The sequence below is a fragment of the Chryseobacterium sp. CBTAP 102 genome (genome assembly GCF_003201365.1).
In the GTDB taxonomy this organism is placed as follows: Bacteria; Bacteroidota; Bacteroidia; order Flavobacteriales; family Weeksellaceae; genus Chryseobacterium; species Chryseobacterium candidae.
In genome coordinates this window covers 275,007-331,172 of the sequence record NZ_QICX01000004.1, presented here as the reverse complement: position 1 = coordinate 331,172, position 56,166 = coordinate 275,007, and the positions used below count along the sequence as shown (strand labels likewise).

General features: G+C 35.7%; 50 protein-coding genes (1 of these 50 cut by a window edge). 29 read left to right on the top strand and 21 right to left on the bottom strand.

Going from position 1 to position 56,166, the window contains the following annotated elements:
- Positions 1-218: 218 nt before the first annotated feature.
- From C8D70_RS08315 to C8D70_RS08280, 8 genes are all read right to left on the bottom strand, one after another.
- Positions 219-1,664: an ATP-binding protein gene (locus C8D70_RS08315; protein ID WP_110367009.1), complete on the bottom strand. Its 1,446-nt coding sequence runs from the start codon at positions 1,662-1,664 to the stop codon at positions 219-221.
- Positions 1,665-1,692: 28 nt separating this feature from the next.
- Complete coding sequence (locus C8D70_RS08310; protein ID WP_110367008.1) at positions 1,693-3,345, bottom strand: class I SAM-dependent methyltransferase; 1,653 nt, start codon at positions 3,343-3,345, stop codon at positions 1,693-1,695.
- A 1-nt stretch (position 3,346) separates the two neighbouring features.
- Complete coding sequence (locus C8D70_RS08305) at positions 3,347-6,424, bottom strand: Eco57I restriction-modification methylase domain-containing protein (RefSeq protein ID WP_110367007.1); 3,078 nt, start codon at positions 6,422-6,424, stop codon at positions 3,347-3,349.
- A 5-nt stretch (positions 6,425-6,429) separates the two neighbouring features.
- Entirely contained in the window at positions 6,430-6,744 is a 315-nt protein-coding gene (locus C8D70_RS08300; protein WP_110367006.1) for a helix-turn-helix domain-containing protein, read from the bottom strand.
- A gap of 123 nt (positions 6,745-6,867) precedes the next feature.
- Positions 6,868-7,977 (bottom strand): site-specific integrase, encoded by a 1,110-nt coding sequence (locus tag C8D70_RS08295; protein ID WP_110367005.1) that lies wholly within the window; start codon positions 7,975-7,977, stop codon positions 6,868-6,870.
- Between the two features lie 117 nt (positions 7,978-8,094).
- Positions 8,095-8,445, bottom strand: coding sequence for a helix-turn-helix domain-containing protein (locus C8D70_RS08290; protein WP_110367004.1), 351 nt, complete (start codon positions 8,443-8,445; stop codon positions 8,095-8,097).
- 514 nt (positions 8,446-8,959) lie between these two features.
- Positions 8,960-10,345, bottom strand: coding sequence for a tRNA uridine-5-carboxymethylaminomethyl(34) synthesis GTPase MnmE (gene mnmE / locus C8D70_RS08285; protein WP_110367003.1), 1,386 nt, complete (start codon positions 10,343-10,345; stop codon positions 8,960-8,962).
- Positions 10,346-10,747: 402 nt separating this feature from the next.
- On the bottom strand, positions 10,748-11,218 hold the full coding sequence (locus tag C8D70_RS08280) for an Lrp/AsnC family transcriptional regulator (protein WP_076595553.1): 471 nt from the start codon (positions 11,216-11,218) through the stop codon (positions 10,748-10,750).
- Positions 11,219-11,360: 142 nt separating this feature from the next.
- On the opposite strand from C8D70_RS08280, the gene C8D70_RS08275 reads away from it, so the two are divergent.
- From C8D70_RS08275 to C8D70_RS08210, 14 genes are all read left to right on the top strand, one after another.
- Entirely contained in the window at positions 11,361-12,749 is a 1,389-nt protein-coding gene (locus C8D70_RS08275; protein ID WP_110367002.1) for an MFS transporter, read from the top strand.
- Positions 12,750-12,870: 121 nt separating this feature from the next.
- Positions 12,871-13,620, top strand: a complete 750-nt coding sequence (locus tag C8D70_RS08270; RefSeq protein WP_110367001.1) for a metallophosphoesterase — start codon at positions 12,871-12,873, stop codon at positions 13,618-13,620.
- Positions 13,621-13,939: 319 nt separating this feature from the next.
- Positions 13,940-16,126: an outer membrane beta-barrel protein gene (locus C8D70_RS08265; RefSeq protein ID WP_110367000.1), complete on the top strand. Its 2,187-nt coding sequence runs from the start codon at positions 13,940-13,942 to the stop codon at positions 16,124-16,126.
- 260 nt (positions 16,127-16,386) lie between these two features.
- The gene (locus tag C8D70_RS08260; protein ID WP_110366999.1) at positions 16,387-17,862 is read left to right on the top strand and encodes a hypothetical protein; all 1,476 of its coding nucleotides are present in this window, start codon (positions 16,387-16,389) and stop codon (positions 17,860-17,862) included.
- A 106-nt stretch (positions 17,863-17,968) separates the two neighbouring features.
- Entirely contained in the window at positions 17,969-18,277 is a 309-nt protein-coding gene (locus tag C8D70_RS08255) for a hypothetical protein (RefSeq protein ID WP_110366998.1), read from the top strand.
- A 73-nt stretch (positions 18,278-18,350) separates the two neighbouring features.
- Positions 18,351-18,644 (top strand): hypothetical protein, encoded by a 294-nt coding sequence (locus C8D70_RS08250; protein WP_076595558.1) that lies wholly within the window; start codon positions 18,351-18,353, stop codon positions 18,642-18,644.
- 19 nt (positions 18,645-18,663) lie between these two features.
- The gene (locus C8D70_RS08245; RefSeq protein WP_076595559.1) at positions 18,664-18,957 is read left to right on the top strand and encodes a hypothetical protein; all 294 of its coding nucleotides are present in this window, start codon (positions 18,664-18,666) and stop codon (positions 18,955-18,957) included.
- Positions 18,958-18,982: 25 nt separating this feature from the next.
- Positions 18,983-19,276 (top strand): hypothetical protein, encoded by a 294-nt coding sequence (locus C8D70_RS08240; RefSeq protein WP_076595560.1) that lies wholly within the window; start codon positions 18,983-18,985, stop codon positions 19,274-19,276.
- Between the two features lie 68 nt (positions 19,277-19,344).
- Entirely contained in the window at positions 19,345-19,650 is a 306-nt protein-coding gene (locus C8D70_RS08235; RefSeq protein WP_076595561.1) for a hypothetical protein, read from the top strand.
- 8 nt (positions 19,651-19,658) lie between these two features.
- Complete coding sequence (locus C8D70_RS08230) at positions 19,659-20,042, top strand: hypothetical protein (protein ID WP_076595562.1); 384 nt, start codon at positions 19,659-19,661, stop codon at positions 20,040-20,042.
- Positions 20,043-20,045: 3 nt separating this feature from the next.
- A complete protein-coding gene (locus C8D70_RS08225) occupies positions 20,046-20,408 on the top strand; it encodes a DCC1-like thiol-disulfide oxidoreductase family protein (RefSeq protein WP_110366997.1) in 363 nt (120 codons plus the stop codon).
- 24 nt (positions 20,409-20,432) lie between these two features.
- On the top strand, positions 20,433-21,089 hold the full coding sequence (locus tag C8D70_RS08220; protein ID WP_076595564.1) for a hypothetical protein: 657 nt from the start codon (positions 20,433-20,435) through the stop codon (positions 21,087-21,089).
- Entirely contained in the window at positions 21,049-21,984 is a 936-nt protein-coding gene (locus C8D70_RS08215; protein ID WP_110366996.1) for an HTTM domain-containing protein, read from the top strand. The genes C8D70_RS08220 and C8D70_RS08215 overlap by 41 nt, the downstream gene beginning before the upstream one ends.
- Entirely contained in the window at positions 21,981-24,119 is a 2,139-nt protein-coding gene (locus C8D70_RS08210; protein WP_110366995.1) for an outer membrane beta-barrel protein, read from the top strand. The genes C8D70_RS08215 and C8D70_RS08210 overlap by 4 nt, the downstream gene beginning before the upstream one ends.
- A gap of 179 nt (positions 24,120-24,298) precedes the next feature.
- Here C8D70_RS08210 and C8D70_RS08205 read toward each other — a convergent pair whose 3' ends face one another.
- The 5 genes from C8D70_RS08205 to C8D70_RS08185 all read right to left on the bottom strand — a co-directional run bounded on the left by C8D70_RS08205 (position 24,299) and on the right by C8D70_RS08185 (position 30,398).
- A complete protein-coding gene (locus C8D70_RS08205; RefSeq protein WP_410493708.1) occupies positions 24,299-26,509 on the bottom strand; it encodes a glycoside hydrolase family 3 C-terminal domain-containing protein in 2,211 nt (736 codons plus the stop codon).
- A gap of 287 nt (positions 26,510-26,796) precedes the next feature.
- On the bottom strand, positions 26,797-27,606 hold the full coding sequence (gene metQ / locus C8D70_RS08200) for a methionine ABC transporter substrate-binding lipoprotein MetQ (protein WP_076595568.1): 810 nt from the start codon (positions 27,604-27,606) through the stop codon (positions 26,797-26,799).
- Between the two features lie 100 nt (positions 27,607-27,706).
- Positions 27,707-28,363 carry a methionine ABC transporter permease MetI gene (gene metI / locus C8D70_RS08195; protein WP_076595569.1) on the bottom strand — a complete coding sequence of 219 codons (657 nt, stop codon included), beginning with the start codon at positions 28,361-28,363 and terminating at the stop codon, positions 27,707-27,709.
- Positions 28,356-29,384 carry a methionine ABC transporter ATP-binding protein gene (locus C8D70_RS08190; protein WP_110366993.1) on the bottom strand — a complete coding sequence of 343 codons (1,029 nt, stop codon included), beginning with the start codon at positions 29,382-29,384 and terminating at the stop codon, positions 28,356-28,358. Before C8D70_RS08190 ends, metI begins: the two co-directional genes overlap by 8 nt.
- Before the next feature lie 18 nt (positions 29,385-29,402).
- Positions 29,403-30,398: an EamA family transporter gene (locus C8D70_RS08185; protein WP_110366992.1), complete on the bottom strand. Its 996-nt coding sequence runs from the start codon at positions 30,396-30,398 to the stop codon at positions 29,403-29,405.
- Positions 30,399-31,489: 1,091 nt separating this feature from the next.
- On the opposite strand from C8D70_RS08185, the gene C8D70_RS08175 reads away from it, so the two are divergent.
- From C8D70_RS08175 to C8D70_RS08170, 3 genes are all read left to right on the top strand, one after another.
- A complete protein-coding gene (locus C8D70_RS08175; RefSeq protein WP_076595572.1) occupies positions 31,490-32,203 on the top strand; it encodes a DUF3575 domain-containing protein in 714 nt (237 codons plus the stop codon).
- A 335-nt stretch (positions 32,204-32,538) separates the two neighbouring features.
- Positions 32,539-32,691: a hypothetical protein gene (locus C8D70_RS20785; protein WP_168801976.1), complete on the top strand. Its 153-nt coding sequence runs from the start codon at positions 32,539-32,541 to the stop codon at positions 32,689-32,691.
- A gap of 96 nt (positions 32,692-32,787) precedes the next feature.
- Positions 32,788-34,914: a type IA DNA topoisomerase gene (locus C8D70_RS08170; protein ID WP_110366991.1), complete on the top strand. Its 2,127-nt coding sequence runs from the start codon at positions 32,788-32,790 to the stop codon at positions 34,912-34,914.
- A 218-nt stretch (positions 34,915-35,132) separates the two neighbouring features.
- Here the strand turns inward: C8D70_RS08170 and C8D70_RS08165 are convergent, their stop codons facing one another.
- Entirely contained in the window at positions 35,133-35,555 is a 423-nt protein-coding gene (locus C8D70_RS08165; protein WP_083688804.1) for a hypothetical protein, read from the bottom strand.
- Between the two features lie 165 nt (positions 35,556-35,720).
- Between C8D70_RS08165 and C8D70_RS08160 the strand changes: the two genes are divergently transcribed.
- Entirely contained in the window at positions 35,721-36,143 is a 423-nt protein-coding gene (locus tag C8D70_RS08160; protein WP_110366990.1) for a PaaI family thioesterase, read from the top strand.
- A gap of 116 nt (positions 36,144-36,259) precedes the next feature.
- On the top strand, positions 36,260-36,604 hold the full coding sequence (locus tag C8D70_RS08155) for a phage holin family protein (RefSeq protein ID WP_076595577.1): 345 nt from the start codon (positions 36,260-36,262) through the stop codon (positions 36,602-36,604).
- 89 nt (positions 36,605-36,693) lie between these two features.
- Here the strand turns inward: C8D70_RS08155 and C8D70_RS08150 are convergent, their stop codons facing one another.
- The gene (locus C8D70_RS08150; RefSeq protein ID WP_110366989.1) at positions 36,694-37,533 is read right to left on the bottom strand and encodes an alpha/beta fold hydrolase; all 840 of its coding nucleotides are present in this window, start codon (positions 37,531-37,533) and stop codon (positions 36,694-36,696) included.
- Positions 37,534-37,841: 308 nt separating this feature from the next.
- Between C8D70_RS08150 and C8D70_RS08145 the strand changes: the two genes are divergently transcribed.
- The gene (locus tag C8D70_RS08145; RefSeq protein WP_110366988.1) at positions 37,842-39,836 is read left to right on the top strand and encodes a S9 family peptidase; all 1,995 of its coding nucleotides are present in this window, start codon (positions 37,842-37,844) and stop codon (positions 39,834-39,836) included.
- 131 nt (positions 39,837-39,967) lie between these two features.
- Positions 39,968-40,459: a DNA-deoxyinosine glycosylase gene (locus C8D70_RS08140; RefSeq protein ID WP_110366987.1), complete on the top strand. Its 492-nt coding sequence runs from the start codon at positions 39,968-39,970 to the stop codon at positions 40,457-40,459.
- Between the two features lie 130 nt (positions 40,460-40,589).
- On the opposite strand, the gene C8D70_RS08135 is transcribed toward C8D70_RS08140, so the two are convergent.
- From C8D70_RS08135 to C8D70_RS08115, 5 genes are all read right to left on the bottom strand, one after another.
- Complete coding sequence (locus C8D70_RS08135; RefSeq protein ID WP_110366986.1) at positions 40,590-41,624, bottom strand: phosphotransferase enzyme family protein; 1,035 nt, start codon at positions 41,622-41,624, stop codon at positions 40,590-40,592.
- Entirely contained in the window at positions 41,615-42,529 is a 915-nt protein-coding gene (locus C8D70_RS08130; RefSeq protein ID WP_110366985.1) for a sugar phosphate nucleotidyltransferase, read from the bottom strand. The genes C8D70_RS08135 and C8D70_RS08130 overlap by 10 nt, the downstream gene beginning before the upstream one ends.
- Positions 42,519-43,916 carry a Gfo/Idh/MocA family protein gene (locus C8D70_RS08125; protein WP_076595582.1) on the bottom strand — a complete coding sequence of 466 codons (1,398 nt, stop codon included), beginning with the start codon at positions 43,914-43,916 and terminating at the stop codon, positions 42,519-42,521. The genes C8D70_RS08130 and C8D70_RS08125 overlap by 11 nt, the downstream gene beginning before the upstream one ends.
- A 200-nt stretch (positions 43,917-44,116) precedes the next feature.
- On the bottom strand, positions 44,117-45,652 hold the full coding sequence (locus C8D70_RS08120; protein WP_110366984.1) for a peptidase M61: 1,536 nt from the start codon (positions 45,650-45,652) through the stop codon (positions 44,117-44,119).
- 57 nt (positions 45,653-45,709) lie between these two features.
- Positions 45,710-46,402, bottom strand: a complete 693-nt coding sequence (locus C8D70_RS08115) for an AIM24 family protein (protein ID WP_062672057.1) — start codon at positions 46,400-46,402, stop codon at positions 45,710-45,712.
- A gap of 458 nt (positions 46,403-46,860) precedes the next feature.
- On the opposite strand from C8D70_RS08115, the gene queA reads away from it, so the two are divergent.
- The 6 genes from queA to C8D70_RS08085 all read left to right on the top strand — a co-directional run bounded on the left by queA (position 46,861) and on the right by C8D70_RS08085 (position 52,668).
- Positions 46,861-47,910, top strand: a complete 1,050-nt coding sequence (gene queA / locus C8D70_RS08110; protein ID WP_076595584.1) for a tRNA preQ1(34) S-adenosylmethionine ribosyltransferase-isomerase QueA — start codon at positions 46,861-46,863, stop codon at positions 47,908-47,910.
- Between the two features lie 40 nt (positions 47,911-47,950).
- A complete protein-coding gene (locus tag C8D70_RS08105) occupies positions 47,951-48,298 on the top strand; it encodes a four helix bundle protein (RefSeq protein WP_110366983.1) in 348 nt (115 codons plus the stop codon).
- Positions 48,299-48,330: 32 nt separating this feature from the next.
- Entirely contained in the window at positions 48,331-49,365 is a 1,035-nt protein-coding gene (gene rlmN / locus C8D70_RS08100; RefSeq protein WP_076595586.1) for a 23S rRNA (adenine(2503)-C(2))-methyltransferase RlmN, read from the top strand.
- Between the two features lie 74 nt (positions 49,366-49,439).
- A complete protein-coding gene (locus C8D70_RS08095) occupies positions 49,440-50,390 on the top strand; it encodes a sterol desaturase family protein (RefSeq protein ID WP_076595587.1) in 951 nt (316 codons plus the stop codon).
- 328 nt (positions 50,391-50,718) lie between these two features.
- Positions 50,719-51,618, top strand: a complete 900-nt coding sequence (locus C8D70_RS08090) for a hypothetical protein (RefSeq protein ID WP_076595588.1) — start codon at positions 50,719-50,721, stop codon at positions 51,616-51,618.
- 72 nt (positions 51,619-51,690) lie between these two features.
- The gene (locus C8D70_RS08085; protein ID WP_076595589.1) at positions 51,691-52,668 is read left to right on the top strand and encodes a polyprenyl synthetase family protein; all 978 of its coding nucleotides are present in this window, start codon (positions 51,691-51,693) and stop codon (positions 52,666-52,668) included.
- Between the two features lie 491 nt (positions 52,669-53,159).
- Here the strand turns inward: C8D70_RS08085 and C8D70_RS08080 are convergent, their stop codons facing one another.
- Entirely contained in the window at positions 53,160-53,903 is a 744-nt protein-coding gene (locus C8D70_RS08080) for a hypothetical protein (protein WP_076595590.1), read from the bottom strand.
- A gap of 369 nt (positions 53,904-54,272) precedes the next feature.
- On the opposite strand from C8D70_RS08080, the gene C8D70_RS20780 reads away from it, so the two are divergent.
- Together C8D70_RS20780 and C8D70_RS08070 are read left to right on the top strand one after the other, a co-directional pair.
- On the top strand, positions 54,273-54,431 hold the full coding sequence (locus tag C8D70_RS20780) for a hypothetical protein (RefSeq protein ID WP_168802040.1): 159 nt from the start codon (positions 54,273-54,275) through the stop codon (positions 54,429-54,431).
- Between the two features lie 154 nt (positions 54,432-54,585).
- On the top strand, positions 54,586-56,166 hold the 5' portion of the coding sequence (locus C8D70_RS08070; protein WP_076595592.1) for a thiamine pyrophosphate-dependent enzyme. Its footprint extends 852 nt past the window's final position; 1,581 of the gene's 2,433 nt are visible here — the first part of the coding sequence; it begins with the start codon at positions 54,586-54,588; its stop codon lies off the right edge, out of view.

Sequence of the window (56,166 nt, the reverse complement as noted above, 5' to 3'; positions counted from 1 at the left end):
CGTTGATTGTATTGCTGGTAAGTTGCTCCTCAGCATTGCTTACTTCCTCTTCCAATCAACTGTAAAATATTACGAATTATTTTTGACAAAAACACCAACTATTTTTGACCACATTACCAAAAATAATAAAAAGTTATTTCCGTAAAATTTTTTGAGCTATGAGGGCTCAAAATTTTCCAGAATAACTTTTTAACTTACACAGTTAGTGAGACACTACCTTAAAAGGGAATGAGAATTCTTTCGGTATCTCCTTCAATTAGAATTGCTTTATCTGCAAAGAATACTTCAGCTCTGCTAATAGTCAGGTATTGTTTTAAAAAATCATACTGATCTGTATTAATATTGTAATCTTCTTTTAAATCCTTGAGGTTTTTTGCCTCAACCTTATTCTTTCCCCGAGTCTTTAGATATTTAATATCATCGAAATCGCTATCAGCAACTATGTGTGAGGAATGTGTCGTGATAATATATTGTAATGTTCGATTTTCTCCATCTTCTCTCTTTATACCTTCACCAAGCAACTTTTTTATATTTTTTATGAAAACATATTGCATCTGTGGATGTGTATGAGCTTCGGGCTCTTCGATAAAAAGCAGATTGATATCTGCAGGCTTTTTGTCCTTTTCCCGCTTAAATTCCTGAACCAGAATTTCTATTTCAAAAATCATACTTATCAGGTTCATATAACCTAATCCGTTATAATGTTCAGGCAATTTATGTTCATCGTGTGTATAAACAACGGTTGTATTACCCTCCAATAACTCCCGATGCTGTAAAGTTGAAATGATTGAGATTTCAGATTCATTTATTCTGATGCCTCCAAAATTTTTCACCTTTTCGATAACGCCATTAAACAAACTTCCATAAATCTCTGTAAGTACTTTATCTGTTCCTGCGAGCTGATCTTTAAAATCTTCAGTAGCTTGATTTTTCTCACTACTATCTTCTTTTTTCTTATAGAGGTTTGATGTTTGTCGGGACAAGGTTTTATCGACTTCTTTATTCGTTACATCACGCCTTGCACTTATATATTTAAAGCTTACGATATCTTTGATACCTATTAGTTCTTTATCCAGATTAATAAAGACCTTCTCATTGACCTTCTTGGTGGTGATATTGTATTCAAATGATTTTTTTTGAATTTTAAAATAATTCCCAATATCCTTTTGTAAGAACTCTTTTAAGCCTCTTGCTTCATAATCTAAACCGTTATTTTTAGCGTTTACTTTTTTAACGGACTCATTTGCAACGAATGCTTCGACATCTGATTTTAAATTTATAAAATCAGTATAACTTAGTGTATATTCAAATCCTAATACTATTACGTTATTATCTGGATCTAAATCCATTAATATCCTACTCACATTTGAAAGATTATCGGTTTCCTCATATTGGATAAACAATTTCATTTTTATGCCAATAGGTTCAAATTCTTCAGGAAAAGGATCAACTTCAAACGATGCTTTTAGCTCTTTTTTAAATTCTATATTTAAATCTTCAAAAGAGAATTTGCTTTTTTCGTTAATAAACTTATCTAGTACTGATAGTATAGAAGTTTTTCCTGAATTATTCTTCCCAATAACCAACGAAAGATCTTTCTCTATATCTATTGAGAAATCCCTTAATAATCTAAAGTTCTGAACTTCAATCTTGAATATTTTCACGGTGAATTAGTATAATGGATTTGTTATATCATTTTCGGTTATTTCTTCTGTTGGATAATTTTTTCCAGATACCTCTTAAAGCATCAACATCTGATTTACTAAATTTCAATTGCTTAATGAGCAATTCTCTGTCAATAATATCCAATACTTCTTCAATCTTTCGGTTACGCATTAAATTGTCAATTTCTTCAAAATTCACTATATGATTTTCTTTTAAAATTGGCAAAGGAAGTTCTTCTATCTCAGATGGCTCAAATGTTAAAACCCCTCCACCATAACTTCTTCCCATAATTTCAGAAAATGCAAAAGTCAGTGAATTTAAATAAGATAGGACAACAGTATCTGCCTTTGCTCCATTTTTAAATCGTACTCTATGAATTGTGTCCGTAGATGAAGCCCCCGTTTTATTAACAATCAATTTAGGATATTCACCAACCTGACGTAATGCAAACGCATCAGGAGACCATAATGATGGTGTAATGTACCAGAGCTTCCTGATCCTACATTTATATCCTGTATGATATTCTTTTGCTTCTCCATAAGAGATATATTCTTTAGCTTCTTTTGGTAACTTGGAATATTCTTTAGCCTCTGGCAAAAATAAATGTACAGGATAGCCTGCTGCAACATTCGCTTCAAAATCAGGTTCATCATAAGCAATACCTTTCAAATGAGCTGACTTACCTACAACTTTCGTGGTATATGGCTGTAAATTCCATTGCGCAACGGTTTCTTCATTCATCATAAAGAATTCATTTCTTCCTGTCACTATACCCACATCAACATCCATCACATTAGATGATGGTTTTATCTTGTCATTAGCTTTGATACGGCGTAACAGTTGTATTTCAGATTCATTCAAGAAATACTTTGTCCATTTTTCTGTAGAATGGTCCAGCGATTTAACTTCTATATTGTGTATTTTATCAACATTAAGATTTTCAAGTTCCTTTAAATCATTTACTTCAACCACTCTTATACCTTCATTTTCTTCTACATTCTTCTCACAAAGCAATAATACAACCTCTTGTTGAATATCACTAAATACAAGTTTTTTAAAAGTTACTATCGTAATTCGTGAGAAGTAATTAGAGAGGAAAACCCTGGTTTCAGCAGCATATTTTACTTGAAATAATTCTGCGGGAATAACCATTCCTAATTTACCATTAGTTCGTAATTTGCTTGCGGCAATAACAAGAAAAGGTACCCATATATTAGTCAATTTATTAGGGCGTAGTCCCATTTCTTGCATCATCTTAATAGCAATATCACGATGCTCTTCAGGGAAATTTTGATAACGAATAAACGGTGGATTGCCTACCACTATATCATAGTTGGCCTTTTCGTTATTTTTTAAAATAAAATTGAAAAAGTCGTCATTCGTAATGGTGTCTGAATTCAGACCGTATTTTGCTGCTCTCAATTTAGATTTTTCGGCTTCAACCTCTAATAGCTCTACTCCCTGAACCAAACCATATAGCTGATTATCTTCAGTTCCCAACTCTTTAAATCTTTTTATTGCTGATTCTATAAAATTACCATCACCGCAGCTAGGCTCTAAAACTCTTTGTGTTGTATTTGTAATTGCCCATTTACAAATAAAATCTGCAATAGGCTGTGGAGTATAATATCCACCTCTTAATTTTTTGGAATCAATATTTTCAATAACTTCTGTACTCATTTTAGTCTTCGCTTGTCGTGTTGTTTAACATTTCATCATTCATTACCACCTTCACATCTTTATCAGAAATGTTATATAATGTATTTATCTGTTGAATCAAGCTACTATACAAAGTATCCATCTTACGCTTTAGGATATGCCGCTTAGTATAAATAGTTTCTTGATCCATATTGGATTTTGTCTTTATTGTCTCTTGTACTATTTTTACAATATCATCATGTTGTAGCCTTTCCTTTGGATTATTAAAATCAATTTTTCTTATTGGAAGGTTTTCAATAAACTGTTTTCCATGGGAATAATATGCTCCTCTAAATTCGCTCGCTCCTGATTTTACCATAGCCTCAATAACAGGGTGTGATAACACCGCTAAAATGTAAAACAATGAATAATCTGAGATAGAAAATAGAGAATAATATGGTCCATTACCACCACCTGTAAATTGGATATTAATTTGATCATATACATATCCAGGCTTAGTGGAAAGGACAGGCCAAATTAATTTAGGTGTATTGTGAAATCGTGTCAAACTTTGTGATCTTCCAAATTGATACCATTTAGGATCTTTGCTTCCGTTGATGCTTCTTCTAGAAAGTGGTGCTTTAAAAATATTTAAGTAAGCCCAAGCAAGAGGATAGGTCTGTTCAAAATATTCTTCTGTAAAAACTTCTGCCTTTCCACCTACAATGGTATAAGGAAATATCATTTTTGCATTGTGTTCCACTGTATCAAATAAACCAAACGACAAATCATAAAGACAGGGTTTACAAATATCTTTTTCTACTTCATACTGTATTCCCTTAGATTCAAAAATATATGTATTCTCTGTTTCAGCTTTTGGTTGAAATATATAAATTTTATCAGCACTAGTTTGTAGCCCTACAGCAATTTCGGCAATAGAATGAAGGGCGATTGTATTACCATTTTCAATTCTTTCAAATATAGCCTCTGTTGACTTTGAAACAAATACCCAAGGTAAAGACTGAAATTTATTACTCAGATAATTGTCGTAGTTTATATCATTGACAGATAAATCTTGTGTTACTCTTCTTATACGTTTAAAATAAAATTCTTCTCTTTTCTTTTTATCTATTATTAGAATGGCTGTATAAGTACTTCTATTCGGAAATACTTGAGTCACTCCAAAATGGAGAATTTTAAATAATGAAGCATTTGTAGTAATAAAACTTCTGAGAGATTTTCCGCCTTTTACAATAAAGAATTTGTGGGGAACAATATAACCTAGTATTCCATTATCATTTATCAAATTAATTGCTCGCTGAATAAATAAGTAATATTTATCAAAAGCTTCAGAAGTAGCTACAGTGTATCCAGAGATATCGCTCTTAAAATAATCAATTTCTTCCATTGAATATTTGACTATATTTTGAATTCTGACGTAGGGAGGGTTTCCGACTAGAGCATCAAACCCTCCGGTTTCTGCTAAAAAAGGAAACTCCTCTAACCAATTGAAAGGTTTTAATTTAAATAGAAGTTCATTATTCTCTACTGCATCAGGATTATATCTAAAATACGTGTCATCAATTAATGAATTTCCACATTTGATGTTTTCTTCCAGATTCGGTAAAACCTTTTGTTTGTATCTGACTAAGAAATTATCGATAGAGCCCGCATTTTCATTCTCTAATAATTTAAGTAGTAAACTAAATTTAGCTACTTCAACAGCATATGGATTTATATCAATACCAAAAATATTAGTTGTTATAATTTGGTGTTTTGCCTGTAGAGTAAGGTGATATACGCCATCAAAAGATTGATAAATGATTTCATCATTGTTAATGCCTTGAGAGATCAAAGCAGCAATATTTTTTTCAATTAGGTAGTCATAAACCGAAATCAAAAATGTCCCGGAACCACAACAGGCATCAGCTATTTTCAGTAATTGAATCTTCTCTAAAGGTTTATCATTAACTAATGCAGATAATGTCTCCTCAATAATATTTTTTACAATTAACTTAGGTGTAGGTACTACTCCGTTAGAGGCAGCAACTTCTGGCTCTTCAACGATAAATATTTGGTTTTCTTCACCTATATAAATTTTACTCCCTAAATACCTTTCATAAATCTGACTAAGAATTGCCGGATCTACGATAGAAAAATCATAAGGACTTTGAGGGTAATAAAGTTCGCTGAAAATCTGAATGAGAATTTCTGAGTTGAGATTTATTTTTAAAGAAAAAATATCTTCAATGAAATCAAATAGGCCTGAATTGTATTTTTTATCTGAAATGATAAATAAATTCTTTAACTCATCGTAATTTCTGATTTTTCTTAAAGTCTCAAACTTCTCTATTTCCCTATCCTCACAAATTCTAAGAAAAACAATTCTATTAAGTAATCGTTGTATTAAAAAGTTGATTTCCTCATCATTTATTTCGGGATTATTAGCAACAACATCTTTCGCTAGATTTTCCCTCCAATGCTCAATTTGTCTTAAAAATTCATCATCAAATGTTGTTGTTTCTTTTTCAGTAAGAGAGAAATATTCATCAATATATCCGCTTGCAATGGATTCAAAAGATAAAAGTTCATAAAGTTCATCAAAGAATTTTTCAAATTCCAAAAAGTGAAATACCTTATATCTTGCAATACTTACGGCATCTTTCACACTTGGTTTATAACGACAATCATATATTACAAGTGTTTCAAAATTTGTTAGAATAGAAATGCCTAAGTTAGCATTCCATCCATATCTTCGTGTCTGAAAAGCTGCTTTAATATCTTTACTTAAATCTATTGAAGCTTTCTTGGCTTCGATAAATACCTTTCTTATACCCTGAACCCTAAGTGTATAATCGGGATTTTTCTTTGTGACTACATCTTCATCGTCAACATCAATACTCTCTTCTTGAAGAATATTACGTAAAAATTGGGATTTTCCTTCTTCATTATCAACATCCCATCCAAAAGTTTTTAAGAGCGGATTAAGAAAATCTATACGGAGTTGAGCTTCTTTATATCTATCTGTTTTGTAAACAGCATATTCTTTATTGAAAGCCATAATTAATACTTTCAATTGCTCTAAACTATCCTGCTTATTTCGAGTAACTACATATGCCATTCTTTCTAACTTTTATTTTTTGTTGCTTTTAAGTATTTAACTTTTTGTTCTGCCACTCTTAAAGCTTTCTCTCCTAGATCTTCATCTTGGATTTCATATATTATCTTATCACTAAGAAAAAGTATCAGTAATTCGTCTGTGTCATAATCATAAATATTCGCAAGCTTTAAAACTACCTCTTTAGATAATTTACGTTCACCTCTTTCCATTTTGCTTAAGATAGCAACATCAATATCAAGCATTGCAGCTACTTTTCTCAATGGCAAACCATTATCTTCTCGAAGATGTCTAAGCTTTTTACCAATTGTTTCTGTTAGCATAATTGTGTGTTGACAATTTGTGTCAAAAATAGTTAAATAATATTGTGGAAACAATATTATTTCTTACTTCAAATTCTAAATAAATAGAATTTGAAGTATAAACAATTGATAAAAAAAGGCTTATTAGTTTGGGTCTAATTTAATTTTTTCTGAAGCCTCTTTTGTTAATTCATCTACAATCCTAACATACACTTCTGTAGTTTTAACATCTTTATGACCTAATAATTTTGAGACTGTATAGATATCCGTGCCTGATGACAGCTGTAGAGTGGCGAATGTATGACGAAAACCATGGAATGTAAAATGCTTTTTTATTCCTGCATTGTTAAGCCATCCGGGAAGAAACTTAACTACGGTATTGTATCTTAAGCCCTCAAAAACTTTTGCAGCATCTTCACCACGATGTCCTAATAATTCTAGTGTATCATTGGATACAGGGTAATATTCGGCCTTTCCTGTTTTATTTTGTTTAAACAAAATATAGTAATTTCCGGATGTCCCTTGTATATCGCCCCACGTTAGATTTTCAATATCACAATAGCGAAGTCCTGTTAATGCAGAAAACAAGCCTGCTTTCTTGACAATGGGCGAATTACACTCAGCATTAGCCATTCTTTGTAATTCATCTTTAAAAAGATAGGGCCTGTGCGTATCAACTACTTTGATATTATGAATAAAATTTCCTAGGTCTGTTGAAATATATTTATTTCTGTAAGCTTTTTTTAAAACACATTTAAATCTAGAAAAATATGTGGCAGCCGTACTTTTTTGAATCTTTATTTTTGAACGTCCAATTGCAGGAGAGGATAATAGGTATTTTTTATAGCTCTCACAGAAGGCTTCATTAAGGTGTTTAAACAAAAAGACTTCACCTGCAAACTTTTTAAAATAGGCGATAGCCATACTCCAATGCATTGCCCCTGATTTGCTATCGACTTCTGCCTGGAAAAAATCAATAAAGTTGGAGTTGAATTTTGTCTCATTCAAAAAACCATAGTCAGTGCTGTGAACATCAATTTGTCGTTGGAGACGTACACGCTCAGCAAAAGCAATAATTTCTTTATTATGGAGTTTTTCAGTTTCAGATTTTGGGCTGTTGTAGATGAACATTTTAAGATAAAGTTTTCTAAGCAGCTTACCAGTGGTTTCACTCTGTATAGGAGGATAAATTTCTAAATACAGACTTTGTCTTCCTTTGCTTATCGGTTTATAACGTAATGTTACTCTGGTCATGTTATCGGTATTAAGGCATGAAATTCAACTGGATATTGTCAAATTGACTCATAGCCACAGCTATTGAAGTCCTCTAAAATATTATGAAGTCAATATTCTGGTGTTTGATGATTGATTCTAATAAATTAGTGCTAAATCAAGTAATTTGATTCTTGTTTTTCTTACAGATAGGTTGATGGCTTTTAAGCGGCCGGTATTGATTAAGAAATACACCATTTTCGCACTGCATTTCAATATTGCAGAAGCCTCTTTTACAGTTAGATATACGGGATTATTTATAGGCTGATACTGCCCCTCTCCAAAACTTTGTATTGCTTGCTTGGCATAACTAATTTTTAGATTTCTTTGTTCAAGTTTATAGGCTCTTTTATTACAGGTATGACTGCAGTATCGGGTAACTGTAGTTTTGGCAATAAAATTTGTACCACAATATTGGCAGACTTTTTCAATTCTGATGTTTGAGCTCATGATCAGATTTTACGTCTTGAAGAATAGTTATTTAGACCAAAGGCTACAATAATGGCACTGAGTTGTCATTATACCCCCTTTAAGGGTCATTACATATAAACGAATACAAAATTCATCCCAAAGGACAACCTAATCTAATATAAAATATTTGAACATTTTTTCTTCTCTTCGTTCAGATTGTTTTTAAAATTTGACTTTAATTTTTATAAATCATCAAGCGTTGGATGTCAGAAATTAATAATTTCTCCAAATTAAGGGTATATATAATCCAATAGTCTTTTTTATGAGTAAAATAATGACTATAAGAGGATATAAGACCTGAAGTTCTATAGCAATTTTATTTTTCTTTTGCTTAAATTTTATGTTTTAATGCCCAAGGGGCAAGAAAAGGGGCAAAAATTGTAGCATCAGAACGTGTGAAATCACATAAATTGCATTAAATCAATAGGTTATTAAAATAGTCTCAAAAACTACAAAAAACATAAATTGCTATATATTAGTGCTTTATATGTTTTTATTTTCCGATACAAAACTTGGAAAAAATATTCCCCAGCACTTCATCATTGGTCACCTCTCCGGAGATTTCGCCAAGATGTTCCAGGGCATTTCGAAGCTCATAAGCCAGTAATTCTGTAGAGATCTGGAAAGAGATTGCTTCTTTTACTTTGTGAACGGCATCCATAGACTTTTTTAAGGCTTCAAAGTGACGTTGGTTGGTGATCACAACATTATTTTCTTCAGTTTTTAAATGCTCTACATAGGAGGAAAGTTCATTTTTAAGATCCTGAATATTTTGATTTTCAACTGCTGAGATTTTGATGAAATCAAATTCGTGAGAAATAGCTTCTCTGAAAATATCTTCTACCATTTCGTATTGGGTAGGAATCACTTCATCAATTTTTGTAGCACAGATAATCAGCTTAAGATCTTCTCGTAACAAGGATTGAATCATCTCAATATCCTCAGAAAAATCCTCAGTAGCAGCATCCGCCAGATACACAAGAATATTGGCATTTTCTACCTTTTCTTTAGCTTTTTTTACCCCGATCGCTTCAATTTCATCCATGGTTTCACGAAGTCCGGCAGTGTCAATTAATCGGAAGGCATTACCTTTAATATGAAGAACTTCCTCAATCGTATCTCTCGTTGTTCCCGCAATATTACTCACAATCGCCCTTTCTTCCTTCAAAAGCGAATTCAGCAGCGTAGATTTTCCGGCATTCGGTTTTCCGATGATAGCAACGGCTGTTCCGTTTTTAATGGCATTTCCGTATTGGAAACTTTCAATCAGAGAGTTTAATTTGACTTCAATTTTATCCAATAATCCGCTTAGGGCACTTCTGTCTGCAAATTCCACGTCTTCTTCAGCGAAATCAAGTTCCAGTTCAATTAAAGAAACGAAATTTAAAAGATCAGTTCTTAATACTGATATTTCATTGGTAATTCCTCCCTTCAGTTGATTGATCGCTACCTTTCTCGAAGCTTCATTTTCAGATGCAATGACATCGGCAATTGCTTCTGCCTGAGAAAGATCAATTCTGCCGTTGATAAAGGCACGAAGGGTAAATTCTCCCGCTTTGGCCATTCTCGCTCCGTTTTTGATCAGGGTTTCAAGAATACGTTTTCCGATATGCGGGGATCCGTGAAAAGCAATCTCCACAGAGTTCTCAGTGGTGAAACTTTTCGGTGCCAGGAAGATGGAAAGCATTACTTCATCAATAGCTTCTTCCTCATCCATAAAATAACCGTAATGAATGGTATGGGATTTTTGTTTTTCCAGATTTTTTGCCGGAAAACTTTTCTGAACTACAGATAAAGCTTCATTTCCTGAAACCCGGATGATGCCTAAAGCACCTATTCCATTGGCAGTAGCCAGTGCACATATCGTATCGTTATTCATGCTGCAAATTTACGGTTTTTAATGTAAATTTTCATTCAGGTCTTTTATTCAGATTATCTATTGCCTTATTCAGTTTAAAACAAGGAAGATTTGAAATCTGCCATGTTTTAAATGTTGGTACATAGTAAGTGTGCTTGCTGTGTTAGCAAATAAAGAATAAACAGCTACTGAAAACGCCATGTTAAATTTAAAATATATAAAATAATTCTGTTGAATGTAAATCGCATTTCAATGTAAAAATCTTTATCCGGGGATGATGTGCTGTGATACAGTGATTAAAACACTGACGGTATTTGAGGGATCAGTCTGGAATTACTGGCAATAGATGATAAGAGATTAATACAAAAGATTGGGTTTACAATAAAAAGCAGCTGTATGAATTGGCGCAGCTGCTTTTGCTGCTTAAATAATCTGCGCGCTTTCTTTGATACTGTTCATCACAAAAATACTTTTAGTTTGCCCTATTCCCTCGATTTCTGATAATTTGTTGACGAAAAACTCATGAAATTCATCCATATTGGGAGCCAGGATCTTCAGCATAAAATCAAAATCTCCACTGATATTGTAAAATTCTACAACTTCCTTCAGTTTACCAACTTCCTCAATAAATTTTCCCGCTGTTTTTTTATTATGAACATTTAAAGCAATCATACAGATCACCATCATCCCTTTATTGACCTTTTTGCGGTCAACCACAGCCGTGTATTCTTTAATGATTCCTTGCTTTTCCATACGTTTGATACGTTCGTGAGTAGGCGTAGGACTCAAATTGATTCTTGCTGAAATATCGCGGACACTCATCTTCGCATCTTTCTGAAGCAGGCGGAGAATGGAGAGGTCTTTTTCATCAGGAATATAATTTTCTGCTGCCATTTTGTTCTGTTTTTATAGGTTTTATCTGGTGTTTTAGGTTTTTTGTTCTTTTAATTATTTAATATATTAAATATTGTTCCAAATTTATGATAAAATTTCAAAATACGTTCTGTTAATTTTAATTTTGCAGGAAATTTAAAACATGGATACAAGGAAGAATTTAGTATTAATTTTAGCATCGGTAGGAACATTTGTAGAGGCTTTGGATATTGCCATTATTAATTTAACAATTCCTTCTATCCAGCAGCACTTTCAGATTGGAGCTGAGACTGTTCAGTGGCTGCAGACACTCTATGTATTGTTCTTTGGAGGATTTCTGATCATCGGTGGAAAACTTTCAGACCAGATGGGAAGAAAAAAAATGTTTTTATGGGGAGCTCTGATTTTTATGCTCACTTCATTGGGGGCAGGATTGTCCCCGAATTTTGAAGTACTGGCGATATTACGTGCTTTACAGGGATTGGGAGCTGCATTGGTAATGCCTTCAGCATTGTCTATCGTTACCAATACCTTCAGAGGAGAACAGGAGAGAAACCGGGCCATCGGAATTTTCAGTTCATTTGCTGCTATTGGTTCGGGAAGTGGTCTTTCGGTAGGAGGTATTATCAGTACATACCTGAGCTGGCATTGGGTCTTTCTGATTAATGTTCCCATTCTTTTAATCACATTGGTGTTATCGTATTATTATCTGCCGGCAGATGATAAAAATGAAGCTGCTCAGAAAACAGATATCATATCCGGGATATTGATGGTATTTGGACTTTTAAGTCTGACTTACGGTACGCATGAATTGGTTCATATTAAAGAACAGCCTTTCCTGATAGCGGGTTCTTTGGTTTTAGCATTGGTACTGCTTGTTATGGTATACTACCGTTTACAATCTGTAGCAGAGCCTTTGGTAGATTTAAAATTGTTTAAACATCAATCCTTAGTAGTTTCCAATGCTGTATTCTTTACCTTGGGAGCATTTTTTATCGGATTTTTATTCCTTATTTCACTGATGCTTCAGAAAGATATGGGATTTAGTGCTGCTTCTGCAGGATTAATGCTTGTTCCGTTCAGTATCGTATCGGCTTTAACGGCTAAATTTATTCTGCCACATGTATCAAAACGTCTGAACTCTTCTCAAATGGGTGTTTTAGGATGGTCGTTTATGCTGGCGGGAGGATTGCTGCTTTTGATTTCTGTTTACGCGGGACATCCGCTAACGATAGTTTTATTGGGAGCTGCATGTATTTCCGGAGTTGGAATGACATTTTGTTTTACCGCACTTTCAGTAATGGGGATCCAGGATGTTGAACCTGCGCATTACGGACTGGCATCAAGTTTGAGTTCTACAAGTTACTTTTTGGGAGCAGGAATTGGATTGTCATTCATGACGTTAATGAGCCAGATCTTTCCTTCGGAACTATCAGTGGGAAGCCTGAATCTGATTATTTTGATCAGTTACGCTCTGCTGGCTCTCGGAATGTTATTCTTTTTTATAATAAAAAGCCTGAAAGTGAAGCCGGCAGAAGTTGCTGTTTTATAATAAACGGTCTTAAAAATATACAAACTATATGACGAAAGAACCGGTGCTTAGGGATCGGTTCTTTTTTTGGCTTTTTGCGATTCTGTTTCCCTTTACTATCTTTGTTTTTTTACTTTTCATCATGAAAATACAGGTTATCAGCGATCTTCACAGGGAATTTGGAAGTACGGAATTATGTTTTGATCATTCGGATATGATTGTGCTGGCGGGTGATGTCAATTTGGGAACCAAAGGGATTGAATGGATTAAAAAGGCAATTCCTGATAAACCTGTAATTTACGTTCTTGGTAATCATGAATATTATAAAGGTTCATATCCTAAAACACTCCATAAGATCAGAGAAGCTGCGCTTGATTCCAATGTTCATGTGCTGGAAAATTCATCTATAGACATTGACGGTATTCGTTTTCATGGAGCAACCCTGTGGACGGATTTTTCGATCTTCGGAAATCCTGTTCAGTACGGCATGCTTTGTCAGCCGAAGATGAATGATTATAAAATGATCAGGAGGGATCCTTCCTATTCAAAAATGAGAACACTGGATACCTTCAAAATCCACCAGTTTTCAAAACAATGGTTACAGGAAAATCTTAAAGATTCAAAAGGATTTAAAAATATAGTTATTACTCATCATGCACCCAGCATACAATCTGTTCCGGAGCATTACAGAGAAGATCCGTTAACAGCAGCGTACGCTTCTGATCTGGAAGATTTAATTACAGAATACCAGCCATTATACTGGATTCATGGGCATATTCATACCCCGTGCAGATATAAGATCGGAGAAACAGAAGTCATTTGTAATCCTCATGGCTATATTGATGAAAAATATAACGGATATGATAAGGAACTGATTATTGTTGTTGAGTAAATCAGCAAAAAGAAAAAATCCAATTATTTTCTTTTTCTTATTTTTTGAATATCAAGAGATGATTCACGCTTTTTCATGAACTGCTTATTAATTAGGACAAATTTTAAAGTTTTTTTTAATTGAAGATAAAAACTGTTTTTAAGAATAATTGGTATGAATATGATTTGGATTAAGTTTATTTTTTGTGGAATTTGTATCTTTTCTTAATTTATGTTTAAAATATATTTAGTTATATTGCTGGAAATTAAGTATTTATTTTATTTTTTGATGTAACGAAATTATGGAGATAGTGGTCTTATAGATAAAACTATTATCTCACATGAAAATAATATTATTTCCTATAGCAATATTAACAGGCTCATTAGCAATGGCTCAGCAGACTCCGGCTCCCGCAGCCAAAGATACTGTAAAGGGAAATGCAAAAGAAATAGAAGCTGTTACTCTGGTTGCCAGAAAGCCAACAGTAGAATCTAAAGTAGACAGAACTGTATTCAATGTAGCGAATAGTGCAATTCTGGCAGGAAATACAACATGGGATGTTCTTAGAATGACCCCTTTGGTAAGCATCGATAACAATGATGAGGTAAAAGCCGAGGGACAATTGGTTACCGTATACATTAACGACAGGAAATCTGTTTTTACAGGGAAAGAATTGAAGGAATACCTTAAAACAATTCCAGCTGATAACCTTATGAAAATTGAAGTGATTACCAGCCCGTCTTCCCGATATGAAACTTCAGGGTCCGTTATCAATATTGTTCTTAAAAAAAGGGATGACGAGGGCCTGAAAGGCAGTATTTCTCTTAACAACAGGCAGAGTACCAAGAATTCACAATACACGAATTTCAACCTGAACTACCATAAGAAAAAGTTTACCCAAACCCTTACAGGAGGATACAATAACGGAAATTATGTACAGAAAACCCAAACCTGGGATAACCGTTATGAAAAAAATAAGCTTACCCGGTTCAACCTGGAAAACTTAATGAGGAATGAAAGTCCTTCTATTTCTTCTACCTCGGAGTTTGAAATTAATGATAAAAATAATTTCGGACTTGTATTGGAGTATTCACAAAACAGAAATCTACTTTCAGCGGAATCTGATGGGATGACTTCAAAAGATGGAGATCCGGGAGAATCTTTCCTCCAAAGCCAGAACAATTGGGGATTCAGCCGTAATCTGGGAACAAATGCTTTCTATAAATACTATGATAAAGAAAAGAACAGAATTTTAGATATTAATTTGGGAACCAATTACTCCGGTGATAACAATGATAACCTCATAGATAAACTAATTGATAAGCAGGGAGTGAAAACAGCCCAGCAGCTAGGAGTTATCAGTTCAAATCAGATGCGTAATTATTACCTGAAAGTGGATTATACACAACCTTTTGGTAAATCTGGCGGTACAATGGAAGTGGGTGGTAAAACGGAAATAAATAATCATGCAATTTCCAATAGCCTTTATGGATTCAGCATGAATAATCCTACCCCGGAATTTGCTAATCTATCCCAAAATGACAGATTCCATTATGAGGATCATCTGAGTTCTTTATATGCCAATTACAGTAAGACATTTTTCGAAAAACTGGAAACGAGAATCGGAATCCGATACGAATATATTGACTATAAAGTAAGACAGGAGGTAGCAGGTACAGAGAGGAGAGATTCTTACGGCACTTTTCTTCCCAATCTATTACTGAAATATAATTTTTCGGAGAAATTTGACTTGAGTCTTACCTATAACCGAAGCATCTGGAGACCCTGGTATTCTGAGTTTAATCCTTTCCTGATGCCTGAAATTAACGGAACGTATTCCAGAGGAAATCTTTATCTGAATCCCAACCCGAATGACCGGCTTTACCTTAAATTAGGTATTCTGAAGAAGTATTTTATTTCTGCAAGATATATGCATACCAATCAGGATTACTGGACAACTTATGTAACGGAAAACGGAAGAACGGTTTCATTACCCGGAAACTTCGATGGAAAGGTTGAAAAATATTACCTTTTTGCCAATACCAATCAGAATTTCCTGAAAAATAAACTGAATGTGAATGCCGGATTTGGATGGTATTACATTAATAATAAAGATTTTAATGAGAAAAATAAACTGGGAGCCAAAGACTATATCAGTTATTGGGGAGCTTCCGCCAATATATCTTATACGAATCTTTTTAACAAAAACATTAATGTAAGTGCATGGATGGAACTTGCCAATCAGAACAACGGAAATTCATACGCGAACAATACCAATGTCTTCCATAATATTTCAGTGACTAAAATATTCCCGAAAACTCAAATGGAGCTAAGTATGCAGCTGATGAATATTTTTAAAAGACCTTATGGTGATAACACAACGTATAGTGCGGATGGAACTTTCAGAGAGTACTCAAAATGGGACTGGTACGGTGTTTCCCTTACTTTTGTAAAACGTTTCGGAAACCAGAAAGTAAAAGAAAATACAAAAACCGACGTAGAGAAAAACGGCGGCGGCGGAAAATAACCCAAGATTTTTCAGATACAAAAGAAGCAGGTTTCCAATTGGGAATCTGCTTTTGTATTGATAGAGAATTTGGCTGGGAAAGATGTTATTTCCATAGATGTGAGTTTGTGTGCTGTCAGAATGCTGAAGATACCCCCTTATTATAAGACTGTATAAAAACTACACCATCGTGTAGTAGCGAACTACACGATGGTGTAGTCTGTTTGTTTTTCAGAATAAATAATATTGTAAAAGAAAAACAAAACAATAAATAGCTAATCATGAAAATTCAAAAAACATCTATATTCAATAAAAGAAAATTACTGCTTGCCCTGAGTGTATGCTCTTTGGTATCATGTTCTGATAAGACCAATAATTATGGGATTATAAACAGCGATAAAAGCATTAATTATAAGAATGCTTTTGAATTCCTAAAGAAAAATGCTATTTTAAATTTCCATATCAATGCAGAAGGTGTTCAGGAACAAGACTCAAAATGGATTAAAGATGCTGATATCAAAGAAAATATAGAGCTTTCTTATGATAAGTCTAAGGAGTTGATTCACTCTGATGCAATTTCAGATTACAGCTTTGTCAATTTTGTACTTCCTTATAAAGTAAACTTTTCTGATGATTTTAACTGGAGACAAATGGTGCTGAAAAACTATAAACTTCCTTCAAATTATACATTAAATTCTGAAAAATCTGTAATTGAATCCGTTAATTATTTAAATAATAAACTGAAGGATGTAAAAATGCCTTATTCTGATCCTTTCCCACAGGAAGATTACTGGTCTTTTGCCCAGTTGCTGAAAGAAAATAAAGGTTCTGATATTGCAATGGTAAATCTTGCTAATTACATTAATAAAGCAAACGGGCTGCCGGTAACCATTGACTATGCTCCGGTTTGGGGCAATGTAAATGGAGGGAAGGCCTGGAATGCTTTGGTTCTTAATGAGAAAAAATCTTTTCCTTTTTCAGGAGGAACGGAAAATATAGGAAGCTTTAACCCCAGCAGAATTATTAATAGTATAAAAGACAGTCTTCATAATTCTTATACCATTACTAAAGTATACAGAAGAGGATTTGTACCGGATACCGCTTCAGTGTATTTGAAATATTACAAAACCCTTAGTAAAATGGGATTTACTTCCACCTATTCCGATATTGATGTTACGGATCAGTATACAAAGACCATCAAATATAATGTGAATGGCTTTTATAATGATAAAACGGAGCTTGGTCTGCTTTCTGTGTTCTGTTTCAACAAATGGCTTCCTGTGGCAGCCATAAGTCCGAAACATAAGCAGAAGATATTTGATAAAGTAGGAGTAGGGGCGCTTTATCTGGTTCATACTCCGGAAAGTTCGGGAAAGAAATCTCTTTTCTATGTAGACAAAACGGGGAAACTGTTATCCTTTGATAAATCTAAAAAATCGCTCATCAGTATTTCCCAGGTAGAATCTGTGGCAGAAAGAATGAAAAACCTGGCTTCTCAGCATAAAAATCCAGCGGATATCCGTTTACTGGCAGAGAATATAATCCATTCGAAGCTCCAGGATGGAGCATCATATACCCTTTACAGATTTACAGACGGCAGCTGGGAAAAGCAGGAGACGAAGTCTGTTGTAAGCAATAAACTATCATTCAAAACCTTATATCAGGATGGGATTTATCTTGCAGCATTGGAAAATGATACTCAGATAAACTCAAAAAGGCCATTTATTCTTATCGGCGGAAAAGTAGTCTTTATCTAACTCAGAAAATTCAAAAAATAATATACCGATTTCTTTTTTCAATAAAAGGAACAGGGAAGGGTATATCTGAAAATAACCAACTAAAAACATTTTAAACATTTATTATATGAAACAATACAAAAAACTGCTCCTTGCAGGACTGGCAATTGTTCCTCTTGCTCTTTCTTCCTGGAATTCCAAGCCCTCCGAACCTGATTTTCGGAATGCTGAAAACCAACAGACATTTTCTCAACATGAAACTATAGGGGAGACCAGTGGGGTTGTCGTTCAGTCCTATGTAAACAAAAAAACAATTTTCTCCGTTACGGATAAGTTTGATCTCGGACCTTCTCAGGAAAAGGTGGTAATCACTACTAAAACCCTTGAGCCTTCAAATACTCTTTCTATAGAGGATATTGTAAAAACATATCAGTAACATTTAGGGGCCATCACTGAAAACAAAAAAACTTTTTAAAAATAATTAATAACAATTTAAATTTTTTTTTATTATGAACAACTACAAAAAACTATTATTTGCGGGACTTGCAATTGTTCCTTTAGCTCTTTCTTCGTGGACGTCGGAAGATCAGACAGTAAACTATGGCAGCAGAGATGCTGGTTCTATTTCTACCATAGAAGTTATCGGTGAGTCTGCAGTAAGCAGCTCTGTAACCGTGAAAACTAAAAGAAAAGTACTTTCTGTATCAACTGTTGAAGAAGTAAGCGTTGCAGAAAAGAAAGCTTTGAGTACTTCTATTGAAACTGCCCGCTCTTTCAACGAAATTTTAAACGATTACAAATAACAATTTAAACTTTTTTATTATGAACAACTACAAAAAACTATTATTTGCAGGACTTGCAATTGTTCCTTTAGCTCTTTCTTCATGGACGTCAGAAGATCAGACAGTAAACTATGGCAGCAGAGATGCAGCTTCTGTTTCTACCATAGAAATTATCGGTGAATCTGCAGTAAGCAGCTCTGTAACCGTAAAAACTAAAAGGAAGGTTCTTTCTAAAGAAACAGTGGAGACTGTAAGTGTAGCAAGCGAAAAAGCAATCAGTACTTCTCTTGAAACTGCACGCTCATTTAATGAAATTCTTAACGATTATAAATAACAACTAAAAACTAAAACATTTTATCATGAACAACTACAAAAAACTATTATTAGCAGGATTGGCAATCGTTCCGTTAGCTCTTTCTTCATGGACATCAGAAGATAACTCTTTAACGTACGGAAAAGCAAACACAAATGATTTTTCTTCTATAGAAGTTATTGGTGGAACTGCTGTAAGCAGCTCTGTAACCGTAAATACTAAAAGAAAAGTACTTTCTAAAGAAACAGTGGAAACTGTAAGTGTAGCCAGTGAAAAAGCGATCAGCACTTCTATTGATCCTGTTCTTACTCTTAACAAAGTTGTAGAAAACTACAAATAATATTCTTCAACCTGCACATTCAGTTGAAGCTTTCAACTGAATGTGTTTCTTAAAAAACTTTAAACCTTATGAAAAAATATATTTTAATACTACCAGCTTTATTACTGACAACGGTTTCTTTATTATCGTTTGACAAAGTATCAGACGATACAGATAAGATCAAATATGATACTCTTAGCAGAAATATGTCTTTAGAAAATGAAGTAGGAGCGTTCATCAAAAGTACGGTTATCACTAACAAAACTTTCAAAAAAGAATGTTCTGTAGACAACTGTATCAAAAGAGATGCGGTAAGCATTTTCGAAACTAAAATTGTATCTGCCATAGACGCCCCGGAAATGGATTTAGGCAGAATTGTTTCAACCTATAAATAATCATTATTATGAAAAGCCTTTATTTGTATTTATTATTAATTGTGGGTACTGTAATTTTTCTTTGTTCTTTTACCATGGAAAGAGGCAGACACATTTACCGGAATCATTGGACAATTCCTGCACAGCAGAATCTTAAGATCAAAAATTCATCAAAAGAAGATCTGGAAGTTGTTTTGTACAATCCTTCCCAGACAAGCGATCTGAAATATATGAACAGCAGTAATGAACTGAAAGTTCTTCCCAAAAACGACTCTGTAAAAACGAGAATCAATTTTGCCAATGAATTTTACGTGGTCAACACCGCTTCCAGTGAAAGTGTTTTCAGACTGAAGATCCTGAATAATAGCGGCAGAATAAAGGCTTTCATAAAAAAACAGCTTCCTAAAAATTAAATCATGAAAAAGCTCATTGTGTATTATGACAGCTGGTGCCCGCGATGCACCCGATTCACGAAGACTGTAAAAAAAATAGACTGGCTGAATCTGGTAGATTTTCGCTCTCTCAGAGAAAGAGGGCAGGCTATAAAAGGGATTGACCTGATTCTTGCTGAAAAACAAATGGCTTCTTACACCAATACCTGGGCTTATGGTTATGAATCTATTTTCAGAATATTGGCAAGGCTGCCATTGCTGTGGCCTTTACTTCCGGTTCTGTGGTTTCTGCACATTACAAAAACGGGCCAGGAAATTTACATACATCTTGCTGTAAACCGGAAGATCATCCCCATTCATTGTGACAATGACAGCTGCAATATTTAGATACTAATTTTTATACTACTTACTATGAAATACCCAAAACTCTTCTTCATATTCAGTATGGTTCATATTGCGCTAATACTGATTGTATGTACTTCAAGTACAATAGACTCCTATGAAAAATCAACCTCATATGTAGAGAATGATTTAACTGCCGCTCTGAAAGATACAAAAGAAGGCATCAGAGAATTTAATTCCGTTCCTCTTATTCAGCAGTATCAGGCTATTGCAGGGATTAATGCAGGATATGGATTCTTTGCACCCAATGTCGCCAGTTCCTATATCTTAAAGGTGTCCGTCTATGACAAAAACAGGAATCTTGTGAAAGAATCTTACTTTCCTCCATTCAAATCTAAGGAAGGACTCAACAGATACCATACTTTGCTAGGATACTTTCAGGACAGACTGACGATTCTTGAAAATAAGATGCAGAAAAAGAAATCTACAGAATTTAATGAATCTGACAAATACGGTGAATTCCTGGATATATTCATCAAAAGTATCGGAAGATATTATTATAAGGAATATAATCCTGATACCTATACCGTTTCTTGTACACTTTATCTGCACCATCACCCAATGCTGCAGGAAATAAAAACAAAAAATAAAACTAAACCAGTATTAATTAAACTCCTTGACATCGATGCTAAGCCTATTAAGAAAAACCACATTGCTTCCAACTGAATTTTATAAATTCTTCAACGAATATAAACCGGAAGATAAACTGTTCTTTGCATTTTTTAGAATTTCCATGGGATTATTCTTCTTAGTGCACTTTGTTTCCACGCTTACTGATTTTAATCTTCTTTTTACAGATCAGGGGCTGATACCACTGGAAGTTGTAGGATTTCTAGGGTCAGAAAAAATGCCGTCTTTTTTCTTTGTAATCAAATTATTAGGGACCATGAATATTTCAGAAAGTGCCGTAATAATGGGATATATCGTAATATACATTCTGACATGTGTTTCTTTAACCGTAGGGTTTATGAGCAGGCTTTCTGCCGGGATTATCCTGATCCTGCACCTGCTGATCTTCCAGTCTTCCAGTACTTTTATGTATGGGATAGATTTTTTCAAGACCATTGCTATGTTCTACTGTTTCTTGTTCCCCCTGGGAAGCTTCTATTCTCTGGATTCTAAAATATTCAAATACAATGATATTAATCCTACACCTTTCAGGAATCTTCTGAGAATACATATGAGTATTGTGTACTTTACTTCAGGATTGGATAAGGCGTTCGGAATCAACTGGTGGAACGGAGAGTCTATCTGGAAGGCATTACATTTACCAGGCTTCCAGTCTTATATATTAGATAACAGCAGTTATGATATTTTCGTAAGTTTTCCGGTTATTCCGATATTTATAGGGATTTCAACCATTATTATTGAGCTGTTCTATCCTTATTTTATGTGGAAGAAAAGCACAAGAAAGGTATTTATCTGGATGGTGGTAGCCTTACATACAGGAATTATCATCGCTATGAATCTATATTTCTTCGGAGCATTAATGATCCTTTTAAACTTAAGTGCCTTCTTAAACCTTGAGGATTCCAAAAAACCAATCGCAGCAACATCATGATTTATCTTCATCATATAACCAGCAGAGCCTTAATATTACTATCTTCACTGATAGTAATATTAACCTCCGCACAACAAAAAGACACCTTAAAAAATGAAAAGAAAATTGATGAAATTAAAATTACACGCTCTGCAGTAAAATTTAAAAACGGAAAAATCATTGTTACTCCTGCCGGTACTGCTACAGCAGAAGCAAGTAACACCTGGGAGTTCATCAAAAATTCAGGCTATGCAGATGCCTCTGAGGAAGGAACAATAAAAATTAAACAAAAATATACCACTGTATATATCAATGACAGAAAACTCCGCTTGTCAGGTATAGAACTTAAGAACTATCTTGAGTCTATCCCTGCCAAGCTGATAAAAAACATTGAAGTAATCGGAACTCCGGATTCTTCTTACCCAGCCGATGAACAGTCGGTCATTAAGATTAATCTCGTGAACAGTAATATGGAAGGTTTGAAATTAGGAATTGGTTCCAGCCTTGGTTTTACCAAAAAAATGAACATGTCTCAGAATCTCAATCTGAATTATAAATCTGCAAAATTTGAAATCAATACCCTTTTAAGCAGTACACATTCCAATGTTCTTACTGAGGTGAATGCTCAGAGAGAATATAAAAATAATATCTGGGATATTGCTCAGAATCAGGATATTCAGAAATCTACTAATATTTATTCTTTACTGGTGAATTATTTTGCAGACAAAAGGAATAAGTTCAGCATTTATGGAGAGTATAATCCTGTCAATACACAGAGCGAGCTTAATGCAGATAATGGCTTGCCTACAGCAGAAAGGGTTTCGAGAAAGGATTCTATTTTTAAATACAATTCAATGTTTAAAGATTTGGGAAGAAGTACAAATGTTCAGGCTAATTATAAATTTGAAAATGATTCTGCCACTCAGAAGCTTACTGTTCAGTTTGAATATTCAAATGCCAACAGAAAAACGAACAACAGCTTCAGAAATTACTTTTATCAGCAGCCTTCTTATCTTGATGGTAACAGGATAGATGATTCCTCTTCAAGAAATATCAATATGTACATCGGAAATGCCAATTATACTATGCAGACAAAGAAATGGGGAACATGGTCTGCAGGAGGAAGGTTTTCGTACAGTGACATCAATAACCCAATTAATATAACAGTAAATGATGTTGACTCTCAGGAAAGTGTACAGAATTACAGCGAAAAGCAGTACGCACTATTTTTAGAGGGACAGAAAGAATTTAATAAAACATATGTAAGGCTGGGAATGCGTTATGAAAGTAATATCACCAATTTTTTTGATCAGGATCTTACTTCAAATTCATTCAAAATAGATGGGTTTTACCCTAATATTTTGGTTCAGCATAGCTTTTCAGATAATTTTCAGGCGGAAACCAGTTATAAAAAAACACTCATCAGACCTGATTATTTTTTGCTGAATCAGCTGAGAAGAAAGAACAGTGATGACAGTATGCTGTACACCTCCGGAAATATCAATCTGAGACCTCAGGTGGAGCATGAAGTAGATCTTTCCCTGTATTACAAAAACCAGATGTTATCTGTAGGAATGAATTATTCTCCCAATTACATCAGTACCCTGATTGTAAAGCGTGGTGATTATCTGGTGCAGGAGTATAACAATTTTAAAATGATGACACTGTATGCAAGCCTTGCCCTGAACAAAGTATTCAATAATAAATATATTGTTAAAAACTATTCCACGGTAAACTACCTTCCGATCATGGAGTTTGAAGGTTTTGAAAAAGGAAAAACCAATTTTGCTTTTGATAACAGAACTGTTTTGGGGATTATTCTTAAAAAAGGGTATGCTGCTGAGGTTTCTTATTCCTTTTCAACGGATTTTTATGACGGATTTTTCAAACATGGAAAAACAAATAATCTAAGCATTACCTTACAGAAGAAAATTCCTCATCTTAATCTTACCACTTATCTTGTAGTTACAGATTTGCTGAGAGGGCAGAAAAATTATGATGAAGCAATATATCCTATCGTGTATAAAAACTCATCTTACAATGACAGCAGAAGTATACGGCTGGGATTATACTGGACGTTCGGTAATCAGAAATTAAAGGAAATTAAAAAAGAAGATTCTCTTATGGATGATCTGAAGAACAGAAACAGAAAATAAAAACAGGATTTCCATATGATCAGGATATGAGATAGAAATCATTAAAGACTTTCATAGCAGAAGCAGCCATGGCTGAATTTAATAGGCTTTTCAGCCTGGCACCGGGTATGTTTCTGCGGGTATTTCAAGGGAAGAGGCTGTTCTTATAAGACAGCCTCTTTTGATATTTTGTGAATAGTTTATTTTAAAGTAAACTTCACTTTCGTTTTAATGGCATCGGAAGAATTTCCGATCAGCGCTTCAAAGTCTCCCGGTTCAGCTACCCAATCGTGTTTTTGAGCATCAAAATAGCTTAAAGCCGTTTTATCAATGGTAAAAGTCACTTCTTTCTGTTCTCCCGGATTCAGGTACACTTTTTCAAAACCTTTCAGCTCTTTTGCAGGGCGGGGAACAGAGGATTTTAAATCGCTGATATAAAGCTGCGCCACTTCAGCACCTGCTTTTTTACCTGTATTTTTAACGGTTACTGTAAATGTGATTTTACCATCCTGTGAAATAGTAGTCTGGTCGGCTTTCGCTTTTCCGAATTCAAAAGTGGTATAGCTCAGGCCATGTCCGAAACTGAACAGAGGTTTTATCTTTTTAGTATCATGCCAGCGGTATCCTACAAAAATGCTTTCATTGTAGGTAATATTGATAGGATTTTTCTGATCTTTTCCTTTTCCTGCCGCCAGTTCATCTTTCTGTCCCGGATATTCTCCAAGCTGATGTGCTGAATTGTCTTCAAGTTTTACAGGGAATGTAAACGGAAGTTTTCCTGATGGGTTGGCATCTCCTGCTAAAATTGCAGCAATTGAATTTCCGGCTTCAGAACCCAGATACCAGGCCTGTACAACCGTTGGAACCTCTTTAATCCATGGCATGGCTACAGCATTTCCGGAAACTAAAACTACAGCAAGATTTTTATTTGCCTTTGCAAGAGCAGTAATCACCTGATCCTGACTGTATGGAAGCCCATAGCTTTTTCTGTCGTTTCCTTCACTGTCCTGGAAGTCTGCTTTATTCAGGCCGCCTACAAAAATGACATAATCTGATTTTTGGGCCAGTTCTACGGCTTCATTCAGTAATTCAGTTTCAGATCGTGTATCTTTTAAGTCCTGGCCGGATTTTACACCGTTATATTCTCCTCCGATATCCCCTACATAGCCTCTTGCATACTCTACATCTGCCTGTTTTCCAAATCTGGATTTGATTCCGTCAAGAGGAAGGGTTTCATATTTCACTTTTAAAGATGAAGAACCTCCGCCTACAGTCATTATTTTGATAGCATTTTCTCCGATAACGGCTATTTTTTTAGCCTTATTAATATCAATTGGAAGAATATTTCCCTGATTTTTTAATAAAACGATTCCTTCTTCTCCAATTTCTTTGGCTACAGCTTTATGCTCTTCAGAAGCGATATTCCCGAAAGGTTTGTTGCGGTTCATCGTCGTTTTATAGGCAAGACGAAGCAGTCTTGTTACCTTGTCATCCAATTCTTTGGTGCCTACTTTCCCTGCTTTAATCAGATCAAGATAAGGTTTTGCCAGATAATAGTTGTCATAGGCATTTTTAGTTCCTGCAGAAAGTCCGTTGGTCCATGATCCGAATTCCAGATCAAGCCCGTTATGAATGGCCTGTTCAGTATTGTTGACAGCTCCCCAGTCTGAGACTACAACCCCTTTATAATTCCATTCCTTCTTTAAAATATCATTTAAAAGATACTGATTCTGGCTGGCATACTGGCCTTTGTACATATCATAAGCACCCATAATGGTCCAGGAATCACCCTCTGTTACTGCGGCTTTGAAGGGAGGAAGGTAGATTTCATAAAGCGCTCTGTCATCCACATTCACATTGCTTGTATGACGGAACATTTCCTGATTGTTCAGGGCAAAATGTTTTACAGAAGTTGCCACTCCGTTGGATTGTACCCCTTTGATATAAGGAACCACCATTTTTGAAGTCAGATAAGGATCTTCACCCATGTATTCGAAATTTCTTCCGTTTAACGGAGTTCTGTAAATATTGACTCCAGGTCCAAGAAGAATATCTTTTTTTCTGTAACGGGCTTCTTCACCCAAAGCTTTCCCATAGTTCCATGACATTTTTTTGTTCCAGGTGGCAGATAAAGCAGTCAGGGCAGGGTAGGCGATAATAGAGTCGTTGGTCCATCCCGCCTGATCCCATTCGTCCCACATTACTTCGGGGCGAACTCCGTGAGGTCCATCTGTTGTCCAGAATTCCGGAATTCCCAATCTTGGTACACCCGGCGAACTGAATTTCGATTGTGCATGAAGCATGGCTACTTTTTCTTCCAGGGTCATTCTTGATAATGCATCCTGAATACGCTGTTCTACAGGTTTGGATTCATCCAGATATACAGGGATGGTAGTATTAGTCTGAGCCATATAAGAAGCAGAAATAAAAGTGAATAAACTTATAATGACGGTTTTCTTTAACATAATGCCTTTCTGTTTGATTAAAAGCAAAAATAAAGAAAATTTCTTTATTATCTCAAATTGAGAAAATAAAATTTTAGCGAATAAAAAACTGCCTGCTTATTTACAGACAGCTCATTATTAAATATTTTATTTGTAATGACGAAAAAAATAAAGAGAAGCATACGAGTGAAAAGCAATACTATGAATCCCGGATCCACTCTCACAACTCTAATACTCTCAAACCCTCTCACTCATCAATCCCAGCCCCTCACAGCCCCTCCTTTGAAGATTTCTTTAGCTTTCTTTTCTACTTCGGGAGACTGATAGGCTTTTACAAAGTTTTTTACTTTCTGGCTGTTTTTATTATCCTGTCTGGCCACTACTAGATTGACATATGGAGAGTCTTTATCTTCAACAAGGATACCTTGTTTCTCCTGATCAAGGCCGGCCTGAGCGGCAAAATTATTATTAATCACTCCCACAACAACATCTCTGTCATCCAGCACTCGTGGAATCTGAGCACCTTCAATCTCCATGATTTTCAGTTGTTTCGGGTTTTCTGTAATATCGGTTACTTTGGGCAGAAGTCCGACACCATCTTTTAATTTTAAAAGACCGCTTTTCTGCAAAAGAAGTAAGGAACGTCCTCCGTTGGTAGGATCATTCGGTATAACGATAGTGTTGCCTTCCTGTAACTGGCTGATATTAGTAATTTTTTTTGAATAAGCTACAATAGGATAAACAAATGTATTCCCCACTGGCACAAGGTTGTAACCTCTCTGCTTTGACTGTTCTGTTAAATATGGAATATGCTGAAAGGCATTGGCATCAATATCTCCGTTAGTCAGTGCTTCATTGGGAACTACATAATCATTGAAAGGGATAAGTTCCACTTCCAGATTGTATTTTTCTTTAGCTACTTTTTTGGCCACTTCGGCAATCTCCTGTTCCGGACCATACGTAATGCCTACGCGGATAAAGTTCGGGTCATCTTTTCTTCCCGAGCACGCACTGAACAGCAATATTCCTGCAGCCAGTAAACCAAAAAACTTTATTTTTTTCATTCTATTTTTTTATTTTAAATGCTATTGAGGTAAAAGATGGATGAACTCTCATACACTCAAACCCTCAAACCCTCAAACTCTCCAACCCTCCAACTCAAAACTACCTGTGATCAAATCTTTTTGATAATCTGTCACCCATAAACTGGATCATGAAAACCAAAAGAACCAGAAGAATCAGAACGGTATTCATAATGACAATGTCATACCCGATATATCCGTATTGGTAACCTACCTGTCCAAGTCCTCCTGCGCCTACAGCACCACCCATTGCAGAGTACCCTACAAGAGTAATCAAAGTGATAGTAGCATTGTTGATTAATGAAGGAAGTGCCTCAGGCAGCAATACTTTTCTGATGATCTGTAACGGAGAAGCTCCCAAAGCTCTTGCTGTTTCTATAAGACCGTGAGGAACTTCAATAAGGCTGTTCTCCACCAGTCTTGCAATAAAAGGTGCTGCTCCCACACTTAGCGGAACTAATGCGGCATTCACACCTATAGAAGTTCCTGCCAAAATTCTGGTGAAAGGAATCATCCATACAATGAGAATAATGAAGGGAATGGCACGGAAAATATTAACCAGAATAGATAGTCCCCTATGGTAGACTGCATTTTCCAGCAGCTGTCCTTTTCTGGTTAAAAACAGCATAATCCCAACCGGAAGTCCCAATACAAATCCAAAAAATCCGGATAAAAATGTCATATAAACCGTTTCCCAGGTTCCTTTTGCCAAAAGGGCAATTACCGTATCACTAAGCATATCCTTTTACTGTATTTTGAATTTTATTTTGGTTGAAATAATAGATCGCCTGCTGGTTTTCTTCCGCTTCACCCTGAAGCTGCAAAAGCAGTTTACCGAAATTGGAATTTCCAAAATATTCTACATCTGCTTTTAACAATTTATAAGGGATTTTATATTGGTTGTATAGCGTTGAAAGAATTTCTTCAACACTGATGTTTTCGTTAAGTTCTATTTCGATCAGCGGAAATAAATCTTCTTTAGGCTCTTTCTGAAGTCTGTTGATGAGTTCCTGCGGCAGGGTCATGATGTCTGAATTGATGAACTGGCGGATGATCGGGTTTTCTTTATCCGAAATAATCTCGCTTAAAGTTCCTTTTGTTAATAATTTTCCTTTGTCGATAACGGCCACATGGTTGCAGACCGCTTTGATGACTTCCATTTCGTGGGTAATTAAAAGAATGGTAATTCCCAGTCTCTGATTGATATCCCTTAAAAGCTGCAGGATAGACTGCGTTGTAGCAGGATCCAGTGCGCTGGTAGCTTCATCACAAAGTAAAAGGTGAGGATCGTTGGCTAAAGCCCTGGCAATAGCTACTCTTTGTTTCTGCCCTCCTGAAAGGCTTTTGGGATAATCATTGGCTTTGTCTTCAAGTCCTACAATCTTCAGGAGTTCATTTACTTTTCTGTTGATATCGTCCTTGCTGGTATGATCCAGTTCCAATGGAAGCGCTACATTATCAAAAACAGTTCTTGAAGAAAGAAGATTGAAATGCTGGAAGATCATTCCTATTTTTTTACGCTCCTCAGCCAGTTGTTTGGAGCTAAGTTTGGTGAAATCTTTTCCATTAATAATGATCTGTCCTTCATCCGGTCTCTCCAATAAATTGACCGTACGGATCAGCGTACTTTTTCCTGCACCTGAAAAACCGATAATTCCTACAATATCTCCTTTATCGATAGTAAGACTCACCTTATCCAGTGCCTTAAAAGACTGTTTTTTCTGGTGAAATGTTTTGGATATGTTTCTGATTTCTATCATTCTGATTTTATATACTTTTTAAATAGGCTGATAGGGTCTGCCTGCTTTGTTTAAAAATCTCTTTACTCTTCTGATTTTGACCTTGGACCGTTTTGAAAGTCTGAAATACTTGGTGACATTGGTTAGAAGTACTCCCAGCAATATAATAAATAAACCATACAGCTGACCTCCATTGATGCTTTGATTCGCAACAATCCAGCCTGCAATCACTGTTACAATAGGATTGATGTAGGTATGGGTGCTTACCAAGGCAGCGGGTTTTACGGACAGAAGCCAAATGTACGACAAATAAGCGATTATCGATCCAAAGAAGATCAAAAATAGAACCCCAAACCATGCCGATAACGGAACCGCAGAAACTGAAAAATCAGTCCATTCCTTTCGGAAAAAAGCAATCAGAAAAGAAGCTAATCCTGCTACTATAAGCTGTTGGGCAATATTCATAAACGTAGATTGGGAAGCAGGATTTTTCTTTGAATAGAGAGCTCCAAGTACCCAGGCAATGGAGCTTAATCCCAAAACTATAAACGCAGTAATACGCAGACTTCCGTCAGCAACTACATGAATATCAGAATTTATGCTGCCTTTTAAAAAGAGTACTAATCCTACAAATCCTATGACCAGTCCTATCGGAATAAATTTATCCGAAAAATAATACTTCCAGTTCTTTTTGTCGATCGCAATAAACCAGAATGGGCCGGTTGCAATAGAGATAGCCGCTTCTGAAGCCGTTACATATTGTTCTCCCCACGCAACAAGTCCGGTTCCTCCTGTAAGAATAAGAACTCCGATAACTGCATTTTTCTTCCAGTTGACCAGAGAATTTGCTTTTTCTCCTTTAGACAGAAGATATCCGATCATTAGAATTCCTGCAACCAGAAACCTTAATCCCGAAAGAATGAATGGCGGAAAACCTTTTAAGCCAAATGAAATAGCTAAAAAAGTAACTCCCCATATCACATAGATGTTTGTAAAAGCTAATGGAATCAACCATTTGTTTTTGGAATTATTCATTTTTATGTTTTTAATGTTGTTGTATTTAATAAGAAAAAGGCTCTACCACGTGGTAAAGCCTTTGAAAATATATCTAAATAAAAGTAAGGTCAACCACAGTGTTCTTCATGTACAGGCATACAGATATCCTTCATCATATTTTTGATGGTATATTTCTTTTTTGGATTATTCTTTAATTCTGCCTTCATTTTTTTTATTTCCTGAATACGTTTGCAAATATAGAATATAATTTTTATTAGTCTACTAAAAAAGTAGGTATTTTGAATATTAAATTATTGTTAATGATTTAAATTGTTGTTTTTCAGGTTATTGTATGTTTTTTTATTTTTAATTTTTTTTGGTGAAATATATTGTTTTTATGTCTTTTTGTTCCAGTTATATCAAAATTTCATTAAAACAGATGTTGTGAAAAAGTCAAAATATATTGAAATTTATGAGAATTATGTAATTGTGAAATGCCGGTAAAGGTGATTACAGAAACACAGGTGTTGCATTTATTAAACCAGTTAAATGCACAGGATTTCTGTTCAAAGTAATTCAGCATCAAAATTAAAAGAAATGAACGGTAGAATATTAGGCCTGTCATATTATTCCTGTTGCAGACAATGCTAGAATAAATTTAGATTTTCATACTAAAGTTTTAGGAGTAAGACAGGTAAAAAAAATCATAAATTTTGATGATCCGGGAACGTATCACTTTTATTTTGGAAATGAAAACGGAACACCGGGAACGATTCTTACTTTTTTCCATGGGAAGGAATAGGTAAAGGAATAAACGGAAGTGGTATGGTTATCCATATCGGATATTCATTACTGAAACTACGCTCGAACTTATCAACTCGAATCCCGAAATCCCGCCTTCTGTCTTAATAACCAATTAACAATTTCAATACATGGTTATGCGATATTTTCCATGTAAAAAAACAGAGGTTTCAATAGTATGAATTTTATCATGCAAGTGAAAATATAATGAAATATTGTTGGAGAAACCAGTATTTTTGAAGTACTTTTTGCATATAATAAAACACAAATTTAGAATTATTTCAGAAAGCCAAATCAATGGCTTTTTGTTTTTAAATAATAGAATCTTTATGAAAAAAACAATTATTTTTAGTGGATTATTCTTATCCATTCTTATCAATGCTCAGAAGAATAACGTTATGTTTAATCCTTTTTCCCTCGCTTTTGGAAAAATTCAGGTAGGGTATGAGCGACCTATTAATTCTAACATGACTTTAGGCTTAACTATCGGGGCAAAGATGTCATCAGGTGTTTTTAAAATCTCCGGGTTAAATACAAATGCAATCCAAACCGACGATTTTAATTATAAAGGTATTGAGCTGCAACCAGAATATAGATGGTATTTACAGAAAAATGTAAAAAATTACACCGGATTTTTCTTAGGAAGTTATTACAGATACCGGAATTACAATAACAAACTTGCTATTGTATATAGACCGAATTCAGCCGATGATTCTAAAAATTACAACCTTGAATCTGGTCTTATATCTCATACCTTAGGCTTTGAAGTAGGCTATAAGCTTCCTGTTTATAAAAATTTGTTTGTTGATTTTATAATAGCGGGACCAGGGGTGAGTTTTAATAAAGTTACCTTAGATACTTCTGGTGTAAACATCGAAGATCAGTTTTATACTGATTTGGCAGCTGCTATTAAAGAAAAATATAGTTTTGTAAATAATTTAAATCCAAACTTAAACTTCAAAAAAGACGGTAATTCAAACAGAAGTTCAAAAATTGTATTACCAGCTTTTAACTATGGAGTAAAAGTGGGGTATTCTTTTTAATTCTGGATTTGTAAAATACAGTAAAAAAAGCCATGGGAGGCAGCGTTAAGAATAATACATTAATCAAAAAGCTCTTCTCCTTATTAAAGAGGTTGGAAATTTACAGTACTACAGCGAATCTAAATAAAGTTATTCTTTTAAATTAAACAGGTTTAAGAGTAAAACATACCCGTATGTTTTCCAAAAACAACAATCCTATCTAACCATACTGCCGGATACAAAAAGTTTCCGGCATTTTTTTTTGCAGCAAAGTCATTTATTCAACCAGTTAAATGTGCAGGGCTTCCAGTCTCTCTAAATTTCTCTTGTTAAATAAGAACCAATAAAAATCTGGTATGGACAGAAAAGATTTTTTAAAGAAAGGATTATGGGGAACAGAAATGTTTTTAGCATCAGCTTCTCTGGCAGGCGCTATGAAAAATGACATTGATGATATCGAACCCCTTAGAACCGATCGGATACAATCATCTTTACAAGATAGAACCTAATTTACTCTATTTCAACTTTAAGGCTTCTACAATCAACTGAATTTGTAAAGTCAAAAAAAATCCCGATTTTTGCACTCCTTCAATAAACCCGAGTTCATGAAATTATGTATTGCCGAGAAACCCAGTGTTGCCAGAGATATCGCCAAAGTATTGGGCGCTACCACGCCTAAACAAGGCTATATGGAAGGAAACGGCTATTGTGTAACATGGACTTTCGGACACCTCTGCACCCTGAAAGAACCTCATGACTACGGTCCACAGTTCAAATCCTGGAATCTCTTTTCACTGCCGATTATTCCCAGCAGCTTCGGAATCAAGCTGATCCCGAATAAAGGAGTGGAAAATCAGTTTAAAGTGATTGAAAGATTGGTGGAAGAATGTGATGAGGTCATCAACTGCGGGGATGCCGGGCAGGAGGGAGAACTCATTCAGCGTTGGGTATTGCAGAAGGCAAAATGCAACAAACCTATCCAGCGTTTATGGATTTCTTCATTGACGGAAGATGCTATTAAAGAAGGATTTGCAAGTTTAAAACCTGCCGAAGATTATAAAAATCTATATCTGGCCGGAAATGCCAGAGCGATAGGAGACTGGTTATTAGGAATTAATGCTACCAGGCTTTTTACCAAGAAATTCGGGGGAAATAAAGCGGTTCTTTCCATTGGAAGAGTGCAGACTCCCACACTGGCCATGCTGGTTCAGCGTCAGAAAGAAATTGATGCTTTTACCACAGAAGAATACTGGGAGCTGAAGACCAAATACCGTGATGTCATTTTCAATGCAGCGATCGATCGTTTAAAAACATTGGAACGGGCAGAGAAAGGGCTGGAATATCTTAAAGTCAATCCATTTGAAATTGTTTCTTTCGAAATTAAAGAAGGAAAAGAAAAAAATCCACGACTTTTTGACCTTACCGGTCTCCAGGTGGAAGCCAATAAAAAATATGGATACTCAGCAGAAAATACGCTGAATTATGTGCAAAGTCTTTATGAAAAGAAACACGTAACCTATCCGCGTGTTGATACCACCTACTTATCCGATAGTTTATATCCGAAAATTGCAGGAATTCTTCAGAAAATGTATCCTTATCAGGATCTGATTGCTCCGTTGCTGGAAGCTCCGATTCCGAAATCGAAAGCGGTTTTCGACGATACAAAAGTAACCGATCACCATGCGATCATTCCTACGGAAATTCCACCTTCACAGAATCTGAGCAGGGAAGAAAAACTGATTTATGATCTGATTGCCAAACGTTTTATTGCTGTATTTTATCCGGAATGTAAAATTTCCAATACCCTGGTAGAAGGAAAAGTAGGAACCATTCCTTTCAAAACAAGCGGAAGACAGGTTCTTGAAGCAGGATGGAGAGCCGTTTATGCCAAAGAACCCAAAGAAGAAGCTACCGATAAGGAAAAAGAAAAAGAGGAGGAACAGACGATTCCTGAATTTATTGTAGGAGAAACCGGACCACACGATCCGATGATTCACCAGGGAAAAACCACACCTCCAAAACCTTATACAGAAGCAACCTTGCTGAGAGCCATGGAAACAGCCGGAAAGCAGGTTGAAGATGAAGAGCTTCGTGAAATGTTGAAAAACAACGGAATCGGAAGACCATCTACCCGTGCGAACATCATCGAGACCCTTTTCAAAAGAAAATACATCGAGAAAAAAAGGAAAAATCTCATCGCTACCCAAACCGGAATACAGCTGATCGATACCATCGAAGACGAGCTGTTAAAAAGCCCGGAACTCACCGGAGAATGGGAATCTAAACTTCGTAAAATTGAAAAAGGAGAGTATGAAGCCAATCTTTTCAAAGAAGAACTGATTCAGATGGTTACAGAACTGACTGAAAAAGTGGTGTACGGAAAAGGAAAAGTGATTACCCTTCAGGAAGAAGAAAAAGAAGAAGTGAAGGAAAAGAAAAAAAGAGAACCTGCCCAGAAAAAAGAACTTCAGTCCTGGGAAGAAACAAAATGTCCTAAATGTAAAGGACACAATCTGATCAAAGGAAAAACAGCGGTAGGCTGCTCTGATTTCAAAAACTGCGGCTTTAAAATCACCTTTGAAATTTTCGGTAAAAAATTATCAGATAAACAGCTCCTGGATCTCGTATTAAAAGGAAAAACCTCAAAACTAAAAGGTTTTTCTACCCATCCGGAAGCTATCACAGAAGGTGTTCTCACTTTAAATGATGATTTTCAGGTACAGCTTAGTTGATCAATTTCAAATCGACAATTCCATTCGGAAAAACAGTTAACGAGAATGATTAAGTGGAGAATACGGGATTCGAACCCGTGACCTTTTGACTGCCGGTCAAACGTGGTAAATCTTTGTATACGCTAGTTCTATTGGGAATGACAAGCTGTAGGGATAGACTAAGTGCTGTATTTGTCATTCCGCGGGTTGCAGTTTTATACTTTCTCTGAAAGAGTGGTTTACCGGAACAATCTCCTGTACCAGCCATCAACATCACTCCTAATCTCATCATGATGCCTGCATAAAATGACTGCCAGCTCCAGCTCAGACCTTTCAGGTTGATAAGGATTCAAAGTAAGAAATCCGAAGAAATTTCCATCCTGATCAACAATTGCCGGAGGATAAGAAGCATAAGCATTCCATGGAGAATATGCACCATATGTACTACCGTAGTTTCCATAGGTATTCCATATAGATTTTGAACCGAAGGTATTTCCGTAATCGCTAAACTTGTTCCAGATCGAATTTTTATCAAAATTATCACAGTTTAGGCATCCCAAATATTGATCATGATCTGCACCGCCATACAAATGCAGCGTTTGCGCATGAAAAATACAGCCAGCCAGAAAACTTAAAAACAGAAGTGCTTTTTTGATATCCATAGAAGTATTCCTTTATTACAAAGCTAACTCTTTGAACCGGAATTTTGATAAAGCAAAAATAATGAGTTTGCCTGCTCAAAAGTTCATGCCCTTAGAAATTTTTTACGCTTTAAATTCTTTACTCTTTAAATCAATCTTTAAATTTACATGCAAATTCAAAAAATAATGACTCCAGAGAAAAGAAAACTCATTACAGACAGCTTTGGCCGTTCAGAAACCCTGAAATTCTATCAGGCAGAACTGCTGGAAGCAGAAACTGATTTTATCTCCATGAAGATCCCTAAAATGGAAATGATGACCAGAAAAGCAGGAATGTTCAACGGCGCAATGATCGCCTCTTTGGTAGATGTTTCCTCTGGATATGCCGCTGTGAGCCATTATCCGGAAGACTGTTATGTAGTGACCGTTGAGCTGAAAGTGAATTACCTTCGCCCTGCAATGGGAGATGCATTGGTTTCAAAATCTTATGTTATCAAAGGTGGAGGAAAAATTGTTGTAGTGAGAACAGAAATTTATGTTCAGACCGAAGGTTCTGATTCAGAAAGTCATGTGGCCACCTCATTAGTCACCATGATGAAAATAAAATAAGAATTTAAGAAAAAAAAGATAGAATATTCCTTCAATAAAGGGTTTCAGAGAATTCTTTTTTCCGAAATGGAATGGCTTTTGCTCCACAAATCCCATAAACATTAAAAAATATCACAATGAACTTAATTATCCGACTATTTATCACAGCGATTGTCGCTTACCTTTTAACTAAAATTTTACCGGGAGTACAGTTTGAAGGATTTTCTTCAGCGATCATCTTTGCTATTGTACTTGGGGTTCTTAACATATTTGTAAAGCCTGTTTTAAGCCTGTTTGGCCTTCCGTTGACCATTCTTACCTTAGGATTCTTTGCTTTGGTAATTAATGCTGCAATTGTTCTTATTGCAGATTATTTCATAGACAGCATGGTAGTAGATGGATTCTGGTGGGCATTTATCTTCAGTATATTATTGTCAATTGTAACCTCTCTGGCAAACTCCATGTTCTCAGATGGAGAATAACGATCAGAAATAAATCCAATATAAAATATAAAGCCTGCTATTTTCAGCAGGCTTTTTTGTAGATAGAAACCGAATGCCGTTACTTGTTTTTATTTTCTCTTTTCAAACAGCCACTTGGGAATATCTTCAGTTGTTAAAAACGGGATGGTAATCGTATTATGATTAAGATTACCGTATGTGGTAAAAGTCAGATTTTTGTTTGAAACTAATTTTTTAAACAATTTGATACTTCCCGAATAGGGATTTTCATTGTCTTTTTCACCGTGAATGAGCCAGATATTTTTTTTATCCAGTTGTTTCAGATTTGAAAAATCAGGAACCGCTGCAATGGAAACAATAGCAGCAAATTTGTCAGGCTCTATGCTCATAAGATTTTGTGCTGTAGAAGCTCCCATAGAATATCCCACCAGATAAATTCTGTTTTTATCAATATTCCGGTATTCTTTTTCTACATTTTTTATCAGATCCCATAGGGCAAAGACATCATTTGATGGTTTTGAGACCAGATCATTATCCGTGTTGTTGTCATAAACTGAAGAACGCGTGCTGAATTGTGGGGCTATCACATAGCATTGGTACCTGTCATATATTTCCTCTCTCAGCCATATCTTAGCCAAAGGTTCAAGCTGGCTTTCATTATCGTTTCCAATTCTTGTGGAATTATGAAAAGTAATGACTAATGGAAACTTTTGATTTTTGTCATTATCCTTCGGAGTCAGGATTCTGTAGGGAATTTGTATATCATTCTTGATGAAAACCTTTTTCTGAAAATTATCTGTATTTAAGCTGTTTAAAAATTTCCTGGTAGTAACGAAAGTCAGGCTATCTACCTGTGTATCCAAAAATTCACTTTTCTGAGCAAGCACCGGATTTGAAGTGATAATGACGAGTAAAGTGATCAGGATTTGTTTTAAATTTCGGTTATTCATAGTGTTTTTATAGTTTTCCGGTTTATTTTTCCTTTCAAATATAAATATTTAACAATTTGTATAAAACAGCAATTTAAGCTGGAACGGGTTGCCAGATATAAATAGGAGTTGCTTTGGCATCTGTACTTGTTTATATTTCTTAACTATACATTTATTTTTAAGAATATAGAATAAAAATCTAAACTTAAATGTTAATTCTTTCGTGCGTTTTTATTTTAAATATTAACTTTGGCAATCTTTGAATGTAATAAAAGGATTTCGTGAAATTACTATGATTTCACAGATCCGTTAAAAATGAATATCAACATATGAAACTTAAGTACAGTCTGCTGGCTTTGGCAGCTCCGCTTTTAATGAATGCACAACAAGTAATGACGCCTGAAATTCTTTGGACTTTGAAAAAAGTGGGAGTACAGGCAGTTTCACCGGATCAGGCTTCTCTTATCTATAAAGTAGGACAGGTTGATCTGAAAACAGAGAAAACAAAAAACGAGAACTATTTTCTGAATGTTCTTAATCATCAGTCTTCTAAAATCGATTTCGGTAAAAAAGCACTTATTCAGTGGGATAAAAACGGAATTTATGCTCAGGAAGGTGATAAAATCTATCTTTCTAAAGATGCCGGAAAAACCTGGACAGAATTTTATACTATCGGGGAAGCTGATAATATTGTCATTTCTCCGGATGGGAAGAAAATTGCCTTCAGCAAGCAGGTGCTGGTAGAGAAAGTAATGGGGAAAGATAAATTCAGTGATACTCCCAAAACTACGGCTCAGGTTTATACGGACCTGAACCACAGACACTGGGATTATTTCAATGAAGGAAAATACAACCACGTATTTGTAGTGAGTACTTCGGATAAAGTAGAAGTTGCTAAAGATCTTCTGGAAGGTAAAACCTGGGATTCCCCGCAAAGACCTTTCGGTGGAGCTGAAGATTTTATCTGGAGCCCGGATTCTGCACAGCTTTTATATGTTACAAAACCTAAAAGTGGCAAAGAGTACGCTACCAGTACCAATACCGATATCTTTGCTTATGATCTGGCATCAGGTACTACCAAAAACCTTACAGAATCAAACAAAGGATATGATGTAAACCCAAAATTCAGCCCGGACGGAAAATCTTTAATCTGGCAGAGCATGGCCAGAGATGGATATGAAGCAGATAAAAATGATGTGAAAATTCTGGACTGGAAGTCAGGAAAGACGACTAATCTTACTTCAGGCTGGGATGAAAGCGTTTCAGGAGATGTGTTTTGGGGAGCAGATTCAAAAACAATCTACTTCACAGCGGCATTCAGAGGGACAAAACAGCTTTTTGCCCTGGATTCAAAATCAGCAAAAGTAGAGCAGATCACCAAAGGAGATTTTGACGTAAACGAAATCTTTACAGACAATAAAACTACACTTTTAGTAGGAAGAACAGACGTAAACCATGCCACAGAATTATTCTCTGTAAACGTTAAAAACGGAGAAATGAAGCAGGTTACTGAAGCCAACAAAGAAACTTATGCTAAGCTGGCTCAAGGGAAATCTGAACTTAAAATGGTGAAAACTTCAGACGGTAAAGAAATGGGAGTCTGGTTCCATTATCCACCGAACTTTGATCCGAACAAAAAATACCCTACTTTGGTATACTGCCAGGGCGGTCCGCAGTCTGCATTGACACAGTATTTCAGCACAAGGTGGAACTTTGCTTTGATGGCTGCCAACGGTTATATCGTAGTAGCTCCGAACAGAAGAGGTATGCCGGGCTGGGGAACAAAATGGAATGAAGAAATTTCAAGAGACTGGGGCGGACAGCCAATGAGGGATTATCTGGCAGCCACAGACTTTGCGAAAACTTTACCATACGTAGATGGAGACAGAGTAGCCGCTGTAGGAGCAAGTTACGGAGGATACAGCGTATTTATGCTGGCAGGAATCCATGAGAACAGATTCAAAACGTTCATCGCTCATGATGGTTTATTTGATATGAAATCATGGTATCTGACTACTGAAGAACTTTGGTTTGCCAACTGGGATATTGGTTCTCCATGGGAAAAGCCGCTTCCAAAAGCATACACAGAATTCAACCCAAGCAATTTTGTAGAAAAATGGAACAAACCCATCATGATTGTTCAGGGTGGAATTGATTTCCGTGTTCCTTACGAGCAGGGGCAGGAAGCTTTCCAGGCTGCAAAATTAAGAGGATTAAAATCTAAACTGGTGTACTTCCCGAACGAAAATCACTGGGTACTTCATCCGCAAAACGGATTAGTATGGCAGCGAGAATTCTTCGACTGGCTGAAGGAAACTTTATAAGACAAACAACAATTTATGATCAATAGAAACGGGCTTTAGCCCGTTTTTTTTATAATGAATAATCTGACTAACTTCCAGCCTCTCTCTTCCAGCTTCCCAATCTGTGAGCAATAAAATCAATATATTTGAATATGCAAAACCGTATTTCTTCATTTCCACCTCTTATTGATATCCAATCTGAAATTTTAATTTTAGGCTCAGTTCCCGGAGTAAAATCACTGGAAAAACAGCAATATTATGCTCATCCACAAAACAAATTCTGGAAAATCATTTTTGAATTGCTGAACGAAGAATTTACAGAGGATTATTCTCAAAGAATTGCAACAATAAAGAAACACCATATTGCCCTCTGGGATGTCATTGATTCCTGCGAGAGAAAAGGAAGTCTGGATTCTGAAATCAGAAACGAAGAAGCTAATCAAATTGAAGAATTGCTTGAAGAATATCCAAATGTCAAAGCCATTTTTTGCAATGGCGGAAAATCTTATAAAAACTTGCTGAAACTCTTGGGTAAAGAGTATAAACTGCCCATTTTTCTATTGCCTTCTACAAGTCCGCTTCATACCATTTCTTTTGAAAAAAAGCGGGAAGAATGGAAGAGAATTCTGGAGTTTTTGGTTTGAGAGTGAGTAGATAAAGTTAGATTCTTACCGGAATGACAAAATGTTCGGATAAATAAAGCGCTCTGTTTGTCATTCCGTAGGAATCTAAATATCATATGTAATCTTAGTACAAATGATAAGAATTTAAAAATCATTTACTTCCCAAGTATTCTCTTAATCCTTTCAACAGTTCCAGCTGGTTTTTGGTTCTGTCCAGATTGTGTTCAGGATGTGTGATAGAATAGTAGGTGCTTCCGTTAAGGTAATCCGTCAAAAAACGAAGTTCCTGAATGTAAATAGCGACCTGTGCTGCATAATCAAGATTCTCAGATTCTGTCTTAGTCAGTTTTTCTTTTAGATAAAATAAAAAGCCTTCTTTTACAACCTTATACATTTCAGGATTGAAATTGTTTTGGGCAGCTCCGTCATCTTCCTGTGTAGTATTGGTATAAGATTGGATCATTGTTCCAAAATCATATAAGATGGTAGAAATCATCATGGTATCCAGATCAATCACAGCCAGCGGCTTATGATTCTGATCAAAAAGAATATTACTGATTTTTACATCGGCATGAATAATTCTTTTAGGAATCTGATGGGTTTTCTCCATTTCGATCCATTGGTCAGGCAAAGACAGAAGCTGGTTGGTGATTTCTATTTCAGCTTTTGCATTTTCTTTTAATTGAGCTGGTGCATCTTTGAGTGCGTTTTTATAATCTGCAATCCTTTTCTCAAAATTGAGGAAATTGGGAAGAGAATCTTCAATGGCAGGCAGTTTTTCAGTATTTACAGTGTTCAGAAAATAACTGAAGGTTTTAGCAGCATCAAAAGCGGTCTGTAAAGATGGAGCAGTAAGAAAAGTAAGGCTGTTCTCTATAAAATTAAGCATACGCCAGGGCTCACCATTTATATCTTCTACCAGCAGCTTATTGGCCAGAGACGGAATAGACTCAATAATCTGAAAATGATAATTATTGGACTTCAGAACTTCATTAATTAATAAATGATTATTAACGACAACCTCCGGCTGTTTAAAAACATGATTGTTGATTTTCTGCAGAATAAACTTTTTCCCCTGATCTTTATCCTCCAGAAGATAAGTTGTATTGATTAATCCGTCATTAATAGGAGTGAGTTCATAATTATCCTTACCAATAAACTCAATAACAATATCATTTATTTCCATAAATCTTTCGGGTATCTGTGGTTGTTAGTCTCTGAAATCAGAAAATCTTGAATTTCTTTTTTATCATCAGCATAGGTAATTCCCATCCATTGGGATGTAGAGGCTTTCACTTTTACTTTTACTCTGTTTTCGTCTATCATTTTTTGTACTGCGGAAGGAATGTAAAATTCCTGATTGGAAAGCGGATCAGATTCAATGAAATCATAGAAATAGGCTTCCAGATAACAAAAAATATGAGGATGAAAAATAAAAAAGTTCATAGATACCAATGTTTCGGGATCTAATTTTATATTTTTTCCGTTGTCCACATAAATGATTGTACTATTGATTTTTTGGATAGACGTTTGTTCCTCTACTTTAACCAGGTAATTTCCGGCATCCAGGGTACATATTCCCCTCGCCACAGCACCGTTATCACTCAATGTTGTATCTACAGGGTAAGCAATCATCCCCAATTGTGTATCTGAAATATGATGATGATTAATTTCATGGGCAGCCAGTTGATAGGCTTCTTTTCCATAAAAATCATCCGCATTGATCATCACAAAATGTTCCTGTATTGAATATTTGGCGCAAAGTACGGCATGAGCAGTTCCCCATGGCTTCTCCCGATCAGGGTAATCAAAGCCTTCCAGTGAAATAGGAATAGTGTCTTTCTCCTGATATACCCAAAGCAATTCAAAATTTTTAGCTTTTGAAATGCTGTTGAGTCTTTCAATATAACTTTCAGGAATCAGTTTGTTCACAATAATAACTATTTTTTGAAAACCTGCTTCCAGAGCATCAAAGATAGAATACTCAAGAATCGGCGAACCGTTATCAAGTATTCCATCCACTTGCTTGAGACCTTTGTATCTGCTGCCTAATCCACCAGCTAATATGAGTAATGTTTTCTTAGAACTCATCAGTCATTCCAAATACAGGTTTACGGGTTTTCCATTTTCCGTTGGTGAAATCAGGAATATCAACAACCTGACCGCCTTTGGCAATAGACTCTTCACTCAGTGGCGTAATGGAATACCATAAAGCAAGGTCGTACACATCCATCGGGAATTCTATATTTCGTTTGATACATTCAATAAAAGTATTCATCACAAAGAAATCCATTCCGCCATGTCCGGCTCCTGCAGCGGTAGCTTCAAACTTCTTCCAAATCGGATGATCATATTCTTTCATCCATTTTTCAGTATTATCCCAACGGTGGGTATGGTTCATTGTTTTTTCAAAATAGATGTGTCCCTGGTTGAAATCTCCCCATCCGAAATCCTGCCACAATCCTTCAGTTCCCTGAACTCTGAAACCAAGATCATAAGGTCTCTGTAAACTTGTATCATGAGTAAGAAGAATGGTTTCTCCATTAGCACAGGCAATCTGTGTAGTGACAATATCTCCCTGGTTGAATTTTACTTTCGCACTCGGATGGTTTTCTCCGCCTTTTGGATGCTCAACAATATATTTATGAAGCCCTACAGATTTTGATGAGAATGAAGAAAGCCTTGTTAAACGGTTTCCTCTGTTGATATCCATCATCATGGCAACCGGTCCTAAGCCATGCGTAGGATAAAGTTCTCCGTTACGTTTTACATAATGTTCGGTTCTCCATTTAGCCTCACTGAATCCTTTTTCTCCAAATTCAGCACCGGAATTGTACGGAGTAACTCCGTCATTGAAAAGAACACCTCTCAGATCATGCTGATAACCGCCTCTTCCATGTACCAGTTCACCAAACATTCCTTTACGGACCATATTCAGGATGGCCATGATATCTCTTCGGTAGCACACATTTTCCATCATAAATATGGGAACTTTCGTTTCCTCATATACCTTTACAAATTCCCAGCAGTCCTGAAGCTTTATCGCTCCGGAAACTTCCATACCCACAATTTTTTTAGCGCGCATGGCTTCCACACCTTGTGTAAGATGCCATTCCCATGGAGTAGCAATAACAACAGCGTCTATTGTTTTTAATTTTAAAAGATTCCGATAGTCATATTCTCCGTTGGAAAACTCCTGAGCAGCAGGTTTATTATTGTCTTTTAATATTTTTTGAGACGCGGCAAGCATCCTTTTCTCCGGATCTGCAAACGCAACAATCTCTACATCATTTCGTTTTGCCAGTAATTTTACATGCTCCTGACCACGAAGGCCTACGCCGATAAAACCTACGCGGACTTTTTTATCTGTTTTAAAATCATTGGAATAAGCAAATAAGGAATTGGGTAAAACCAATGCCCCAAAGCTTGCTAAAGCAGCTGTCTTAAGAAAGTTTCTGCGGGAATTACTATCGTTCATCTATTTTTTTCTTAAATATATTAAAACTTTTGTAAATCCCCATAACGTGATGGATAATAGGAGAATGAATTGAGGGAGGCGGTTTGTAAGAATTTGAACGTTGTTGGATTTTAAAGTTGAACGCTTTTGGAGTTGTTGAATTATAGGTTATTAATTTTCACTATTTTGTTTATTTATGTTTTTTTTATCTGCATGAAAATTTATTGATTAATCCAGGCCTTCCTTAATGCAATTTGTTTTGAATCAGGATGGGACACTGAAGTTACCTTTCCGGTAGCTTCATCATAATTGAATCCTGCTTTTTCCAGATACTCTTTTAAAGGAATGGGTTGAGTGCCTTCTACGAAATCTCTAAAAAAAGTATGTATTTCGGGATAAGTCATTTTGGTAATCTCATCAAAAAGTTCATCATCGTTAAAATATTTACCTGCTCCATACTTTTTCATAAGCATCTGCATCAGATCCTGAGTTCCCATTTTCCCGTTGGAAAGCTCTCTTAGTCTTATATCCAGACATAACCCGAGTAATGCTCCTTTCATATAAAAGTTCATATACTGATCCTGTCTTTCCATGGATTTTTTACTCATTTCTGTAAAAGACAGGGTGTTATCAAATTCTTTCATGCCTTTGATTTTTTCTTCCAGACTTTTTTCAAAATCTTCCAGGCTGATCATTTTTTGTTTGATAGGCATATGAATGGTCGCATACTCTGTCATCCCTTCGTATAGCCACAAATGTTCAGACATGACAGGATTCAGGAAATCATAATGCTGAATTTCCCCTGAATGAATATTGAGCGGGGTAACAACATGAAAAAACTCGTGAGAAGCAACCCTGTTTAAGGCATGTGGAAGAAATTTCATATTTCCGGAACGGTAAAGGCAGACTGTAGAGTGGGAATGTTCCAGGCCATCTCCCAGATATCCATTTTCATTGGAAGATTCATAATAAATCAGAAATGCATATTTGCTGACCGGTAATGTTCCGCCAAGATAAGCCTGCTGATTTTTCAGAATGTTTTCAATTTCGTGAGCAATCGTTTTGGAGTAATGTCTTTCCTTTTTGTTGTAGAATGATACAAGTACTTTGGTATGGCCTATTTTGAGCCAGGTAGTATCAGGAACGGAATATAAGACAGGAGAATCTACCAGTTCGCGGTAATCCTTTGCCCATACCATATCTGTAATTTTATCTATCTGTTTGTAATCCAGGGCGGAGGAAGCATAAAAATCCTTGTTCTTTGTAATCTTAATGTGATAAGGAATATCTTTCATTTCTTCAAAATATCCTACTAAAGAATTATAATTGATGACAAAAACGCTGTCTTTTATAAACATACTTCCTGCGGATCGGGCTTCATGAGATTCTTTTTCCAGGGAGTCCCATCCATCAGCTACCTGATAAGATATTTTCTTTACCCGGCTGAGATCATGTACCATCCAGCTGTTTTTGTCCAGGCGTTCCGTTAAGACTTTTTTACCGTTTTTATCAGTGGCTGTGAAATCGGAAATATATTGTCCGAAATTCATAGCCTGATAAAATCCGGGTACCAGTTTGGGAATGATAAATCTGCCCTGTTTAAGATTATTCTTTGGAGGTGAAAAAGATACCCGGACTTCATCATTGGACATATGAAGAAGATCTATAGAATAGTCGTAATTTTTCTTTGACATTTGAGCAATCATAACGTTAGGTAGTATGATGATCACAAAAAATAGCTTTATAAGGGTATTCATGGGCTGCAAATCTTAATTATTACGAAAATTCTAAATCACTTCTAGGTTTTGTTGGTTTTATTTTTCCATGTAGTATACTTCTTCATAAGGCTGAATCAGTACCCATCCATGTCCTGAAAACTTCATCTGAAACTCTTCGCCGCTTCCTCTGCCGATAAGGCTTTTGAAAGAAACATTGGTTTTCAGTTCCGGGCTGAGGTTTCCGGACCATGCAACAGTAGCATTCGGGTCTGTAAATACAGGTGTATCAGGAGTTACAAGTAAAGTTAAAGGATCTCCGTGAGTGGTAATAGCGATGTGCCCTGTTCCTGAAAGTTTCGCCTGAAAAAGCCCTCCGGACATCATTCCTGCAATACTTTTCAGCATGGTGATATCACTTTTTACGCTTTGTTCGTGGGCAAGAATATCATTTCCGTTTACGCAAACAGATTCATTATTCAGATATAAAATACGGACTTTCTTCCCGGAATCGGCTACATACAGTTTTCCGGTTCCTTCTGCTTTCATCAGCCTGGCTCCTTCACCGCTTATAGCTTTCTTTAAGAGGTTTCCAATTCCTCCGGACAGCATTCCCTGTCTTTCAAAATTAATATTTCCCACATAGCTTACCATGCTTCCTCTTTTCGTCCATACTGCCTGATTGTTAAGGTTGATTTCCAGAAGATGTTTCGTTTCCAGCTCAAAATAATCTCTTTGCTGCGGATTTTCTTTTGTTTCGTTGATGAATGCTTCAATCGAATATTTACTCATAATGATATTTTTGTTAGTGTTATTACTTTAGTTTGTCGAGTTTATACTCTCTTTTGTTACTTTTAGGATTCAGATCTGCAAATCCTGAGTTCCGGGCAGGCACATTTTTACCTTTTTCCTCACTCTTTTCATTATCATTGACATAATAATTTTCAGTTTTTAAATGAAAATCAAACCAGATAAATCCATATTCATGAGTCCGTCCGCTCCAGCTGAAGTTTTCAATTTTGTGATCATTAGGTTACGGATTATCAATGAAATATATTGTACTTACAGGTTCCATATTGAATTTTAATTTTTCCAAAAATACTCTTTTTATACCTTGAAACTCCCCGTAAAATCACGGTTTTATATTTGATTGTAAATAAAACTTGACAAAGGGGTGTTCAATGTCGTATATTTGCACTCCGAAAATTACACCTTGTAATTTCAATAATTTTTAAACCGTAATTTAAAAAATGAAAACATCAGATTTTAATTTTGATCTTCCTGCGGAATTATTAGCAGAACACCCATCAGAGCACAGAGACGAAGCGAGATTAATGGTACTTGACAGAAAAACACAAACTATCGAGCACAAATTATTCAAGGATGTTGTGGATTATTTTGATGAAGAGGATTTGTTTATCTTCAACAATACGAAAGTTTTCCCTGCACGTCTTTACGGAAATAAAGAAAAAACAGGTGCTAAAATTGAAGTTTTCTTATTAAGAGAGCTTGATAAAGAAACCAGAGTTTGGGACGTTTTGGTAGATCCGGCAAGAAAAATCAGAATTGGTAACAAATTATTCTTCACAGAAGATGAGTCTTTGGTAGCGGAGGTTATTGATAACACAACTTCAAGAGGAAGAACATTAAGATTCTTATTCGACGGTTCTTACGACGAATTCAGAACGAAACTTAAGGAATTAGGAGAAACTCCACTTCCAAAATATATCAAAAGAGCAGTAGAACCGGAAGATGCAGAAAGATATCAGACAATCTATGCAAAAGTAGAAGGAGCAGTAGCTGCCCCTACAGCAGGTCTTCACTTCTCCAAGCACCTGATGAAGAGATTGGAGATCAAAGGAATCAATTTTGCTGAAGTTACCCTTCACGTAGGATTGGGAACATTCAACCCAATTGAGGTAGAAGATCTTTCTAAGCACAAAATGGAATCTGAAGAGATCATCATTGATGAGAAAAATGCTCTTATCATCAACAAGGCAGTAGAATCTCACAGAAGAGTATGTGCAGTAGGAACTACTACCATGAGAGCATTGGAAACTTCTGTTTCTTCAAACAAAAAAATCTCTGCTTTCAACGGATGGACAAACAAATTCATTTATCCTCCTCACGATTTTGGAGTTGCTAACTCAATGATCACGAACTTCCACACACCGAAGTCTACTCTGATCATGATGATTGCTGCATTTGCCGGAAGAGATTTCGTAATGCACGCTTATGAAGAAGCCGTAAAAGAAAAGTATAAATTCTATTCTTATGGTGACGCAATGTTAATTCTATAAAAAAGTAAAAAGAGCCAAGTTAAAGGTAATACAAGTAGAAATGAGACAAAATGATTTACTTATCAGAACTTTTACATTTGGAGTTAATTGTCTTAAGTTTTTAAGAACACTCCCCAATGATTCTGAAAGTAAATTAATAAGATTTCAACTCGGGAAATCAGCTACTTCAATAGGTGCTAATTATGAAGAATCCCAGGCAGGATCATCCAAAGCAGATTTTAAAAATAAAGTAAAAATTGCTTTAAGGGAAGCTAGAGAAAGTCATTTCTGGCTTCGTGTTTTAGAAGAACTGGATGGTTATGATTCTGAGGAATTTAAAGCTTTATTGAATGAAAGTAACGAATTGAAAAACATTTTGGCTGCAATAGTTAACAATACTAAACTTTAAACCTTTTACTTTTAACTTGGCTCTTTAATATTATGAAAGATATCCGTACATTATCATTAGACCAGCTTAAAGACTACTTTGAGTCTTTAGGAGAAAAGCCGTTTCGCGCGAAACAGGTCTATGACTGGCTATGGAGTAAAAACCTCCATTCGATTGAAGAAATGACGAATCTTTCTAAATCACTTCGTGAGAAAATTTCGGAAGAATATATCATTAATCCTGTTTCCGTAGACCTTCTTCAGAAAAGCTCTGACGGAACCATCAAAAACGGAGTGAAACTTCACGACGGGCTGATGGTGGAATCTGTTCTTATTCCTACAGAAACAAGAACTACAGCCTGTGTATCTTCGCAGGTAGGATGTTCATTAAACTGCGAATTCTGTGCTACAGCAAGACTGAAAAGAATGAGAAACCTTGAAGTTGCTGAAATTGTAGATCAGGTAGCCCTGATTGACAGCCAGAGCAGAATGTATTTCGACAGACCGCTTACCAATATCGTATTTATGGGGATGGGAGAGCCGATGATGAATTACAAAAACGTAGTGGAGGCCATCAAAAAAATTACCCAGCCGGAAGGTTTGGGAATGTCTCCAAGAAGAATTACCGTTTCTACATCCGGTATTCCTAAAATGATCAAAATGCTTGCAGATGACGAACTGCGTGTAAAGCTGGCTTTATCCCTTCACTCTGCTATCGAATCCAAGCGTAATGAGATCATGCCTTTCTCTGATAAATTCCCGTTAACGGATATTATGGAGGCTCTTCAGTACTGGTATCAGAAGACCGGTTCTGTTATTACTTTTGAATACTGCGTATGGAAAGGGATCAATGATGGTGATGAAGATATTAAGGCGTTAATCAAATACTGTAAACAGGTTCCTTCAAAAGTAAACCTCATTCAATACAACCCTATCGGAGATGGAAAATACGATCAGTGTAACAAACAGGCTGAGGAAAATTACATCCGGCAGCTTGAAAATGCAGGAGTAACTGTAATGGTCCGAAGAAGCCGTGGAGGTGATATAGATGCTGCTTGCGGACAGTTAGCCAACAAAACAACAGATTAAAATTTCCTTAAAAAAAGCCTAAAACTTTCTTAAAAAATAGGCTAAAACCCTACCTTTGCACAAATTATTTTGTGATGATGGATTTTCTTATGAGCGAGGACGGGCTGGAAAATGTGTATGCATGGGCAATCCCATTGCATGCTACTGTTATTTTAGCTGAAATGATTTACAGCCACGTTTCAGAAGCTAAGCTATACAGCGGGAAAGATCTCGCCACCAATGTTTATCTTGCATTGATGAACTTTGGCCTAGACCTTATCATGAAGGCATTTGCCATGGGAGTGATGTTTTTCTTTTACCATCACAGACTTTTTTCCTGGGATCTTAGTGTGTGGTATTTGCTGGCATGTTTTATCATTACAGACTTTGCTTACTATGTGCTGCATTATGTAGACCACCGTTCCAGAGCATTCTGGGCAGTTCATATTACGCACCACAGTTCAGAATATTTTAACCTGACAACAGGATTCAGAAGTCCTGTATTACAGCCACTTTACAGATATTTATATTTTTCGCCATTAGCATTTTTGGGATTCAATCCATGGCATATTATGGTAGCATATGCTATCGGACAGGTGTATGGAACATGGGTGCATACACAGACTGTAAAGAGCATGGGATTCCTGGAATATATTCTGGTAACGCCTTCTCATCACCGTGTACATCACGCATGTAATGTGAAATATCTGGATAAAAATATGGGAATGTGTCTCATTATCTGGGATAAAATATTTGGAACTTTCCAAAAAGAAGATCCGAATGTACCTGTGAAGTATGGAATCTATCCAAAGATGCCGGATAACAGACCGGATACGGTACTTTTTTACGAATGGAGAAAAATCTGGAAAGATCTTAAGCAGCCAGGATTAAAATTTACAGACAGAATCAATTATATTTTCAATTCACCGGGATGGAGACATGACGGAACCGGAAAGACTGTAAGGCAGTATCAGAAAGAATATTTTGCCAAACAGGCACGAAAGAAAGAACAACAGCAAAATCAGAAAGAGCAGAAAACGGCTTAACTTCTGATTTAAAATCAATAGAAATCTAAGGAAAAGCGGGCTATTTTAGCTCGTTTTTCTGTTATAAGAAGATCATTAACAAAGGTTGAGAGTAAAAAGGTAAAAGAGCAAAGCAATCTGCAAAAAAAATTATCTTTAACCCTCAAACCCTACAACTTCTCTAATCCCTACAATGTTTAGATTCCTTCGGAATGACAAGGTGTACGGATAGGCAAATCGTAGTTTGTCCATTCCGTAGGAATCTACACTTTCGCTCTCAAACGCTCTCACCCTTAAACTCTCAAACGCTCAAACCCACTACCTCAGAATAAAACCCTACTTTTGTCATATGAAAAAACTTCTTCTGATTATTACTCTTTTTGTTGGTCAATCTGCATTTTCCCAGCAGGCTGATTTTCTGAAAATAAAAAAATACAGAGTTCATTATCTGGATAATAAAATTGAGGAAACCTCAGGACTGAATATTTTAAACGGAAAGCTGTATACATTCAATGACAGTGGAAATGCTGCTGAACTTTTTGAAATTGATAAAAAAAACGGAGAAATTATAAGGACACTGAAAACCAATTTAATCAATACCGATTGGGAAGCGTTAGCTAACGATGGAGAGAATTTCTATATCGGAGATTTCGGAAACAATGCCGGAACAAGGAGAGATCTTAGAATTTATAAAGTTCCTTTTGGGAGTCTTGATTCTGCGAATATTCCTGGTTCAGAAAGGGCTTTAGATGGAATAGCTATTTCTTTTTATTATCCTGAGCAGACCGAATTTATTGCTAAAAATACAAAGAATGACTTCGATGCAGAAGCCATGATTTATTTGAATGGAAAGCTGCATGTTTTTACCAAAGAATGGGCTTCCAAAGCAACCTCACATTATATTGTAGATCCTGAAATTTCAGAAGTGCAAAAGGCAGAAAAAAAAGAAACCTATAAAACAGGTTTTGTGGTTACAGATGCCTCTTATTTTGATAAAAAGCTTTATTTAGTAGGATATACCAGAAAAACGGAAGTTTTTTTAGATATTTTTACAGAAACAGAAGCCGGAATATTTTTTAAAGAAAAACCAAAGCATTACTACCTTGGAACTGCTCTTTCATTATCGCAGATTGAAGGAATAAGTGTAGATGAAACGGGAATTTATATTTCAGGAGAAAAGTTCAGGTCTCCTCTGGGAACTACAAAACCTTCATTTTATTTTATCCCGAAAGATCAACTCAAAGATTAATTTTATCTTAAAATTGAGCGAAAAAAATTATCTTTGTGAGAATTAATAATTATTCACCCAGCATCGCAGATTGTGGCAAACATTGTAGAAGAGATTAAACGACCGATCAATGATGAAATGAAACTTTTTGAACAGAAGTTTTATGAGTCAATGCAGAGTAAAGTAGCTTTATTAGATAAAGTAACCCGTTTTATTGTTACCACTAAAGGAAAGCAGATGCGCCCTATGTTTGTGTTTCTTTGTGCCAAACTGGTGGGTGAGGTGACGGAAAAAACCTATCGCGGTGCTTCTATGATCGAGCTGATCCACACGGCTACGCTGGTACATGATGATGTGGTGGATGAAAGTTTTAAACGTCGTAATTTCTTTTCAATCAATGCACTGTGGAAAAATAAAATTGCTGTTTTGGTGGGAGATTATCTTTTGTCAAAATCAGTTTTATTATCTACAGACCACAAAGATTATGATCTGCTTGGGGTTATTTCCAGAACCATCCGTGAAATGTCTGAAGGAGAACTTCTTCAGCTGGAAAAAGCCAGAAAACTGGATATCACAGAGGAGGTGTATTATGAAATTATCCGCCAGAAAACGGCTACTCTGATTGCTGCCTGCTGTGAAATAGGAGTTCTTTCCAATAATGCGGACGAAATTATTGCTAAGAAGATGATGGACTTCGGAACTTTTACAGGGATGGCATTTCAGATCAAAGATGATCTTTTTGATTATTTAAGCTCAAATGTGATCGGAAAGCCTGTAGGAATTGATATTAAAGAGCAGAAAATGACGCTTCCTTTGATCCATACCCTGAAAACAGCCAATGAAAAGGATAGGAAATATTATTTTGATACTATAAAACGTTACAACAATAACCCCAAAAGAGTAAAGGAACTGATTGAATTTGTTAAAAGCTCAGGCGGGTTGGAATACGCTGTTGAAGTCATGAAAGATTTTCAGCAGAAAGCAAAAAATATTCTGAATGAGTTTCCAGATTCTGAAGCAAGAAAATCATTACATATTATGCTGGATTATGTAATTGAGAGAAAATTTTAAATTAAACTGAGTTTGGTTTAAGAAAATTAAGATTTAAGCTTTTGGAAACCCGTATGAGTGTGAATGGGAGTCCTCTTCATCCTCATCATGTACGCAAGTTACTATACATTGCATGCTTAATGAGACATCACTTTAAAAGATGAAAATACGGAAAAACTCTTCTTTATCACCTGAATAGCTTCCTTTTTTAGCTTCACAGATTCCATTCTGATTAAAATAGGAAGTCATGTCCCTAATTCAGTTAAGTTAATAAACTTTAATTAAGTGAAAAGATGGATGCAGAAAAGCCCACTTGCGTTTTGAAAAAAAATCGATTTTAGAGCCGGGAAATCAATGATTTAATATGGCTGTTCAAAAAAAATTAAAAAGAATAACAATCAATAAGGCTGAATTTAAACTTCCATGACTTTTAATTGTTGGAGAAAAAGTTTTAACAGGTTTTAAAATATAATAAGCCAGACTTTACTCCGGCTTATTGTATCTGTGTCTCTTTAGATCTTTTGTATAGTAACATTGGTTACGTTTCCGCTTCCTGTACTTCCGCTTTCTGTTGCCAAAACGGTACAGCCCTGATTAGGTGATGCTGTAAAGCGAACCTGATAACCCGCATTTGGAATAATAAGAAGAGTGGTGTAATTCATGAGTTCTCCTACTGTAGAAGAGGTTGCTGTTGCATTATAATGGCTTCCGCGTCCTAAATAATCGGCATCAGGAACCGGTCTTACTCCAATTAATAGCTGTGTGCCTGCAGGAGCACTGCCAAAACTGGCCTGCAATGTTACTAAATAGTTTCCGGCCTGATTAAACGTTAAAACTCCCGTACTTGTATTGTATGAATAATAGGGTGAAGTAGATAATGGATTCCCAAATAGCAAGGTGCTTATTGACAGAGTCGTTAAATTCTGGTTTCCTGCTAATCTTGCATGGAATAACGAATATGCATTAAAATTTACTGTTTTTAAAACGCCATTTGCGTCCGCTACTACAAATCTGTCGGTTCCTCCGATCCCAATGTTTGAATTAATATTACGAATTCTGGCATTACCTGTTGCCAGATCAAACTTTTCTGTAGGATCTATCGTTCCAATGCCTAGATTTCCCCCTGAAGTTATGGCAACATCATTAGATTGTTGGGTAATTGTGGGGAGTCCGGATGCTGCATTATCTTTCGCTCCATCCACATGAAGAGTCGTCTGAGGGTTGCTGGTATTAATTCCTACCTGTGCTTTTGGCATTATCGATAGTGTACAAAATAATAATAAACTAGTTGCTTGAAATAGTTGCTTTTTCATGATATTTTTAAATGTGTGTTTTTTTTTTTGAAAAAAAACATTGTCAAAATTCATGCCGATTTATTTATTGATTATTTGTAAAATTGTGGTATATTTTGTTTATAATGTTGGTTTTTATATTTTTTTAATAAATTTAATTGTTTATTTGTGTTTTTTTATTATTTATAATTTAATATTGTGGTCTTTAATTAAAGTTAAATTATTTTTATTGTCACAATAATTACAGCCAGAACAATGCAAAATAAAGCGGTTAAAAATAAATAATCCGCAATAGTTTCAAATCTGTCAGTTCGCTTTTCATGTTTAGATCGGATGGCTAAGAAAGAAAAAAAGCAACTGAATGCAAAAAACAGACATGCAATTCCTGCAAACTCATCCAAATACGTGCTATGGCTTATTTTTGATATTTTTAAAGAAGTAATAATTACCAGAGAAAATCCTAAAAGATTACTGGATGCATTGAGAATATGAGACGATTTTTTTTCCATCTTTTACAATTTTTCTCAAAATAAAGCACAATTTTTTTTATTATCAAATTTTTAAAAAAGATTATTAAAAATTAAAATTAATTTAAAAAGTGTATATTAGCAAAATACTTGAAGATTAAAAACTTTTTTACTTAGCTATGCAAACAACCTATATTGAAACACAGGAAATATCCTTTCAAGATTTTAAAAATCAAATACTTGAAGATTACAGGTTAGGAAGGATCTCTCGTGAAATGTCTTATCTCGGAAGGAGAGAAGTACTTACTGGAAAAGCTAAATTTGGAATTTTTGGGGATGGAAAAGAACTTCCTCAGCTTGCAATGGCGAAAGTTTTCAAAAATGGAGACTTCCGTTCAGGATATTACAGGGATCAGACTTTTGCATTGGCAATAGATGCCTTAACGGTAGAAAGTTTCTTTGCGCAGATGTATGCAGATACCAGCGTGGAAAGAGAGCCTGCTTCAGCAGGAAGACAAATGAACGGGCATTTTGCAACAAGAAGTTTAAATGAAGACGGAAGCTGGAAAGATTTGACAGCTCAAAAAAATATTTCTTCCGATATTTCTCCTACAGCAGGACAAATGCCGAGATTGTTGGGATTAGCCCAGGCTTCAAATATCTATAAAAGCGTAAAATTTGACGGTTCAGAAAAATTCTCAAGAGAAGGAAACGAAATTGCCTTCGGAACTATTGGAGATGCTTCTACAGCAGAGGGACACTTCTGGGAAACTCTGAATGCAGCATGTGCTCTTCAGGTTCCAATGATTGTTTCCATCTGGGATGACGGATACGGAATTTCAGTTCCTACGAAAAATCAGAGAGCAAAAGCTGATATCAGTGAAATGCTAAGCGGTTTCCAGAGAAAAGAGGGAGAAAATCAGGGTTGTGAGATCATCCAGGTAAGAGCTTGGGATTATCCGGCATTATTAGATGCTTATGCTAAAGCAGAACATTTTGCAAGAACAGAAAGTGTACCGGTGGTAGTGCATGTAGTAGATGTTACACAACCTCAGGGACACTCTACATCAGGATCTCACGAAAGATATAAAAATGAAGACCGTCTGGCTTGGGAAGCTGAGTATGACGGCCTGGCAAAATTCAAAGAGTGGATTCTGAACTATTCTATCGAAATTGATGGAAAAGAAGAAGTGATTGCTACCGCTGAAGAACTGAAGGCTATAGACGAAGAAGCGAAAAAAGCAGCAAAAGCAGGACAGAAAACAGCCTGGGAAAACTATCAGAAAGCTATTTCGGAACTTATTAAGTCTGTTTTACCTTTAGTAGAAAACCTTAAAGGACAGAATGCTGAAGTTGAAAATTATATCGCTCATTTCAACAAATTGGTTTCAAAAGCTAAGAAAGATATCTTCCATCTGGTAAGACAAACTTTACTGGCGACAAGAGGAACAAATTCTGCAGAAAGAAATCAGCTGATGCAGAAATATAACGAAGTAGCTGCTGTTGAAAAAGATAATTATTCTTCTCACTTATACTCTCAATCTCAATGGAAGGCTGAAAATGTTCAGGAAATCAAGCCTGTCTATTCTGACAGTTCTGAAGATGTGGACGGAAGAGTAGTGATCAGAAACAATTTTGACAAAATTTTTGAAAAATATCCTGAAACTTTAATCTTTGGAGAAGATACCGGAAATATCGGAGACGTCAATCAGGGATTGGAAGGAATGCAGGAAAAATACGGTGCTTTACGTATCGCTGAC

Excerpts from the sequence above, each read along its gene's own strand:
- C8D70_RS08250 (WP_076595558.1), top strand. The coding sequence starts at position 18,351 with ATGAACAACTACAAAAAACTATTATTTGCGGGACTTGCAATTGTTCCT.
- C8D70_RS08300 (WP_110367006.1), bottom strand. The coding sequence starts at position 6,744 with ATGCTAACAGAAACAATTGGTAAAAAGCTTAGACATCTTCGAGAAGAT.
- C8D70_RS08095 (WP_076595587.1), top strand. The coding sequence starts at position 49,440 with ATGATGGATTTTCTTATGAGCGAGGACGGGCTGGAAAATGTGTATGCA.
- C8D70_RS08170 (WP_110366991.1), top strand. The coding sequence starts at position 32,788 with ATGAAATTATGTATTGCCGAGAAACCCAGTGTTGCCAGAGATATCGCC.
- C8D70_RS08280 (WP_076595553.1), bottom strand. The coding sequence starts at position 11,218 with ATGGCAGCAGAAAATTATATTCCTGATGAAAAAGACCTCTCCATTCTC.
- C8D70_RS08235 (WP_076595561.1), top strand. The coding sequence starts at position 19,345 with ATGAAAAAATATATTTTAATACTACCAGCTTTATTACTGACAACGGTT.
- C8D70_RS08305 (WP_110367007.1), bottom strand. The coding sequence starts at position 6,424 with ATGGCATATGTAGTTACTCGAAATAAGCAGGATAGTTTAGAGCAATTG.
- C8D70_RS08225 (WP_110366997.1), top strand. The coding sequence starts at position 20,046 with ATGAAAAAGCTCATTGTGTATTATGACAGCTGGTGCCCGCGATGCACC.
- C8D70_RS08155 (WP_076595577.1), top strand. The coding sequence starts at position 36,260 with ATGAACTTAATTATCCGACTATTTATCACAGCGATTGTCGCTTACCTT.
- metQ (WP_076595568.1), bottom strand. The coding sequence starts at position 27,606 with ATGAAAAAAATAAAGTTTTTTGGTTTACTGGCTGCAGGAATATTGCTG.
- C8D70_RS08120 (WP_110366984.1), bottom strand. The coding sequence starts at position 45,652 with ATGAATACCCTTATAAAGCTATTTTTTGTGATCATCATACTACCTAAC.
- rlmN (WP_076595586.1), top strand. The coding sequence starts at position 48,331 with ATGAAAGATATCCGTACATTATCATTAGACCAGCTTAAAGACTACTTT.
- C8D70_RS08160 (WP_110366990.1), top strand. The coding sequence starts at position 35,721 with ATGACTCCAGAGAAAAGAAAACTCATTACAGACAGCTTTGGCCGTTCA.
- C8D70_RS08145 (WP_110366988.1), top strand. The coding sequence starts at position 37,842 with ATGAAACTTAAGTACAGTCTGCTGGCTTTGGCAGCTCCGCTTTTAATG.
- mnmE (WP_110367003.1), bottom strand. The coding sequence starts at position 10,345 with ATGAATAACGATACGATATGTGCACTGGCTACTGCCAATGGAATAGGT.
- C8D70_RS08255 (WP_110366998.1), top strand. The coding sequence starts at position 17,969 with ATGAAACAATACAAAAAACTGCTCCTTGCAGGACTGGCAATTGTTCCT.
- C8D70_RS08165 (WP_083688804.1), bottom strand. The coding sequence starts at position 35,555 with ATGGATATCAAAAAAGCACTTCTGTTTTTAAGTTTTCTGGCTGGCTGT.
- C8D70_RS08115 (WP_062672057.1), bottom strand. The coding sequence starts at position 46,402 with ATGAGTAAATATTCGATTGAAGCATTCATCAACGAAACAAAAGAAAAT.
- C8D70_RS08185 (WP_110366992.1), bottom strand. The coding sequence starts at position 30,398 with ATGAATAATTCCAAAAACAAATGGTTGATTCCATTAGCTTTTACAAAC.
- C8D70_RS08135 (WP_110366986.1), bottom strand. The coding sequence starts at position 41,624 with ATGGAAATAAATGATATTGTTATTGAGTTTATTGGTAAGGATAATTAT.
- C8D70_RS08105 (WP_110366983.1), top strand. The coding sequence starts at position 47,951 with ATGAGACAAAATGATTTACTTATCAGAACTTTTACATTTGGAGTTAAT.
- C8D70_RS08240 (WP_076595560.1), top strand. The coding sequence starts at position 18,983 with ATGAACAACTACAAAAAACTATTATTAGCAGGATTGGCAATCGTTCCG.
- C8D70_RS08175 (WP_076595572.1), top strand. The coding sequence starts at position 31,490 with ATGAAAAAAACAATTATTTTTAGTGGATTATTCTTATCCATTCTTATC.
- C8D70_RS08275 (WP_110367002.1), top strand. The coding sequence starts at position 11,361 with ATGGATACAAGGAAGAATTTAGTATTAATTTTAGCATCGGTAGGAACA.
- C8D70_RS08230 (WP_076595562.1), top strand. The coding sequence starts at position 19,659 with ATGAAAAGCCTTTATTTGTATTTATTATTAATTGTGGGTACTGTAATT.
- C8D70_RS08210 (WP_110366995.1), top strand. The coding sequence starts at position 21,981 with ATGATTTATCTTCATCATATAACCAGCAGAGCCTTAATATTACTATCT.
- C8D70_RS08205 (WP_410493708.1), bottom strand. The coding sequence starts at position 26,509 with ATGGCTCAGACTAATACTACCATCCCTGTATATCTGGATGAATCCAAA.
- C8D70_RS08220 (WP_076595564.1), top strand. The coding sequence starts at position 20,433 with ATGAAATACCCAAAACTCTTCTTCATATTCAGTATGGTTCATATTGCG.
- C8D70_RS08295 (WP_110367005.1), bottom strand. The coding sequence starts at position 7,977 with ATGACCAGAGTAACATTACGTTATAAACCGATAAGCAAAGGAAGACAA.
- C8D70_RS08130 (WP_110366985.1), bottom strand. The coding sequence starts at position 42,529 with ATGAGTTCTAAGAAAACATTACTCATATTAGCTGGTGGATTAGGCAGC.
- C8D70_RS08140 (WP_110366987.1), top strand. The coding sequence starts at position 39,968 with ATGCAAAACCGTATTTCTTCATTTCCACCTCTTATTGATATCCAATCT.
- C8D70_RS08190 (WP_110366993.1), bottom strand. The coding sequence starts at position 29,384 with ATGATAGAAATCAGAAACATATCCAAAACATTTCACCAGAAAAAACAG.
- C8D70_RS20785 (WP_168801976.1), top strand. The coding sequence starts at position 32,539 with ATGGACAGAAAAGATTTTTTAAAGAAAGGATTATGGGGAACAGAAATG.
- C8D70_RS08265 (WP_110367000.1), top strand. The coding sequence starts at position 13,940 with ATGAAAATAATATTATTTCCTATAGCAATATTAACAGGCTCATTAGCA.
- C8D70_RS20780 (WP_168802040.1), top strand. The coding sequence starts at position 54,273 with ATGGCTAAGAAAGAAAAAAAGCAACTGAATGCAAAAAACAGACATGCA.
- C8D70_RS08090 (WP_076595588.1), top strand. The coding sequence starts at position 50,719 with ATGAAAAAACTTCTTCTGATTATTACTCTTTTTGTTGGTCAATCTGCA.
- metI (WP_076595569.1), bottom strand. The coding sequence starts at position 28,363 with ATGCTTAGTGATACGGTAATTGCCCTTTTGGCAAAAGGAACCTGGGAA.
- C8D70_RS08245 (WP_076595559.1), top strand. The coding sequence starts at position 18,664 with ATGAACAACTACAAAAAACTATTATTTGCAGGACTTGCAATTGTTCCT.
- queA (WP_076595584.1), top strand. The coding sequence starts at position 46,861 with ATGAAAACATCAGATTTTAATTTTGATCTTCCTGCGGAATTATTAGCA.
- C8D70_RS08270 (WP_110367001.1), top strand. The coding sequence starts at position 12,871 with ATGAAAATACAGGTTATCAGCGATCTTCACAGGGAATTTGGAAGTACG.
- C8D70_RS08080 (WP_076595590.1), bottom strand. The coding sequence starts at position 53,903 with ATGCCAAAAGCACAGGTAGGAATTAATACCAGCAACCCTCAGACGACT.
- C8D70_RS08215 (WP_110366996.1), top strand. The coding sequence starts at position 21,049 with ATGCTAAGCCTATTAAGAAAAACCACATTGCTTCCAACTGAATTTTAT.
- C8D70_RS08125 (WP_076595582.1), bottom strand. The coding sequence starts at position 43,916 with ATGAACGATAGTAATTCCCGCAGAAACTTTCTTAAGACAGCTGCTTTA.
- C8D70_RS08260 (WP_110366999.1), top strand. The coding sequence starts at position 16,387 with ATGAAAATTCAAAAAACATCTATATTCAATAAAAGAAAATTACTGCTT.
- C8D70_RS08150 (WP_110366989.1), bottom strand. The coding sequence starts at position 37,533 with ATGAATAACCGAAATTTAAAACAAATCCTGATCACTTTACTCGTCATT.
- C8D70_RS08310 (WP_110367008.1), bottom strand. The coding sequence starts at position 3,345 with ATGAGTACAGAAGTTATTGAAAATATTGATTCCAAAAAATTAAGAGGT.
- C8D70_RS08290 (WP_110367004.1), bottom strand. The coding sequence starts at position 8,445 with ATGAGCTCAAACATCAGAATTGAAAAAGTCTGCCAATATTGTGGTACA.